Source organism: Nocardia altamirensis NBRC 108246 (genome assembly GCF_001612685.1).
Taxonomy (GTDB): Bacteria; Actinomycetota; Actinomycetes; order Mycobacteriales; family Mycobacteriaceae; genus Nocardia; species Nocardia altamirensis.
Genome location: NZ_BDAY01000083.1, coordinates 1 through 48,674 on the forward strand (window position 1 = coordinate 1; position 48,674 = coordinate 48,674).

A 48,674-nucleotide genomic window follows, 5' to 3' on the forward strand; every position below is an offset into this window, starting at 1 on the left:
CACCGCGGCGCACCATGGCGGCGACGGTTGCCGCCAGCGCCTCGTCGGCGGCCAGCTCGGTGCCTGGGCCGATCAGCGTGGCGTACAGCCTGCGCACCGCCGAGGACAACAGCGGATCGGGCAGGACAGGATCGGTGAACAGCGGCAGGCCGGTCGGCCTGCCCGACTGATCGGACAGCACCTCGGTGACCAGCTCGGCGCCGAGATGCACGATCGAATACGTGAAGCCGAGTTCGGTCGCGGCGTGGCCGTCGTGCGGCTCGTCCGGGTTGAACGCCATCACCATGCCCGCCGCGCTGACCCGCGACGCACCCCGGCAATCGAAGCCCTGCGCGCCGAATTCGGTGAGGCCGAACGAGTACGTCTCGTGGCTGTGCAGATGGTAGGCATGCCGCTCGAAGTGCGCGTGCATCACTTCGACCGGGCGGTGCGGCATCCGCCGGTACGTCACCCATTCGCCCTCGGCCACCGATCCATTCTCCCCGCACCAGCGTTCAATACCGCACAGGGGTGTCGGAGCCAGGATCATCGACATGCGTATCCGTTTGTTGCTTGTGCTGGTCATGGCGTTGTGGGGCAGCGCGTTCGCCTCTTCGAAGCTCGCCGTCGGCGACGTGCCGCACGAGGTCGCCGGGTTTCTCCGGTTCCTGATCGGCGCCCTCGTCCTGCTCGTCGTGCTGCGGCCGCGCCGGGTGGGGCTGAAGGACGCGGCCCACATCGCCGGGATCGGACTGATCGGGGTCTTCGGCTACAACGTCCTGTTCTTCCTCGGCCTGTCCCTGGCGCCCGCCGCGGACGGGAGCGTCATCGTGCCGATGTCGAGCCCGGTCATCACCGTCGCGATCCTGGCCGCGCTCGGCCGCACCAGGCTGTCCGGCCCTAGGGCGCTCGGCCTGGCCGTCGCGGTGGCAGGCGGTGTCGTGTTCTTCGTCGGTATTCCGTCGTCCGACAACGGGAATCGGCTGCTCGGCGACCTCGTCTTCCTCGGCGCCGCCGCCTGCTGGTCCGGATACACCCTGCTCGGGGCGCCGGTACTCGCCCGGTTCTCCGCGCCGACCGTGACGCTCTATGCGACCGCCGCAGGCACGATCGCGCTCGGCGTGCTCGCCGCACCCGCGCTGCCGGACGTGGCGTGGTCCACCCTCGGCATCGAATTCTGGTGCAACCAGCTGTATCTCGGCATCCTGCCGACCGCGCTGGCGTATGTCCTCTACTACCGCGCCGTCGGCCAGGTCGGTCCCGCCACCGCGGCCACCGCCATGTTCCTGGTGCCGGCCTTCGGATTGGGCTGCGCCTGGTTGTTGCTCGGCGAAACGATCGAGCCGGTGCAGATCGCCGGTGCGGCACTGATGTTCGTCGGCGCCTGGCTGAACACGCGCAAGGAGACACTCGCCGAACCTGCCGTCGCCGTAGAAGCTGTCGAGTTGCCGAGCAGGGCAACATAATCCGCAATCTGCTCATCGAGAACGCGGTACCGCGCTAGGCTTTCCGGCTGGGTCGGTACAACGACCGGGAGGCGTTCTCATTCATACGAAACAACCTGCGTGGTGGGACAACTATCTAGTCGCCCTGCTCGGACTGGTGCTCGCGGCCGGATTCGCGTTCGCCGCGATGGGCGCGGCCTCGGCAGGCGCCTATCCGCTGGCGATTGCGCTGGCAGTGCTGGCAGTGCCGTTCGCCATCCCCACCATCATCCAAGTTCTCGGTGAGCTACTCATCTACCTGCTGATCCCGGTCGCCCTCGCCGGCTTTCTGCTGTTTCTCCCTGTGCTCGCGGTGAGCCCGTCGGCCAGGCAGTGGGCCATGCGGCGGTGGCGTAACCGCTGACCACGGGATTCGTGGCCCGACGAAGATCACATCGACCGCGGCCGTGCCGTCCGTAGAGTTGTCGGCAACGAGCTGTTTGCTGTGATGGTGAAGCGGAGGCCGCGGCATGCCCGCGGCAGCTAGGCGGAGTCGTGAGTGAACCGAGGACACAGCGCGGCAGCAATGCCCGAACCTGGGACGCGCGCGGGATCGCGTGGTTGGCGCCCGGTGTCGCCGTCGTGGTGGCGGGTGGGCTGCTGTTCTCGCCCTTCGGTGTCTCGCTGGTCGCGGGGCGGGTGGTTGTCGCCGTCGCGATGCTGATGCTCGCAACGTCGGCGGCGGTGCGCTGGTGGTTCGCGGAGCGGTCGGCGAAGACGGGTCCGTCCGCAGACGATGTCGGACCTGCCGAGCCCGAGTCCGGTCCGCACACACGGCGGTTGCTGAGTGTCGAGGCCGTGCTTGCCGCGGGGTTGGCTGTGGTCGGTCTTGCCGCGCTGACGATGCCGGTTTCCGTGGCGCTGGTGTGGGTCGGCGCGACGTGGCTCGCCGTCGGGATCTGCGGCCTGCTGGCGGGGACGCGTCGCGACGACGTGCTGGTGGCGTCCGCGCCGCTGGCGGGCTGGCAGGTGCTTGCCGGGGTGATCCTCGCGACGCTGCCGTTCCGGACCGGACTGGATTTCACCGCGTACACGATCATCGCGCTGCTTGGCACCGGTGCGGCGATGATCGTGCGCGGGCTTCGGCTCACCGCGCCGCTGCCACGGGCCAGTGCGCTGCGGTGGTGGCGGCCGGCGGCGGCGACCGTCCAGTTGATCGTGCTCGCAGTGACGGCGGGCTGGTACGGGACCGTCGTCGCGCAGGCCGTCGACCACGATGCGGAGCAGCAGCGTCTGGACGCCTTTTATACTGTGCCGCAAGGCATTTCACCTGCCGCACCGGGGACGATCATCCGCACGTCGCCCATGTCGCTGCCCGGCGTGCACGGCAGCGGGCAGCGCATCCTGTACTGGTCGCAGGACGGGCGTGGTGCGCCAACGGTGTCGTCCGGGATGATCTGGACCCCGCCGGGCCCGGGCACCAACCGGCCGATCCTGAACTTCGCACACGGCACCGTCGGCCTCGGCGCCGACTGCGCACCGAGCCGGATATCGCGGGTCGCCGACTCGATGCCGTGGCTCAACGACGCACTCGGGCGCGGCTGGGTGGTCGCCGCGACCGACTATGCCGGTGCGGCCGGTACCGGCGATGGCGAGCACTATCTGGTCACCGCCGATCAGGGCCGCGACACGCTCAATGCCGCGCGCGCCGCGCGCACGTTGCCCGGCACCGGTGCAGGCACCGACATGGTGATCTACGGCGTCTCCCAGGGCGGGCTCATCTCGCTGGCGGCCGCGGCACAGTCGCCGACCTACACGCCTGAGCTTCATCTGGTTGCCGATGCCGCGAATGCCCCGGCCTCCGACGTCGCGGGCATTCTGCGCGAGCTCCCGCCACAACTTCTCAAAGGCTGGGCGGTCGCGCCGTTCCTCACCACCGAGTACTCGAATGTCTACCCCGAGCTCGACCTCAATGCCCTGATCACCCCCGCCGCCGCACTACGCAATCGAGAAATGGCCGAGGCCGCCTGCGCCGCAACACCTCCCGCTGCCATGGTGCCCCGGCTGATCGCCGCGCAGGGCATGGGCGATTACTTCAAGGGCGACCCGCTCGGCGACCCAGGATGGCGGCGAGCCTTCGAAGCGAATCGGGCTCCGGACATGCCGCCCGGTATTCCCGTCTATCTCGCGCACGGACTCGACGACCAGCTCGTCCCGCCGAAACTCACTGCGGACCTTATCGATCGATACTGCGCTGCGGGGACCCCGGTGACTGCCCAGTGGAATCCCGGCGTCGGCCATGACGACAAGAACGAGCAGGTCACCTCACCGCGGGTGCTGCAGTGGTTCGCCGACCATCTCGCCAACGCCCCGACACCGAGTAGCTGCGGGCAACCAATCCCTGTTGCCCACTAGCGATCTCGTACCATCCGAGGATTGACGCCTCGAGTCTCGGCCCTGTCAGCCGGTGTAGGGACGCGCGGCTCGGGCCGTACGGAGGGCCGACCCCCACCAGACGAGTTGGTTGAGGAGTTGTTCGGCCGCAGCCGCGGGGGCGGCGGGCTCGGTGGGTTTGCCTGTGGGGTCGAAGAGTTGGGCGGCGCCGTGGAAGCTCACGGTCTCGCGCACGGTGACGGCGTGCAATTCGGCGAACACGTGGCGGAGGTGCTCCACAGCACGTAGGCCGCCCGAAACCCCGCCGTAGGAAACGAATCCGATCGGCTTGGCCTGCCACTGGGTGAAATGCCAATCGATCGCGTTCTTCAACGGCGCCGGGTAGCTGTGGTTGTATTCGGGCGTCACCACAACGAACGCGTCGGCGGCGGCCAGCCGGGCGCCGAGGGTGTCCAGCACCCGTGCCGCCTCCGGCTCGATCTCGTGCGACATCTGCTCGGGCAGCCGGTCCTCGGCGAGGTCGATGAGGTCGGCAGCGACGTCGCCGCGCCGGTCGACGTGGTCGACGAACCATTTGGCCACGGTCGGACCGAAGCGGCCCGCCCTGGTGCTGCCGACGATTACCGCGAGCTGTACCGGGTTCTCGGTCATGACAATTCCTTTCGACGCTTACGGGTGTGCAGAGTAAGCGTCGGACCTCAACAAAGGTTGAAGTCAAATCGGCGGCTAGTCCTCCTGGCCTGGGACCCACCCGCGACCGACCCCGAAGGGCGTGCCGCCGAGCCGACCGCGCTCGACTTCGACCGCGGGCCGCTGCCGATAGTCAGCCGCGAGGAGGGGTTCGACCGGTCGCCCCTCGTGCACCGCCAAACAAGGCGCGACGAATGCGCAGGCTGTGCAGTGCGCCGGAGTCGGGTTCGGATAGACGCGGACGTCGAGACTGATCATGTCCAGCATTTCGGCAGCCAATTGTGCACCGGCCAAACGTATCTCGGCCGCATCCCGCCTGATGACGGTGCGCCGCAGCCCGTCCCCCTCGGTCTGGTCGATCCGTTCGGTGCTTTCCGCAGGCCTGCCACGCACGAAGGCGCGGCGCGGCGACGAAACACCGCGCCCGCCTCCGCTCGGCTCGTGCTGCGGGATGCCGCCGCGGCGCCGCTCGGCCTGCCGCATCGGCACCCCGCTCGTAGTGGCGGAAAGCTCGTTGTAGATCGTCCCCGCGACCTCCATGCCGTCATAGAACCGACTCCACGCCCAGCACGCGGTGACCGAATCCTCTTCCAGCAGTAGCTGTTCCGTCGGCGGGAACGGTTCATCGAGAACGCGGTGCCTGACGATCCAGTAGCGGTCGTGCGCATCGATCGCGAGCAGATCGATGCGCCCGGTGTAGTGGATCCCGCCACCGCCAGGACCGACCGGCCCGTGCTCGGGAGCGGCCGGATCCGGCACGATCGCGTCGAAGTCGGTTTCCACCCGGATCGGCGAGAAGCGATCGACCGTCGGCGCCCAGCCGAAGTAGCGCTCAACGACCAGATGGGCACGGTCGCAGATCGCCTGCCACTCGGCGTCGCCGCACCGGTCAAGGCCGATCGCCGCCCGCTGACGGCCGAGCGAATCCTCGAGTGCCTTGTCGACCAGCGGCAACACGATCGTCGACGCCCAGTCCCACATCCCGGGGAAGTAGTAGACGGCCAGGGCATCTCGCACCGCACGATCGAGATCGAAGGTCGCAGGCCGGCGCGGACCGAGGCTGCGGCGTATCGCCGCGGCGAAATCCCATTGCCGACGGCACCGCTTGAACGCGGCCCGGTCCGCGGCGCTGACCCGGTACTCCACCCTCGAATTTTACGGATCTACCACCGGTTTCGCGGCCGAACAAACGGTGTCTCTCACGCGTACCGATACCGCACGATCGACACCACCGATTCCACCACCCGGTCGGTTTCGCGCCTGCTGTCCGCGAACAGCAGCCTGCCCGTCCTGCTGCAGTATTCGGCCTCTACGGCATCGAATTTGGCCTTCACCCGCGACCGGCATTTTCGAATAAGGCGTTCGACATCGCCGCCCAATTCGCCGTATCGCGCTGCGGCGAAGGTAATTCCGGATGCGCACGCCTCGAAGCGCTCCGCATTGTCGAATTCACCTTTGGCCGCCGCCCAGGAATAGTGATCGATGGTGTCGAGGAGTTCGCGCTTGGCCTTCCTCAGCTCTCCGGTCTCGAACACGACGGCCTCTTTTCACTGTCCGACAGCCCTGTTCGCTCAGTTTCCCAGCACCGCCGCCCCAGCGTCTGTCCTCCGAACGCCGTACACGGGTCTACGGATCCCCTTCACTGCCAGCCGGATTCGGCTGAAATCGTCCTACGGCAGCACCAGCACCGCGCGCACCGGACGGTGATCCGAGCCGCGCAGGTCGAGAACCTGCACATCCCGGACGCCGATCCGGCGGTCCGCCAGCACCCGATCCAGCGTCACCGGCGGAATCCGGTCTCCGTCATAGGGTCCCCAGGTGCCGACGAGTCCCTTTCCCACCACCTGCGCCGCATCGCGGTAGCCGGAGTCGACCAGGGCGCGCATCACGGAATGATCGATGGTGGCATTGAAGTCGCCCGCGAGAATCCGCAGCGGCCCGTCGGGCGTCGCGCCGAGCTGGCGACGAAAGCTTTCCCGCCACGGTTCGACCGCCGCCCTGCTCGACGGCGCCGCCGGATGCGCCGACTCGACGGACACGCCGCGCTCCGGAATCTCCGCGATCGCCTGCATGAATCCCCATGGATTGCGCCGCACCCCTGCGTCGCGCAACGGCAACCGCGAGAAGACGCCGGACCCACCGACACCCGGCGCCGGATAGACCACCCGGTGCGGGAAGTACTTGCCGAACGACTCCGCAAATTCCGGCGTCAACTCTTGCACCGCAACAACATCTACGTCAGTGGCGAGCCGCGCCAACTCGGCCACATCGGCCTTGCCCATCAGCACATTCGCCGACATGACCCGCAGCTCTTCACCTTTGGCGCCATTCAGCGGATCACCATCCGAAATCGCGCGCGGTACAACGCAGGCCGCGAGCACGATCGTGACGAGCCCGGCAGCGACCGCTGCATACCGTTGCCGCAACAGCACATTCAATACCACCGGCACCACAGAGATCGCCGCAATCTGCGGCGTGAACGCGATCAACTGCACCATCGGATACCAGGTATCCAGCCCAGCCACCCGCACCACTGCCCACACCACACCCGGCACCACAGCCAGCCACGCCACCACCGATTTCCACCGCACCGCCGCAGCGTAGCCGCACCCACCCACCAGAAATGTGCCCATTCCGTGCAGATCTGTCGCCGATTCCGTGCACGTCGCGCCCCGGCCGATCACACCGATCAGGAATCGAGAAGCGCTGGTCAGGGCGTCGTGGCTAGCGTTGAGCTCCGGACGAGCCGACCTGGGCTCGGGATGCTCAAATGAACTGGAGGTACCGAAATGGCGCAGCGCAAGCAAGGCGGGGCGTTCTCGCTGTGGTTTCAGCGGAAGATGAACGTCCGGACGATCAAGCGGATTCGCCGCAAGGGCGACACCTTCATGGGGATGGACATGCTGATCCTGCACACGGTCGGTCGTAAGACCGGCCAGCAGCGGGAGGCGCCGCTGTCGTGGTTCTCCGACGGCGAAGACGGTCGTCTTCTGGTCGCCTCAGGCGGCGGCAGTTTGCACCCGGACTGGTACGTCAACCTGACGGCGCACCCCGATCAGGTGTCGATCGAAACGCACGGCACCGGCACCGTGCCGGTGACACCGCACCGGCTCGACGGCCCCGACCGCGAGCTGGCATGGCAGCGCATCACCACCGCCCAACCGCGCTACGCGAAATACCAGCGCAAGGCCGACAAGGTCTACCCGGTAATCCGCCTCACCCCGCAGTAGCGGTTGCCTTGTGGTCAGCTCGATCGCACTGAATGGCGAAGCGCGGCAATGAATCCCACGGCAGCGGCAACCGACGTGAGCACTCGGGCGTGGTTCCACCAGACCCACTGGGTGAACAGGTCGTCCCATCGCGCCGCCGAGTCGGCCGCGGACGGAACGAGCGCGTCCACCTTCGCACTGACCGGAACGTTCGCCCCGCCGGTGATGAGCACCACGGCGAGCAGGAACGCGGCCACCGCAGCAAGGATCAACGGCGACGACCACCTGTCCCACTTCATGACGGCTCGCACCATCACAACGACACACAGCGCCGCAGTGCCGAACATCAGCAGCATCAACGGCGGCGTGACCGCAGTTCGGTTGAAGGCCTGCATCGCCTCGATCCCCTGCGCTGCAGGCAATTCCCGCAACCCGGGCATGATGACGAAGGAGAAGTCGAAGAAGACGCCAGCGGTGAGCGCGGTAGTGATAGCGGCCGCCGCGACCAGCAAGCGGTCGAGACCCCTTCCCCCACTGGCCTTATGGACCGGCGCGGCGGACGAACCCCACCCGGTCACGATGAACACATCCCGCAGGTAAACCCTGTTGTAGTCATAGACCAAGCACATCAGCCGCCCGTCGAGCGAACCATAGCTGAAACGCGCAGAGCCATACGACATCGTCTCGAGCCGAGGTTTCGGGATCCCGCTAGCCGACACACGCCGAGTCGACGGCGCCCCTACCGGTCCTGTTCGATTCCGAGCGCGAGTTCCAACTGACGGGCCCACCAGCGCACCGCGGTAGCCGAGTCGTCTGCCGCGGTGCCGGTAAGGCCTGCGCTGCGCCGAAAGTCGCTGCCGTACTGTGCCTCCGTGGCCATCGCTTGATGCAGCGCCGCCACCGCGAGCCGCGTGTCGTCGACCGAACTGCCTTCCGGCCGAAGCCGATGCAGCGCTTCGACCACCGGATCGAGCATGCCGCTGCCGGGGTCTCGCCATCCCGCCGCATGCATCGCCACCGCAAGCTCGCCGTACCCGCGCCGATACAACTCTTCGAGCGACTCGACGAGCTCGAGCAGATCCGCGCCACGCGCCAGCCACGCCGCGAGCACCTCCCGCAGCGCAGTGCGAAGCTGGCGCCCGCCGTGCCGGAGCAACTCGGTGAGCAACTTCTCCCGATTACCGAAATGATGGGTTACCCCGGCATCGGTCATCCCGACCCGCGCCGCCACCGCCCGCACCTGCACCGCGGCGACCCCACTCTCGGCGAGCAACTCGGCCGCCGCATCAAGAATCAACCGGCGAGCCTCATCCGGCGACCTGCGCACTCTGGAAGTCACCACACCACCTTACCTTGACATGCCAAGGTCACCCTCGTAACGTACCTTGGTGTCCCAAGGTAGATCCCCTCCAGTCATGGAGGATCCACCTACCGCCCCAATTCGCCACTGCCACAACCAAAACCGGTCACCCACCGGATGGCGGTGGGTGACCGGCTCACTACGTGGAGGGGAGAGCCGGTCACCCGCCCCCATGCGGGTAGTCCGGCGCAACGGACGCGCGACTACTCGGCGCTGCGGCTGGCGAAGTCGAAGGATCCGCCGTCGATACCCCAGGAAATGACCCGTTCGGGGCGAATACGGATCACTGCGCGTTCTTGCGGAGGGAACGGCGGCTCCTGGTCATCGAGCGCCTCGGCCGTGCCGCGGATCTCGATGCCGCGAATCACGTAGGGCTCCAACGAAACCTGCTGGTCGATGACGAACGACACCCGGCTGCCCGCCTCGACATTGCGATACTTTCGGCTGGCACGCATCCGCATGCCCCCGATGTCGATCGTGCCGTCCGCATTCACCCGATAGCTGGTCGGGTTGTTCTGCACAACGCCGTCGGGCGATACCGTTGCCAGCCGACCGATTCCGGCCTCGGCGAGGAACTGCTGTTCATTGCTGGTGAAGGTCATGTCACTCCTCAGTGCATTCGATATCGGATGTGCACCCGGCGATCAGCCGGAAGTTGTTGCGCCGAACGCGTATCCGCGCTCTGCGATCAGAACAGGATCAGCGCGGCACACAGACCAGCAATCGCAATGAACTGCAGGGCGACCCGATACTTCAGAATGCTGTCCCACTTGTCCTGCAGCGCACGGGCATTGGCCGGGATGATGCCGCTCTGCGCAGCAGCAGTCTGCTGAGCATTGATCGGCTTGGCGATGCGTACGTAGAACGCGAGCCAGGTCAGCAACGCCGCCACTGCGATCCCCGCCGCGATTGCGGCACCGATCTGCCCGGCCAACAACGCGATCAGCAGCGTGAGCACCGCCGCAACCACACCGCCCGCACCGACAACCGGCATGCGCTTGTCGCCGAAATAGTGCCCCCATCCCGCGCTGATGGTCACGGTCGCATCATCGAGCTTGCGGTACACGGACCGGGTGATCACGGCGCACGAGACATCGGTGCCATAGACAACGGCATTAGCCAGAACGGCGACGGCGGCAATGATCTGGCCGGTGAGAACGAGCATTTCGACTTCCCTCTTCCTAGAATCTAGCATCGCTAGAAGATGAAGCAACGATAGCATCGCCTCGCTAGCCTGTCTAGCGTTGCTAGATTTCATATCACCTCCACACGCTCGCGCTCAGATCAGCAAGCCGCACATCCCCTTCCGGCCGAGTTCCCGGTATGTGGGATCGACGGGATGGTTGCGTGCCGAGTGGGAACTGGTGGCGGGAGCCTCTCGGCCGATGCCGCCACCAGTTCCCAGTGATCAACCGACCAACTCCAGAACGGTCATTGCCGGACGTTGGTCGGTGTCGCATGACACTCTTGCTCCGACCGGACTAGGACAATTTCCGACCTACGGGTTCGATTGGCGCGCCAACGAAGCCGAGTTGAACCGCTACCGCAGTTCGTCACCGAGATCGACGGGCAAGTCATCCATTTCCTGCACCTGCGCTCACCCGAACCGGCGGCAACCCCGCTGCTGCTCAACCACAGTTACCCGACCTCGTTCATGGAGTTTCTGCAAGCCAGCGGCCCGCTGACCGATCCACGTTCGAACGGCGGCGACCCCGGTCGACGCCTTCCATCTCGTGATTCCGTCACTGCCCGGCTTCGCCTTCTCCAGCCCGCTGTCGGCACGCGGATGGAATCTGGAACGCACCGCCCTGGCGTTCGGGGAGCTGATGACCCAGCTCGGATACCAACGGTTCGGGGTCGAAGGCGGCGACCTCGGTGCAGGCGTCACCGCGCGAGTCGCAGCACTGATGCCGGAACGGGTGATCGGCGCGCACACGCACGGCGACCGCCTCCAGCTGGGCATGGTCGGCGAGAACTTTCCCACTCCCGACGGCCTGAACCCGGACGAACAGAAGCAACTCGAAGAAGCACAACACGATTGGGCCCGGATGAAGGGCTACCGCGTGCTGCATTCGACCGAACCCAACGCCTTCTCAGCCGGACTCGCCGATTCCCCGATCCTGCAACTGGCCTGGATCGCCGAAAAGCTGCACGAGTGGGCCAACCCGGCCACACCGATCAGCCGTAAGAACGTCCTGATCACCGCGAGCCTGTACTGGTTCACCCGCACCGGCCCCGCGGCAGCCGACTTCTACTGGGAACTCGCCAACGCCCCCGACACCAGCTGGGACACGAAATCGCCAGTACCCCAAGGCGCTTCACTGTTCTACAGCAACCCACTGGTCCGCAAGGCTCTCGGCCCCACCGACAACACATTCTTCCGCGAGCACACCGCCGGCGGCCATTTCCCCGCCTTCGAAGTCCCCGACCTATTCGTCGACGACATCCGCGCCTTCTTCCGCGACCTCCGCAACTAACGCCGCCCCGCCCGGATCACCGGGCCGAGGCTCAATCAGTCTGTGCGCGTTGTGCTTCGACGGCGGGGTCAGACGTTGAAACGGAATTCGACCAAGTCACGTACTAGAATAACCTTATGCCCCTGACTCCTGTCCGCGCGGTCATCTATCTGCGGGTGAGCCTCGATCGGTCGGGCGAAGGCCTGGCGGTTGAGCGCCAGCGCGAGGACTGCGAACGCATCGTCGAAACCCGCGGCTGGACGCTCATCGAAATCTACGCCGAGGACCCGATCTCCGCGTTCAATGCGAGTAAGTCGCGACCCGCCTACGACCGCATGGTGGAGGACTACCGCAGTGGTCGGTTCAACGCGCTGGTGACCTGGGACCTGGACCGGTTGACTCGGCAGCCTCGGCAGCTCGAGGACTGGATCGATGCTGCGGAGAGCCAGGGGCTGCGACTGGTGACGGCCAACGGCGAAGCCGACCTGCAGACAGATGGCGGGCGAATGTATGCCCGCATCAAAGCGGCCGTCGCACGTGCCGAGATGGAACGCAAGGGCGCTCGCCAGAGTCGAGCTCAGCGGCAACGAGCAGAGAAAGGCCGGCCGCCGCGCGGAGTCCGGGCTACTGGATACACACTCGACGGCGAAGTGATCCCTGCCGAGGCTGACGCCGTCCGTGCAATTTTCGATGCTTTCGCCATGGGATCGTCACTGCGCGCAATCGCGGGAGCCCTGTCGGGCGAAGACCCCACTATTCGGGCGCCGGGTGACCGGACGCAGGTACGTCGGCTTCCGAGATCGGTTCCAGTTCTGCCTTCTCGCACGGGCCGGCCATGGAGCCCCAGCTCTGTCCTCGACATTCTGCGAAATCCACGCTACGCGGGATGGAGCATGCTCGATCGCAAGATTGTCCGTGACGCAGTCGGTGCTCCTATCCGCGGTCAATGGGAACCAATCGTTCGCGATAGCGTGTGGCTGGAAGTGCAACGGCGACTTGATGACCCGAATCGCAAGTCCAATCGCGTTGGGACCGAACGCCGCCACCTCGGTTCGGGGCTCTACCTGTGCGGGCTCTGCGGCGCTCGCGTAAAGGCGCACGGACCGAGATACCGTTGCGCTGGCCACATCATGCGATCGCGAGAACAGATTGACGGCTTGGTGCTGAAGTTCGTCCTTCGCCGCCTCGCCCAACCAGACCTGGCCGACCTCCTGAGCATGCCTGATGACGATCGGATCTCGTCGCTGCTCGATCGGCAACAGATCGAGCGTGACCGAATCGAGCGTGCGCGAACAGATTACAAAAGCAACCTGATTGACGGCGGCCTGTACGCAGAGATCAAGAACGAGGCAGAAGCCGAGATATCCCGGCTCGACGCCGAACGACTCGGTTTGACGGCAGGGTCAGCAGCGTCAGCCATCTTGTCGGCCGCTTCTCCTGTCGACGCTTTCGAGGAAGCAGATCTCGCGGCACAGCGCGCAACCATCGATCTGCTGTGCGAGGTTCGATTGCATCCAGCGCAACGTGGACGGAAAGGGCTCGACCCCAACACAGTGGAGATCACTCCCACGTGATGACGCGACCAGATCCGACGCGGGAAGCATTTACGGCTAGCGTCCCGACTCTCGTACAGGTTTCGCAGCGACGCTTCGTTGCTCGGCCTTTCGGCGGCACGCTCACCGCCGCCGATGATAAGGTCCCCGTCCAAGAATGCGGTGGCTTTTCATCTTCTTCTTTGCCCTTGTACTCATCACCGTAAGCCCCACGCCAACAAAGCCCGAGATCAAGTAAACTACGAGCACCACACTGAAGGGCTTGCTTGCTCCGGGGCCACTATTTTCTTGAGCTGCCACTACCCTCTCCTGAGCCGTCTTCAAATCGCTTCTATAGCTGGGTATTGAACTGTCAGAATTCAGCACCAACTCAAACTCTCTTTGCGCGCCCCGGCGCGCATCGGAGTCATCTCCGCTTTCAATCGCCGCGACAACAACCATGCCCATAAGCGCTGCGACCATTACAGCCAAACAAGCGGTAGAACCTAATCTCAGTTGACGCGAACGCTTCTGCAAGCGATTCTCGAGCTCATCACCGCTCAATACATCAGTCTCGATCAATCTATTCTTTTCAAACGAGACCTCCGGCATACCGTCAACCAGCACATTTATAACATAAGAACTACCCCTGACCAACAAAGTGGGCGCCACAAGAACACGACTAGGATCAAGCTCAACATCCAGAGATTCGCTATCGGTGTGGAGCAGCGCAACTATCTTGGTTTTCAGATCGACCGCCAAAGGCTTATCGCCGTCAAAGTCCTTACTGCTGACGTCACGCTTTCCAGAATTAACAAGCTGAATTGTCACAATATAGGGATCGACAACGGTAATTTGATCATATTGCACAGAGATTTTTTCGGGCAGAGCGTACATTTTCTCTGCTACAAGCTTTGAGGAATCCACCTCTATGGCCAGCCGTTTTCGTTCCTTATTGTATCTAAAGAAGTAGTATGCAGCCAGCAGCCCAAGGATACCTACAGCTGGACCAATCAACGTAAACAAGTTCACTCGCGCATTCTCTCGTTCCGCGTCACGCAGCAGTATCGTCCAATCGGCATACAGGCCGCCGCCTCTGCCGGGTCAAACGGTCCCAGGTCCCACACCATCAGCACGTTGAATCGTCCGGCGCGTGCCCTTAGCCCCTGGTCATTCCGTGTTGCCGCCTTCGGCTACTCATTCAGTGGTCGGCCGCGACGTCAGCCACAGTGGCCTGCCGAGTCAGCGCGAACTTGTTGACCAGGATCGGTGCAGCCAGCGGACAGAGGGACTGGGGATCGGTGCGCGGCCCGGTCCAAATGTCCGCGTCGGAGGTTGGGCGCGTACGGTGGCGCCGCTGCGGCCTTCTGGTGGTGTCGCGGTATGACGAGCGGCCTGCAGCGCCGGACCGACATACAACCGAAGGTCACCACCGTCGCTGCAGGCTTCCTCGCCGCACTGCTTTCTTGCCCGAAGTTGGTTGCGGTGCCGCTCGGCTATCGGGAGTTGCCTTGTTCGACAGCGTCACGCCGTCACCTGTGCCCTCGGCGCTCCGGTCGTCTCGCGGCATCGTCCATCTGGTGCCGGCTGCGGCTCCTGCCGATGCCTTCAAGGAAGCAAACCTGGGGGCTCCGCGCGCAGCCATCGACCTGCTCTGCGAAGTCCGACTACATCCCGCGCTCCGCGGGCGAAAAGGGCTCGACCCTAGGACGGTAGAGATCACTGAAGTGACAAGCCAATCAGGGAGGGGTTCAGTTCGAAACGAGGTAGTCGGTGACAGCTGGCCCGAGACGCGAGAGGTCAGAATCGAGCACCGCATTGCGATAGGTATGCCAATCCGACAGCTTCGGCTGATCGCGGTCCGCACCGCGGAGTGACATACGAGCACGGATCTGACTCGGCGCCGCATCGAGCCAGATCGCACAGATAGGCACGGTTGGCGCCCCAGCGATCGATCGAATGTGCTCAGCCAGCGATACCCCACGACTGGCGGCGGCGCGAACATAGCCAAGGAACGGGGCATCGATAATCACCGGCCAATGCTCAGCCACGGTTGCCGCATGCCGTACAAGCGCGGCATACAAATGTGGCGACACCACTGTGCGATAGATATCGCTATCGCGGTCGTGCGGGTCCCCGGTGAGTTGAGACATCACGGACTCCTCGAGCTGAGGTGCAAACGTGTCCTTGTCCAGCACCACCGGATCGAGCAGTCCCGAGAGCAACCGTGTCGCCGTCGTCTTCCCCGAGGCTGGAAACCCGCACACCACTACGACCCCTGCCGCGTTCGATGTGCCGATGCTCAGCAACGACGATGCGGCAGCCGGTGAGAGCGCAAGCGACTGCGAAAGATTCACCGATTCCATCACCTGACCATGATGCTCACAAAATCGGCGCGATCCGGACGCTTTCGGAGATCGAACAGCTCTCGTGCATCAAGACGCTGGAATCAGACGCACACCGCAGAGCAGGCCAATCAGCGCATACTGCCCCGTTACCGATGGCCACGAGGAACCGTACGCAGCGAGCTCAGCCATGCGTACATATCAATTCACGCCTCTACCAGCAGGTTCACCGCGTCGGAGTGGCGGCCTTTTCGCCGCGAATTCGCTACCGGCTATCGACGACTATCCCAAATCCAGTGTGCAACTAGGCAGTTACGTTGCAGCGAGATTGCTAACGCTCGTCTGAGGTTTGCCCCTGGTGTGGGTCGGTCTGCACCATGGGCGGGCAGGCACCGCCTGCCCAATTAAGGCCTGCCTTTTCCGCGTAGAGGCTCGCGGGTCAAGGGTGGCCCGAAGGGTCATCGCCGGAGGCGACGCGTAGCGCCCTTGAGGCGTGAGGGGCGCGGGAACACAATGCAGGCCGACCCACACCAGGGGCACGCGGCCGGAGGCCGCGCAGTTCTTCCGCGAGCCGGGCTCGCGCACCATCACGGCTGTCCGCCACCGCACGTCACCGGCCACCTGACCATAGCCGCGTGCAGTAGACCGCAGCCCAAGCACCTGACATGACCACAGGCACCGTCTCCCAACGCAACCCACTCGCAAACTTTCCGATGCCCACCCAACGTAACCACTTCTTTTTCTCTCAACCACCACCCCACCCATCCCTTTATTTGATCTTTGATTTCTGATTGCTTCCCACCCCCACCCAGTACGACATCTCGTTGACCACGAAGTGGGTGATGAGATGTCGTACTGGGTGGGGGTGGGAAGTGAGCAGAAATCTCGCTCTAACCCCCAGGTCACGGGATGGGTGGGGTGGTGGTTGAGAGCGCGAATGACTAGCACACGCGTGTGCTAGTCATTCGCTAGCCAGTCGCGCGTTTTTCGTGCCTTCCGTACTCAGCAAGATCGACATCACGGCGAGCCGGAGCCACGGCGGAAACGCCCTTCCTCGGCCGGACAGTGTGAGTCCGGTGCGGTGGTTGTTCAAGGGCGCTCCTGCGTCGCGTCGGCTGCGCCGATGGCCTGGCGGCCACCCTTGAGCAACCGCCGCGCCGGACTCGTTTTACCTACGGAGGAAGGGCCAGGGGAAGATTCGGGGTGGATGGCCGTCCGGCTGTGGACACGAGAAAGCCCGGCCGAAGTCTCGACCGGGCGGCTCGTTTGGCGGGGGTTCTATTCGGTGGGCGGGATGTAGGTCACCAGTTCGTAGACGCGGCCGTAGCCGCCCCCCTCGACCGGGCCGACGTAGACCAGTTGATCGAGGCGACCACCGATGGCGAATCCGCCGGCGCGGGCCCGCCGTACGGCCGCGGCGATGGCGCGCTGCATGTCGCGATCGAGGGTGATCGAGCGCAGGCCTTCGTCGTCGGTGTCGGCCCGCTCGCTGGTTTCCAGGATCAACGCCGAGTCGATGACCGGGTCTCCGGCTTGGGCGACGGTCGGTTTGCGGTTGACCCAATACAGCGGCTGTCCCTGGCTGTTGTGGCGGTGGCGCCGGAGCACGGCGACGATCTCGCCGGAGACCGTGGTGTTCGGTTCGACATCGCGGCCGAACGGGTTGCGGGCGCCTTGGCTCATCAGCTCGGCGTTGATCTGGTCCAGATCGGTCAGGGTGTTGGTCATGAGGTTTCCTTCGTGGTTGAGGTGGTGAAAGGGATTGCGGGGCAGGCTCACTGCCTGCCCTCGAAGGGCTGCGCCCGTGTGGCGGGTAGAGGCTCGCGGGTCCAGGGTGGCCGTTAGGTCATCGCCTTCGGCGACGCTTGCGCCCTTGACGCGGGAGGGACCGCCGCACACCCTCCCGCACCACCGGGGTTATCGGTCAGCGAATCAGGCTCAGTACCTCCCCGCGGTCGTCTTCTGCATCGGGGTGCTGCTTGGCGGCGGTGACGATCTGGCCGACCCGTGACGGCGAGATCCCGTAGACAGCGGCGAGTTTGCGCATCGATTCCCCGCCGATGTGACGGCGCACGATCTCGGTGTCACGCTCGGCGAGCGAGTCGGTGTCTATCTCCTCGACGGTCACTGTCGAGTCGCTGTCCAGGGCTGCACGTTCGTTGTCCACTCCTGGACGGTCGGTGTCCAGTCGAGTCGCTTCGGCGTACACCGGTGTCCAGCCGGGCATCTCGGCTGGTTCTGGGTTGCGCGGAACCTCGATCAATGCGGTCAGGCCGTGTGTGGCGGCGAGTCCGAACAGTGGTGCAGCTCCCGCGACGCATGCCGCGATCGTCGCGGGCAGGATGCGCTGCCCGGATTCGGCTGCGTGTAAGCCGTTTCCGACGACCGAGACGAGTTCAGCGGCGAACAACTCGCCCCAGAAGAACCAGCGAGTCGCTACCGGAATCGAGACGCCCTGACGGGCGCGGCGCTGCAACGAAACCAGTGCGACGACGGACTGGACGATCGCGCCGTCAACGAAAATCGGACCCGCCCACGCTAGACGCTGCGTGATCCCGGCCATCACGCTCAGCTCGGTCAGCGCGGCGAACGACCACGTGAACGCACCCGCACCGATGACGATTGTCATCGCCAGCGCGGTCAGCTCGGCGATGTCCAGTCGCCCGTTCGACAGTGGCTGGACAGGGTGGACAGTGGTTGACGGGTTCATCGCTGCATTCCTCCTCGATCACTCGACGCGGTCCACGGGCTCCACGTCGCGGGGCGTACAAGGCGTTCCTGCTCGGCGTGCAGGGCGTGCCCGGCCAGCTGATCCAGCGCGTTGTCCAGGTCGCTGGCTAATTCCTGGTTGCGGGTTTCCAGTTGCGCGGCAGCGTGTTCGGCGGCGTCGCGTTCGGCGATCGCGGCGGCCAGCTGCTCCTCCAACTCGGCGCTGCGCTGGTTCGCCGCGATCAACCGCGCCGTGAGATCGGTGGCACCCGAACCGTCCGGCGACGGCCGGACCGCGACCGCGGGCTGCGGCGCCGCGGTGCAGGCCGTCCACTGAACGGGCCGCAACACGGTCGGTCCTGGTTCGGGTGTGGCTTGGGCGGGCATCGTCGTCTCGACGGCGGCGGCGCTCACCGGTCGATCCCGTCACGCTCGCAGCTGGCTTCGGGCGCGGTTACCGCGTTGCCAGGCCGATAGTCGGCCAACGGAGACGACGTACCCGACTGCTCGGCGGGCCCCGACTGTCGGTCGACCTCGGGCCGGTACCGGTAGCGGGCCTGCTCTTGCAAGGCGTCGCGATGCTCCTGCCGGTTCATCCAGTCTCGGACGTTGTCGCCAGTGAGCTCGACGCCACCGACGGCCAGCTCGTTAACCATGCGTGTGGCGTGCTCGCTGGTGTAGCCGTGGCCGGTGAACAACCAGTGCGCGTCCCCAGGCGTCATAGGTACTTGGCTCGGATCCTCGTAGACCGGCGGCAGATCCGGGTATCGGGATTGGGTCTCGCGCGAGTTCTCGTTGTCCTCGGCGCGGGTAACGTCGGTCATTGGTTCGGCTCCCTGCTGGCTGTAGGTGGTGTCGGACTGCTGGTGCATGCCGGGCGTTGGCGCGCCCGGCATGTCCGTGGAGGCTGCGGTTGCGCGGGCCCGAGCGAAGCTCGATGACGCCGGAATCAGTGGGCCTGCTTGAGATTCCGAGTCGTACAGCTCGGAATCCCAGGTGCCATTCCCGGTCAACTGACGAGCGTGCTGGTGGCTGTGCCGCTGCATCGAAGTCAGCCTGTATCCGTCGTCGGTGGCCTCAAGATCGATGTACCGCTGCATCTCTTCAGGCACCCGCGACCAGGCCCGTTTCGCCTCGAACAGATAGCTCCACGCCTCGCTGTAGTCATCGTTGCGATGGGCCCACCGCCCGTTGATATGGTCAGCCGCAGCGGACAGCTGGTGCGCGGTGTCGTCGGTATCGGCCCCCGCCGCTGCTCCACGCAGATCAAGCAGGCGGTCGAAGTCCGCGCGCATCAAGACCTCGTTCGGGTCCTGCACCCGTGCGACGTAGCGATTGATGTAGGTGTCTTCCGGCGCGGCGACTTCGGCCGCGATACGGTCGTCGACGCGGGTGGCATAGTGCGAGGTCAGCAGCCCAGCTTCGTCTCGCTCGATGCCGTGCTCGGCGATGTAGCGGGCTTGTTCCTCGCTGCGTATCTCGATTGGTGAGAGCATGTTGGCGCGCTGATGCAGGGCGAGGGTGTGCTCGGCGTCGGCACGGTTCTCACGCCACCGCTCCGTGGCGTCGGACAGGTACAACCATTCGTGAGTCCACTCGTTGTTCCCGCCCAGCCATGGCCCGGCGTATTCGGAGAAGTCGAGAGAATCAGCGGGGTCATAGTCTTCCGGCGCGTGGTTCACGCATGACTGGGCGTGCATGAAGTCCGCGCGCATCTGCTGCTCGGTCTCGGATTCGATCTGACGCGGATCGCCGGTCTGTCCGGCATCGTTGGTGGTCATCGGCTTGGTTCCTTCATGGTCGATGCCGGAGGTTGCTGGCCATCTGCCGAGGTCGGTCAGGTCGTATGCCTGCAGATGGCTGCGCCAGCTGATCGGATCCATGCCTCGCGGCGGCTCGTTCGGCATATCCGCGTACTCCGGCCCGGTCGGGTCCGCCAGCAGGTCTTCGGCGTCGATGCGCATCCGGTCCAGCTCGGCCCACCGGCCACCGACGAGCGGGTGAAATTGCCAGCGGGACTTGATCGTGCGGGCTTGGCTCCGCCACGCGACCGCTGAAGGGTGGTCACGCCACGGCGCGTCCTCGGCTTGCTCCCACCGTGCATACATGCGGGTGTAGACCGCCCGCCACATCGCCTCACGCGGGTCGGAAACCCGGGCGAGGTAGTAGGCGACAACATCGGCGTCTCGGGCCTGCGAGTCGGCCCAATTGACAAGCAGCTCTTTCGCGGTCATCGTTCGGCCCCGTCCCGCTGGGCGCCGTTGCGGGCTATCGCGTCGGCCAAGGCCTGCCCGGGCTGGGCATCGGCCAACGCCGAACGCGGCGCCGATTCGCCGGCCGATTCGGCGGTCTGGGCGTACGCCTGCTTGCGTGCCTGCTCGGCTTGGCGCTCCGGGCTGCCGTATCGCTGCTCGGGCGGAGTGCGCTCCGCGAGTTTGCGCACCGCCGCGTCCCGCTCGCCGAGCAGCTGCTCTCGTTCAGCGCGCAACGCGTTCAGCTGCCGAGTGAGCGTCACGTTCGCGTCGGCGAGTTCACCGTTGTGCTCGATCGACAGATTCAACCGGGTCTGCAACGAATCCTGCTCCGCGCGTATCGACTTGTGCTCGGTGCTCGTGCCGGACCGCGCCGGACGGCCGCTGCGATCCGGATCGCCGAACACAACGTGATCACGATGGGCGGTAGTGCTTAGCCGCTCGGTTCGCTCCGGTGTATGCGCTAGGTGCTCGGCGTCCTGGCGGGCGCGGGCCACCTGCGCCCGATAGCGCAGTGCTTCAATGCCTTTCACCTTTTGGGCGCGTTTGAACAGTTGGCCTGTTTCGAACTCCGGGAACGCGGTGGCCGCGTCCAGGCCATCGAGAGCGATTCCCTTCTCGACTTCGGTCAGGTGCGGGTTATCCAGCACCAGATCCCGCATGTGGGCCTGGTGCCGTGCCAGCACCTGCTGATCGCGGAAGCGGCGGGCGTGGTCGATGTTCGGGTTGTTCGCGCGTTGGGACACCGTCAGCGCGTGTACCCGGTACTTGTCGACGGCCTGTTCGGAGTAGGTGAGGTTGCGTTGCCGGGCGGCGTGCTGCTCGAGGGCTTCCTGGCGGGTGGCCAGGCTGATCTCACGGCGGGCCCGGCGGCGTTCCAGCCAGTTCGAGGCCTGCGCATAGCGGCGCATCGCGGTCTGCATCGAGGCGCTGAATTGCCTTGCCTGAGAGATGAGTTCGTCTTCGACACTGCGATCGGACATGTTCAATTTCCTTTCTCGGGGTTACTGAAATACGGATCTGCTGATTGCTGCGGCGTCGACGCCGCTGCGCGTCGGCGTGCATAGGCGGGCGTGTACCGCAAGATCAGGCGACCGAGCCGCGCGAGGTGCTGACGGGTGCGGCCCTCAACAGCCCACGCGATCGCGACCGGTGTTGGGACACCGAGTGTTTCGGCGATCCAACGCCACTGCGCGGTTTCATAGCTGGGGATATCGGCGAGATCGATGCCGAGTCCGTGCACCGCTGCCGTCGCGGTCAGGTCGCATTGCCCCCACCGCAGCGCCGCTGCAGGCAGCCGAGCGGGGAACAGATGCCAGCGGGCGGCGCGGGCGGCCTCGGCGTTCCAGCGCATCGATTCCTCGGCTTCGGCGGCGCGGATGTCGGAGGCGAAGTAGGTGCAGAAGTCAGCCCAGCCTTGCGGCCACAACCGCAGTGCACGAGCGACGACCTCGCGATCGGTCAGCGCTTCGATCTCCTCGTTGTGCTCGGGCTCCCAGAACTGGCTCGACTCGACACACGCGATCAGATATCCGCGGGCGGTCGCGACCTCCACAACGGTGAAGAACGCTGGATAATTGTTGGTGGACAACGGATTTCCTCCCCTGGGTTACGTGGATGTGGATTGCGAGCCGGTGCGCCGCGCTCCGTAACGACCGCGGCGTATCGCCAGGCGCGTCACCTGGTATCGGATCCAGCCAGCAGCGTCGGCGACGGCGTAGGCGAGCATGCGGACGGCTTCGACCGCACCGGGGCGCCCGGCGCAGTGCCACCACGCGAACGCGGCCAACGCGAGGACATACAGCGCCAGCGGGCCCGGCAGCGGCAACACCGCGACCGCGGTTGTCCCCGCCACGGTCGCCGCGACGGCTGGTCCCCAGATCCTGAGTCCGTCACGGGTCTTCGTGATCCGGGAGACGTGCGGGGAGACCGTGCGGCCAAGCGTGCCGCCGTCCGGAACGATCGGCACCAGCAGCTGGGCGGCGAGTTTCTCGGCGGCACTGCCTTCCATGTCGACACTCAGTGCGTCGAGTACCTGTTGTTCGCGGGCTTGCTCGGCGGCGCTGCGTCCGCCCAGTTCTTCGCCGTGCTCTTCGGGTTCGATCGGTGATGCCATGGTTGTAACTCCTTGTCGTATAAGCGGTTTCACGCCGGACGGCGCTTGGTCAGGTCGATCACCGGCGCCAGGCCGGTACCGTCGGACTCGGTGGGTGGGCTTGACATGGCGGCGATGCCGGGCAGCGGGCGCAGTCGTTTGAGCTCGCCGTCATCGAGCGGGCTCACCCGGCCCCAGCGGGCGCGACCTCCAGCGACTTGCACCACGTCGCCTTTTGCCATGGCGCGCAACCGGTTCGGCGGAATCAGGAACTGATCCGAGGATTGAATGTTGCCTTCGTCGCCGTCGCGATTGCCGCTGATCAACTTGCGTGACAGCTCGAACTTCGGGCGGGTGCCGTAGATCTTGGCCAGGGTCTCCGGGTCGGTGGAGCGGCCCAGTAGCGAACCGCCTGAGGCGGCCGCGACCAGCGCGGTGCGGTTGTCGTCGTCATGGCCGAGGCCTTGCCAGGACTGCGCGATCCACCACGATCCGATACCGGCCTTGCGGAGCCGCTCAACCCACTTCACCGCGCGGGTCTTGCCGTCGGAGACTGCCGAGAATTCGTCGACCACCATCAGGCTGGTGCGTCCGTGCTGTTTGTCGGCCAGCTGCTCGAACATCGTTCCCAGCGCACCGAATTGGGCGCGGGCACGGTCGGGGGTCTTCACGCCCTCCAGCACGATGTAGATGACGTCGAAGTCGGTCAGCTGTTTGTCGCCGTCGAACGCCGCGCCGAGCGAGCGGTACAGGTTGGCGAACTCTGCTCGCGCGGAGTTCATGACCGGCTGTTTGCCGTCGATGGTGGAGGCGATCTCCATGTCCACACCGAGCACGCCGGACCACGGCGTCACCCCGGCCTGCCCACCCCACAACCGCGAGAGCCGCTCCACGTCGAAGCGCGACAGGAACTCGATCCAGCTCCGCGGCGGGTTGTCCCCGATCGGGGTCGGAACACCGTTGATCAGTTCCACGCGTGCCGGGGCGTCCACGATGAGGTGGATGAGGTTCTCGCGGATCTCGTGGAAGTACTTCTCGGTGTCGGTAGTAGGGCTGCTGCCGCCCGAGACCATCGCCGACAGGATCGACCGAAGGTCATCGACGCTGGCATCCCACAATCCGAGCGACACATCATCGGGGAACACGCCGATCCGATCGGCGGGAACACCCAAGGCGCGGAACCATTTCCGCATCCCGGTAGCGACCTTGCGGGATTCCGGTCCGCCGTTGCAGTCGACCACGATCGCCAACGGGCGGCCGGGACGGTCCAGGCGCCACCACTGCCGATGACGCATCCAGGTCGCGACGAACCACGAGACCAGCACCCGACGCAGCAGCGTCGTCTTGCCCGATCCGCTGGACGCCACCGAGGTCATGTGCTCAGCGACGTTGATCCACGGAAGGATCAGCCGAGTCTCGGTGCGACCCAACAGCTGACGCAGCATCGACGACGGCGGCGCCTGATCGGTTTCGGTCGCGAGGCGCCCGATGACCAACTCAGGATTCAGGCCACCGGTCGTGAACGGCAACCGCCGGCGCGACAACCGGGCCGCGGCTCGCTGCTCGCGCTGGGCTTGGGCCCACAAGGCCCGCTCGGTGCGGGTCGGGGACTTCAGCCCGACGGTGGCCAGCTGGACGCGCCGGTTGGTGTGCAAGAGCGTCGCAGTCAGCCACGCCACTGGAATCAGCAGCGGCGCCATCCCCAAAAGACCACCGCCATACTGACCTGCGTTAAAATCGGTTGCCGCATGGGCGAAGTCGCGGCCCGGCGCGAACACGTCCCACGCCCACAGCGCCGCAGCTCCGGGCATCACCAGCACGCTTGCGATCAGCCAGTTCCGCAGCCGTTGCGGTTTCCAGCCCAGCATCCGTGCCGGAACCACGATCGCGGCCGCGCCGAGTAGCACCGTCACCAGCACCGCCGCACCGAGCAGCGCACCATGACCGACGCTGTCCCACGTCCACGCCGAGAAGTCCGGCAACCAGCCCAACGGGTCGTGCTCCAACCCGATCGGCGGCATCTTCGGCTCGATATGAATCGGCGGCGCAGGAGTCGTAGTAGGGGCGGCCGGAGTCGGCGCATACGGGGCGCAATCAGCCGGAGTGATGACAGGGGTGCAGGTCATGATCAGACCGCCTTTCCATTGTCCGGGTCTGAGACCTGGGGGATTTCGTGATCAGCGGCACCGCCCGCGATCACCCGGAGCCCGGGTCGCGGAGCGGGCAAGGACTCGGCGGCCTTCTTGGCCAGCACGTCGTCCAAATCGGTGAGGGTCAACTTCGGACCGCCCGACAGATCCAGCCCCGCCGCGACGGTCCGGATCACGGTCTTAGTCGCCTCACCGCGGCAATAGAACGTCAGGCCAGCGCACTGGGCGCGCGCGGCGACCTGCCACGCTTGAGCCACCGAGTTGCGGGCGGCACCAATACTTTTCGCGGTGAGCTCGACCTCAACGGCCCACAAATCACCGGTACCGGTGATATAGCGGCCATCATGGATGTGCGGGCGCGGCTGCCCGGCCCGCAACAACCCGACCTCGCTGCGCAGCTGACGCTCAGAGGTCCAGCGATCCAGATCCATCCCAGTCACCGCCAACCGCAACTCGAGCACCGCACGGGTATGCGCGGCCATCTTCGGAGTCGGCACCCAAAAGCGCACCGGTCGACCGAGCAACGCTTCCGCCGCCGATCGCGTCGGGTACACCCATGCCGACCCGGACACCGGACGTACGCGGTTGTCGCTGACCATGCGACCCGCTACCCACCGCGCGACAATCCGATAGGCCCGCGAACGGCTCACGCCGAGCATCTGCGCTACCAATTCGATTGGTGCGCCATACATCTCAGCCAGCACGGTCAGCGCCACCATGTCGCGCGGCGAGAATTGAACGCTCATCGGTCCATGCCCTCCCGCCTGTCTCGGTCCCGGGTGAGCGCAACAGCCAGGGCGTTACCTGTGTCGGCGTAGCCCGCGAGTGCGCTCGTGGATGTCCAGGCCGGACCCGGATCCTCGGCCTGGTCGAACCCGGCACGGGCGAGGCCGTGACGCTCGGCGGCACGTAACTGGTGCTCGCGTGTTGCCTTCGCCAACGCGGCCAGCTGCGCCGGACTCGGCTCCCGCTTGGCGGCAGCGCGATTGATGTCGTACAGGTACGCCGTCAACGGCTCCCGAGCCCGACGCGGACGCTGCACCTTGCCCGCGATGTCCTGCCCATTCGGTCGCAAACCATCCGCCGCCAACTGGCGACGTGTCCGCAAATGCGAAGGCGCGGTGCGCCATTCATAGACCGGGATACCGCCCGACTGGGTCACCGACTCGTTCATCGCTGCCACCCCGTAGGCGCCGGAAGCTGCTGCGGCGGAATGCAACCCAGCTGGACGGCCTGCGGCACCTGATCGCGGCGGCACATCTTCGGGCTCGGTGTGTAGGACTGCTGGTCAATCCACGCAACCGAGCAGCCCACCATCCCGGCCAGCACCGCGAGCACCAGCACCGCCACCTGAATCTGCGGTGGCAACGTCCGAAAAACCTGTCCGCCCGCTCGAGCCGCAGCTGCGTCGGTCTTCGCGACCGGGCCGATCATCGCTCGGCTCCATCCCGCTCAGCGCTGCGCTTGCTCTCGTCGGCAAGACTGCTGGCCCGCCGGTAGTTCGCCAGCGCGGACTGACCACCGGACAGCCGCGCCAGCTCACGAGTCCGAGTACGGGCGAACTCCGACGAGACCGGAACCGGTGCGCGGCCACGGACGGATGCGCTGTCGCCAGGCGCAGAGAACTGGATCGACCCTCGATCGCAGATCTGTTCGTCACGCGCGACTTGACGAGCAATCCGCGGCTGTTCCGGGTACTCATGGATGCGGACCGCAGTCTCGCGAGCCAAATCCAACCAGGACTCAACAGAGGAGACGTCAAGCCTGATCACACTGTCCAGCCGGTCGACCGTCCCTTCGATGTTCACCGAACCGAACTGGTGCTCCTCACCGACTGGAGCCGGATAACGGTCGAACCGATCCGCGTGCGGCGCCAGCGCCTGATAGCGGGCCTTCAACGAGACCATCCGCTGCTTCAGCGCCTCCTGCTCCCGCCGGATCGAATCCAACTCCCCCAGCAGCTCAGCCGGATCATGCGGCAGTTCATTCGGGCTCATCACTGCACCCCCAGATCCATCAACTGCTGATCAATCGCTGTGATATCGACGGCTTTCGCAGCCGCCGCAGTGATGACACCGGGTACCCAAGCGCATACGAAACCCATTGCGTAGTCGCGCTGTTCGGCTGTCAACGACTGCCATACCGTCAGTGCCTGCCGCACGAACGGATCAAGACCGTCGAACGGATCGTTTGATGTCGGCGCGCTCATCGCCGCACCCCCGCCCGACGAGTCGACCGCCACAACGCCACCGCACCCAGCAGCATCACCAGGGCCCCGAAGAACTCCGGCGCACTTAGCGCCAGAAATCCAACCGCCACAACAGCAACCACAAAACCGAATGTCCGGACGCGCATCATGCGGCCCTCTTCGTCTGTGCAGGAGCGCCTAGCAGAGCGGCGAGCTTCGCTCGTGTTACCGCGGAGATCGGCGGCGCTTGGGCAACGAGGTCAGCAACGTATCGCGCGATGCGATCGGAGTCATCGCCGCCGACATCAACACGTGGCTGCGCTGGGGTACTCATGCCGCACCGCCATCGCCAAGAGGTCTCACGAGCGCCAGTACCTGGCTGCGGTCGACCTTGATCAATCGCGGCCCGACCTGAAAGCCGTCGAGAAGTCCGGCTTCTACCCACCTGCGGACGGTGCCGGGGTGCACTCCCCCAGCCAGCTCCGCCGCACTGCGGAGGCTGATCAGGTTCTTCCGTTCACCGGATGAACTGTGACGTTTGCTCATTGAATGTTGCTCCTTCAGCATTCGCAGTCTGTGTATACACAAGCAGCGTATACACAGACTGCGTATACACACAAGAGTTGCGTATACGCAGGGGCTGAGGCAACGAAAAAGGCCTGATCATCGCGTGATCAGGCCCCTATACGAGCGGTCGGGATTCAGCTAGCCGTCATGTGCAATCTGGGCATCCGGCGCGACAACCATCCGGAACGAGAACGCTTGATAGCGGCCCCGCGGGTACGACACGTCCGACACCATCAGCAGCCGGTCGTCGCCATCTAGAAACCTCTGATGAACCGTGACGGCAGACTCTCCAGCCACGATTCCCAACCACGCAGCATGCCCCTCGGCCGGCATCCTCTCCGCCAGGGTTTCCTCGAGGTACACCGCGTCAGGGTTCTCATGCTCAGGCAGGTGGAACGTGTCCGAGATCGAAACGGGCTGTTCACCTTCCGAGGCGCGGGTCACCACATGAACCAGTTCAGCGCCATGCGGGATGCCAAAGGCCGCAGCCAGCTCGTCCGTTGCGCCGATCCTGTCGATCTCCCGCTGGACGCTTATCGCCAGATCCGACTCACTGCCGTAAGTAGTCTCTGGGCTCTCCATCTGCCGCTCGGGAGCCAGCCTCGTCAAGGTCGGACGCTCAGCAACGTAGGTTCCACGGCGCTCAACTCGACGAACCAGCCCTGCACGGTCCAGCTGATCAATCGCTTTGCGAACAACGATCTCCGACACATTGTGCTCGCGAGCGATCTCGACGTAGCTGGGCAGCGCCGTCTTCGGCGGGAGCGTTCCGCTACGTATCTCACGTGCATATTTGTTAGCGATCTGGACATACCGCGGTTCGACCATGGCCCAATCCCTTCCCGGTTGGCGCTGCGAACTAAGCATACATCCGTGCGTATACACAATGCGCGTGGCTGGCTCCGCCCCTACGATCGGCGAACCCAGCACTGTGCGACGTCACGCAGATTCCACCAGGACACGAAGCCGCGATCCTCGTCATCCAATACCCAGCCGCGGGCAAGAGCATCGAAGAATGCATCATCTCCCGTCTTGCCCCCCACCAGCTCGCCAACGTAGATCAGCAGATCACCACCAGCTGCGGAGTACTCCGCAAGCGCAGTGGAAGCCATCGAGTCTCCCCATCCAGGAGGCCAGCACAGGAACAAGACATCGTTGGCCCGCCAGCCAGAGCGAGCAGTCAGATCCGCAACCCCGAACCATTCGTCATGCTGACCCGAAGACTTTGGAAACGAGACATTTTCGCTCGTGCTAGGTGGCACGGAGTCAAACGCGCTCACCTGGCAACCTGCCGCGAAAAGTTGTGCAGCCCAATACCCCCGACCAGCTCCCAGCTCAACGATCTGCCTGGACGAACAGCGATTCGCGATCCATCGAGCCGTATCGGGAGCCGGTACAGCGTAGGCGTACGCCGCCTGAAGGACAGTCTGCGCATAGCCAAGCCGAGCGCTTCCTTGCGGCCGCCCGCCGTTGATCACACGGCGGCCGTTGTGCTCGAACACCGACGGTCCCACGATGTCCCAATACGGGTTACCAGACTCCGATCGCCCGCCCGTCATGAAGTGCAGAAGACGCAGATCGAAGGCCGCATCCGCCTGCGCGTCGCCGGTGCCGGCTAACCGCGGCGCCGTGTCAAGATACTCAGCGACCGCCGGATAATCTGCCCGGAACCGTGTCTCGTCCTCCAACATCGAGGCCAACTCGTTCCGCCGTTCCGTCGTCAGCGCAAGCCCAGTCATCACTCGATTGTCCCCGGACCTTGCCAACCGCAGTCGCGACATGCATGAAATGCGCATGGACGCATGGGATTCGGCGCAGAACCTGAGGGCAACAGGTTGCTACGTTCTGCCGAGAGCTTCAACAGTTGACGATCTCGGACGGCTTGTGTCTGGCGGGTCAAGCTTCGGCGGTTTGACGACACCTCACCACGTCGTGCAGAAGACGAAGATCGAAACCGGCGAACTACACGATGCCTCGATCACTGCGGCGACCCCGCAGTAAAAGCCATCTCAATATGCATGAAAGCGGTCAACATAGATGGTCGACGTCGAGAAGTTCCGTCTTCCGATAACGAGCGTAAGTGAAGTCGTCGGCCGATACCGCCTCACCCAGCACTGCCCCACCGACGACCGCGCTACGCATAGAAAGTCCGGCACCATCCGGCGGGCGGCACAGTACCGCAAGCGAGTTGGCCAATGCGTCCCAAAGATAGTAACGCTCAATCGGCGCGTTCGCCGTGAGCAACCGGTCAGCGATGTGCTTGTGCGTACGAGCACTCGAATTTGTGTAGAGCCAACTTTCGAGCCCATCGGGAACGTCTGGTGCCTCATGGTCATCGTAAACAGGCAGCACACCTGGCTCCATAACCAGTAATAGCCTCAAGTCATACGGGGGCTTACTCCAGCCTTCGACGGCCTCAATCCTCAACTCCAGGATATCGTCAAGGATTTTTCCGAACGCACTGTTCGGCCTCTTTGATCCCTCGTAGATCACCTTCTCCAACGGAGCAAGCCAGGGACTGACGTCGTCAGGAAAGGCGAACCTGCCAAACTTCCGGGCGACGGCGGCACCGAATCTTCGAACCTCCAGATCCGTTGCCAATCCGCGGGTTGGTGGATAATCGGCGGCGAAGGACTTGTCAATAGTCGCGATAATGTCCAGGTCAGCAAACCAAACCGGCCCTGCCTGCGGAACGTGAGCGTAACGAGGTCGCTTACCTTTTCGAGCCAAGCCCGCATTGTCTTGGTCGAGTTCGACCAGAGGCGAAACCTGAACATATTGTCTCGTCTCTCTGACTATGTCACAGGTTTGACTTACCAGTACGACCCCATTGGCCGCCTCGACCGAGCCCCGGCCAGATCGGGTTAGAGTACACAGCTCTGTCAAACCGACGAGCATATCGCCTTGTTGATACTCTTCAAGAGACGGTACCGCCGAATCTCCGTCGGTCACAGCTTGTCCTGCCCCTCTCCGATCAGAGCTAGCAGCTAGATCAGATTCTAGTCTTCAACATCGCCATGCTGAGCACCAAGATAAAAATCCGGTCGCTCACGCGCTCCCGAAACATCACCAGGCCCACTTCGATGGCGAGCGCGGAACTCGTCCAGCAAGCTCGTTCCGCCAGATCTGGTACTCAACAGCGCGTTACGTGTTGCGTCCGGTGTCATCGCTCCCAGTCGATGGATCGCTGCGATAAATTCATGTAACGCTTCGACATTGCTGGCATTCATCCGGCTGCCGTTTGCCCACATGTGGACCGCGCGACGAGACACACCGAAGACACGCCCGAGTTGCTCCCACGTCAGCCCTGAGGAATCGTGTAGCCACCGCACTGCACCACGCGTACTTTCCATGACAGCTTCAGCAGTATCAGACTTGACAGAGCCCAAGTCATCGCCATACGCGGCGCCCACGTCAGGAGGGAGCTGGCCTGATACCGACGCTACCAGCACCCGACGATTAGTAGTACGCTCGCCGATAAAACCGCCCAAGCCGTGAGGATTAAAAGTCGGCGCGATTTGTGTCGTCCCCCAGTCGCCAGTGAACAGGCCTGCGGAAACTACCACGACAGCACCAAATTTTGCCACTAATGAAATAGTCCGGGCGGGCGAGTGATCACCCGTACCTTCATCACTGTTCAACTGGGACCATGTCCGCTGGTCAAGAGTGTCCATCTAATTTCCCCCCGAATTCGACGAGGAAATCATCAGTTACCGTCCACCGAAAGTACCGATAGGCACGGGTGGCGAGATTATGGAGCCGGTCAGAAATTTGATCGATTGCTACCGATGGAGCGTCGGCGGGAATCTGGACGAAAGCGTCCAAATCGAGCACCCAACTGGGCGAATCCACCGTAGGCACCGACGGATCGAACGCACCCCCCGGAGGAAGGAGGCCCCATCGAGCCTTGAAGCCCTCCCCCTCACCTAATGCGTACTGAGCTTCACCTATGGAATGCAATCGTTTAACCTTGGCCCCAATCGGAGCCAAAGACTCACCGATCATCTCCGGCCGAACAAGCATATCCAATCGGTCGACGGCATCCGAATCTGCTATCCGATTGATATATCGAATACCGATACGCTCGGAGCGAATGGCGTCGACTGACTCTGTAAAGACCTTCCATGCCGACATAAGGCGCCCGATGAACTCGGTCCGACTAGAGTAATTTTGCGATGTCAACGCAAAAAAAGCATCACCAAACGATATCAGCCATTCGCGATCCGGCGATTCTAGCTGCCAGAGCATATTCGTTTCAGGCACCGGCTCAACTCCACCCGGACCAATTTTGAAAGCGGTTTCCTGCTTTTGATCAACTATGGGGTACGCACTCTTCATTGCTGCGATAAAATGCCGCGCAGCCGAGTCGTCAACCCAAAGTTCCGTCGCTTTCGCAAACCGGATTTGCGCCAGAACTCGAACCAACGGCGGATTCGACAGTGGCACCTCGTCCACCGATTCCGTGCCGAAGGGACTTCTCACCACGCCTGACGCCATGCTTCACACTGTACTTCACAGAGGTGTCTTCGGGGCCTCGACGTGACCTAGCTGTCATGCTGCGAACGCATATCTCACGCCGCGAACTCAGTACTTGCCTCCAGAGGCTAATCCGCTACGGAATTCGACTACGTCGCCGTCGTGCATGATGTAGTCCTTGCCTTCCATGCGGACCTTGCCTGCGGCTTTGGCGGCGGCCATGGAGCCTGCTTCGACGAGGTCGGTGAAGGCGACGATTTCGGCTTTGATGAAACCGCGTTCGAAGTCGGTGTGGATGACGCCTGCGGCTTTGGGGGCGGTGTCGCCCTGGTGGATTGTCCAGGCGCGGGACTCTTTCGGACCTGCGGTGAGGTAGGTCTGCAGGCCGAGGGTGTGGAAGCCGGCGCGGGCAAGGGCGTGCAGGCCCGGCTCGGTCTGGCCGATGGACTCGAGGAGTTCGAGGGCGGATTCGTCGTCGAGCTCGAGCAGTTCCGCTTCGACCTTGGCGTCGAGGAAGACCGCATCCGCAGGCGCCACAGCGGCTTTCAGCTCGGCAACCTTCGCCTCGTCGGTGAGGATGGACTCGTCGGCGTTGAAGACGTAGAGGAACGGCTTGGTGGTGAGCAGTGAAAGCTCTTTGAGCAGTTCGGTATCCACCTTGTTGCCCGCGGCGAACAGGGTGGTGCCCGCGTTCAGGATCTCCTGCGCGGCCTTGGCGGCGTCGGCGATCGGCTTGCGGTCCTTCTTGATCTTGGCTTCCTTCTCGAACCGCGGGACCGCCTTTTCCAGGGTCTGCAGGTCGGCGAGGATCAGCTCGGTCTCGATCACCTCGATGTCGGAGGCCGGGTCGACCTTGCCGTCGACGTGGATCACGTCGTCGTCGGCGAACACCCGGACCACCTGGCAGATGGCGTCGGCCTCACGGATGTTGGCGAGGAACTTGTTGCCGAGCCCGGCGCCTTCGGAAGCGCCCTTCACGATGCCCGCGATGTCGACGAACGACACGACAGCGGGCACGATGCGCTCGGAACCGAAGATCTCGGACAGCTTTTCCAGCCGCGGATCGGGCAGCGGGACCACGCCGACGTTGGGCTCGATGGTCGCGAACGGGTAGTTCGCAGCCAGCACGTCGTTCTTGGTCAACGCATTGAACAGCGTCGACTTTCCGACGTTGGGCAGGCCGACGATTCCGAGGGTGAGACTCACGAGACTGCCTCGCTGCGCTCGGCATTCTCGTACGTCTTGGACGCTGTGCTAATCGGTTCGCTCGCTCGCTCGCTCACGAGTAGTGGAGTCTACGCGGCAGACACGGTCCCCCGACCCGCGCCTGCCCGCAGCCTCTCGATCAGGGAATCAACACGACCTTGCCGAGGTTGCGGCGCTCGTCGATCACCCGGTGCGCTTCGGCCGCATCAGCCAGTGCGAATTCCGCGTGCACCGCGGGCCGCAGCTGGCCGGAAGCGAAGTACTGCCAGAGCTCTTGGCGCCAGTACTCGTACCGTGCAGGCTGCTCGCGCGCGATGCGCGCCATCTGGAAGCCGACCACCGATTTGGCGCCGACCAGCAGGTCGTAGGCCTCGATCGTGCCGCCGCCGGAGCTGTAGGCGACGAGCCTGCCGCCGGGAACGAGCGCGGCGACGGCAGGTCCGAGCAGGTCGCCGCCGACCGCTTCGAGCACGTAGTCGACCGGCTCGCCCCACGACTCCTGTCCGTACTCGACCACGTCGTCCGCGCCGAGTTCCCGCACGAACTGTGCCTTCGCCGGATCCGACACCGCGCCGACCACCCGTGCCGCGCCGCGCACCCGTGCGAGTTGCACAGCGAGATGGCCGACACCGCTGGCTGCCGCGGTGACGAGCACCGACTCACCGTCCTTGGGGTCGGCCGCGTCGAGCGCACCGAGGGCGACCAGGCCGCTGCGCACCAGCGCGACCGCGTCGACGGCGGACGCGCCGTCGGGGATCGGCGAGGCCATCGCCGCCGAGAGCAGCGCGTACTCCGCGTAGCCGTGGCCGAACACCAGCCCGGTGACGCGATAGCCGGGCGCATATCCGGTGACGCCGTCACCGACCGCGACCACTTCACCCGCGACCTCACCGCCGAGCGCGATCGGCGCACGCTGCTCACGCACTTTCCGCACCACCGGAAGGGTGACCCCGATCGCGTCGACCCGGACCAGCAATTCCCCGGGCCCAGGGGTCGGTACCTCGACCGACACGACCTCGAGCACCTCAGGACCACCGCTGCGTTCGTACTGAACCCGACGCACCACACCTCCACAACTCAAAGAGGAGGCAACGGTAACCACCCACCCGCACCGCCTCATACCCGCCGACGCCCAACGTGCGCCATCTCACCGATCGCCTGGCCGACGAGTGGCACATGGCTGCGGCAAAACACGAGAGCGGCTCTCCGTGGTGTGCCACTCGTGGAGCAGTTCAGGCGAGAAGAGGCTGGACGATGGTGTTGGCCATGGCGGTGGCGAGGGTGTCGGGGGCGGGGGTGGCGTCGGGGCCCGCGTCGTAATAGCGCAGGAATGCCTGGTGGAAGCAGGCGCCGTCGAGGAGGGCGGCGACGGTGTGCACGTCGATGTCGGCGTTGACTCGGCCGAGTTCTTGTTCGGCACTGAGGTATGCGGCGATGCCCGCGATGGCGTGCCCTGGGCCCGCCCCGTGCCTGCGCATCGAATCGCGGTGTGCTGCCATGCGTTGCGGCTGCGCGAGCAGCCCACCCAGCAGCGGAAGGGACTGCTGATAGAAGCTCAGAGCGCCGCGTGCGATCGCCGCGAGGTTCTCTTCGACGCTCGATTGTCCTGGCACCGGGGGGTTTTCGGCAGGGCCGGGCATCCGATGCTTCAGCACGTCGAGGATCAGCTCCTCTTTGTCGCTGAAGTGTTTGTAGAGCGCAGCCTCGGAATACCCTGCGGCCTTGGCGATCTCTTTGGTCGTCGCGTGGATGACGCCGCGGGTGCGCATGATCTCCGCCGCCGCGTCGAGGATCTGATCGCGAGTTCCCAATACGCCCTCCCGGGGTTGACAGGTTAGTAAGCACTCACCATCCTAGGTTAGTAAGTACTCACCAACCTGATGGGATCGGACATGCAGCTCACCCTTTTCGGCGCGACCGGCAACACCGGCAGCCGCACACTCGCCCAGGCACTCGCGGCCGGACACCAGGTCACCGCCGTGGTCCGCGGCGCGCACACCCTCTCGGAGCACCCCCGACTCCGCGTGATCGTCGCCGATCCGATGGACCCGGCGCAGATCACCGCGGCCGTCGACGGCGCCGACGCGGTGCTCGACACCATCGGCGCCCGCGAATCCGGCCCCACCTCGGTCTGCACCGACGCTGCCCTGTCGATCACCAAGGCAATGACTTCGACCGATGCGCGTCGCCTGGTGCTGATCAGCAACAGCGCGGGAGTCGCAGGGCCAGGCGATGATTGGAGCACCCGGTTCGTGGTGAAACCGCTGATCCTGCGACGTCTGCTGCGGCACAGCCTGACCGATATGGCGGCAGCCGAGCGGGTCGTCCGCGATTCGGCGCTGGACTGGACGATCGTGCGCGCACCGCAACTCACCGACAATCGCGCGAAAGGCTCCTACCGGAAGGCCGTCGACCGCAACGTCACCTTCGGCATCCGCATGTCCCGCGAAGACCTGGCCACCTGCCTGCTCGACCTGGCCGCCGATCCTGCGTCCATCGGCAAGCACATCCACCTCGGCTGACCTTGCGATTGCTGGTCAGCGGGGTAGCGTGATCGGCATGGAGCCGAGCACCGAGGTGGTGACGGCGCGGCCGGCACCCATGCTCGCGGCGTTCATCGACAGCTACGTCGGCTACCGGGTGCCCGGCTTGGCGGCCGGGTTGCATCGCGGCCTGCCCTCGGCGTACATGACGTTCATCATCAGCATCGGGCCGACGATCGATGTGGTCGCGCAGACGAATCCGCAGCAGTCGCCCGCGGAATACCGGTGCGTGCTCAGCGGTCTGCAGGCAAGCACGGCGCTCATCGCCCATCAGGGATACCAGGAAGGCGTCACGGTCGGGCTGACTCCGCTCGGCAGCCGAGTGCTGTTCGGCGTGCCCGCCGCGGCGCTCTGGGACACCTCGGTCGAATGTTCGGACGTGGCAGGTCCGGTCGGTCGCGAACTGTGGGAACAGTTGCAGGAACTGGACTCATGGCCGGACCGCTTCGCCGCGTGCGACCGCATCCTGACCCGTATCGCCTACCCGGATCGGGCGGTCGGTCCCGAGCTGACGGTGGCATGGCGAACGCTGGTCGGCTCCGGCGGCACGCTCGCGGTCGGTCCGCTTGCCGAGGAAATCGGGTGGAGCAGACAGCATCTCGCACGTCGGTTCAACAACGAGTTCGGACTGAGCCCGAAGCTGGCCGCGCGGATCGCTCGCTTCGAACGCGCACGGCAGATGATCCAGCGCATTCCGTCGCACGTCTCGATCGCGCAGGTCGCGGCCGCCTGCGGCTACTACGATCAGGCCCACCTCAATCGCGACTTCGCCGAACTCGCCGGGACCAGCCCGACGGCATGGCTGGCCGCCGAGGTTCCATCCGTCCAAGACCGGGAGCAGGCCGCCGGGTGAGGCTGGAGGCATGACTAATCCAGCAACCACCGAAACCACCGCACGCGCCGCCGTCTGGCCGACCCTGACCTTCCGCGACGCCCGCGCGATGTCCACTTTCCTCGTCGAGGCATTCGGCTTTCGGCCGACCGCGCTCTACGCCCGCGAAAACGACCCGTCGATCATCGAACACGCGGAAATGCGCTGGCCGCTCGGCGGCGGCATCATGTTCGGCAGCGCGGGCAAGAACGACAGCCCGTTCGGCGAACGGACGACGGGCAACGACTCGGTCTATCTCGTCTGCGACGACCCCGACGCGCTGTTCGATCGCGCTAAAACCGCAGGCGCCGAGGTGATTCGCGGCCTGCGCGACGAGGACTACGGCTCGCGCGGCTTCGTTGTCCGCGATCCGGAGGGCAACCTGTGGAGCTTCGGCACCTACTGGGGCGAATAAGACTTGCGTGCAAGCGCTCTCGACCGGTCTCGGCGGTTCAGCGGCCACCGAGGCCGGACATGGCGATGCCACGGACGAAGACGCGTTGGGCGATCGCGTAGACCACCAGCAGTGGCATCAGGAGGATCATCGCGGCGGCCATGAGGATCGGCCACTGGGTGGTGTACTGACCTTGGAGGCGCACCAGACCCAGTGTGGCGGTGGCTATCTCGTTGCGCTGGATCATCACCAGTGGCCAGAGGAAATCGTTCCAGACGGTGATCCAGGTGAGCACGGCGAGCACCATCAGCGCGGGTCGCGCATGCGGAAGCAGCACACGCCAGTAGACCTGCCAGGTGGAGCAGCCGTCAAGGATGGCCGCCTCCTCCAACTCTGTTGGCAGCGTGCGGAAGAACTGGCGCATGAGATAGGTGCCGAAGGCACTGCCGAATAGGCCGGGCACGATCATCGCCCATGGCGTGTCCACCCAGCCGAAGGCCCGCATCAGCAGGAACTGTGGGATCACCGTGACGGTGAGCGGCACCATGAGGGTGGCAAGGTAGGCGACGAACAGTAGCTCGCGGCCCCGAAACTGTAAGCGCGCGAACGCATACCCGGCCAGCGAGCAGAAAAACACCTGTCCTGCGGTTACACAGCCCGCGTAGATCGCGGTGTTGAGCAGCATCCGGCCGAGCGGCAGCAGCTCGAACACCTCGCGGTAGTTGGACCACTGCGGGTGCGCAGGCAGCAGCGCTCCGTCGGTGAGCTCCCCGTCCCGCTTCAGCGACGCGGACACCGCCCACAGGATCGGCGCCAGCGCACACCACGCGATCCCGATGAGCACGGCATAGATCCCGACCCCATGCACGATGCGCCGCACCGTCGCTCGCTCGACGCGGCCTCGGCTCGGCGCAACCAGCAGCTCACGCGAAGGCACACCCCGATCGGTGCGCACCATCTCAACCCTCACAGCTCCACCGCATCTCGCCGAGCGAACCGCAACTGAATAAGCGTCAGCACCAACAGCATCGCGAACATCACCCAGGCCAGCGCCGATGCATACCCCAGCTCATAGAACCCGAAGGCGTTCTGGAACAGCATGATTCCCAGCAGGTACGTGCCGGTCTCCGGCCCACCGTTGCTTCCGGTGAGCGCGTACACCTGATCGAACGCCTGTACCGAGTTGATGATGGTGATCACGAAGACGAACGAGAGCGGCCCACGGATCAACGGCACCGTGATCGCCGAAAACCGGCGCAGCGCACCGGCCCCGTCGATCTTCGCCGCTTCGTAAAGCTGCTCCGGCACTCCTTGCATCGCCGCGAGCAGGATGACCGTCGCGAACGGCACACTCTTCCAGACGGTGACGACACTCAGCGAAACCAATGCCAGTTCCGGATCAGTCAACCACGGCACCGGGCCGATACCGACCCACCCGAGTGCACTGTTGAGGATCCCGTCACCGGTGAAGATGAACCGCCACACCACGGCCATCGCCACCGTCGACGCGACCAGCGGCAGAAACGCGACCGTCCGAAAAACGGCGATACCGGCCAACTTCCGCTGCAACGCCGCCGCGATCCCCAATCCGATCACCACCGTCGGCACCAGCGTGAGCACCGTGAACACCGCGGTGTTCCGCAACGCGATGAGAAACAACGGATCCGCGCCGAGCAGTCGCCGATAGTTGTCCAGCCCGACAAACCGCATCGGCCGGAACAGATCCCACGCCTGAAAGCTCGTATACAACGAAAACCCCAACGGAAACACCAGAAATACCGCCACCGCCACCACATTCGGCGCCACGAACCCCCACCCCGCCAGCTCCCGCTTCCGCGCCAGCCGCCCTCGCTCGGCGACGAGTGGCACACCATGGAGAGCTCTTCTCGCACTTTGCCGCAGCCATGTGCCACTCGTGCTCATCGGTCCTCGAGAAGGAGGTCGATGTCGGCGGTCAGGCCGGGGGTCAGGGAGGTGGCGGGGGCAGCGCCGCGGAGGACGCGGTTGGCGCCGCGTTCGAGGAGGGCGGAAACCTTGCCCCAGGCGGGGGTTATCGGGAAGGGGCGTGAGTTTTCGGGGCCTTCGGTGAAGACCGCGAGGTTGCGGACGTCGCGGTGCGCCGTGGCGAAACCGGGTGAGGTCATCGCGGATTTCAGCACCGGGACGAACAGCCCGGACGCGGCGACGATCTCCTGCCCGACCGGGCCGGTGGCGAATTTGACGAATTCCCAGGCCTGTTCGATCCGCGGGCTGTTCGCCGCGATGGACAACCCGGTGCTGCCGACGGCGGTAATCGCGCCGGGCCCACCGTGCGGCCCGACCGGCAGCACCGTGACATCGAGGGGAATCCCCTGCCCCGCGAATTCCGAGTACAGCCAATGCCCGCCGAGCACCATCGCCGCGCGACCACCGAGGAACAGATCCTGCGCCGAAATCGACAGCCGGTCGGACACTTTCGGCGCCACCCCGTGCCGCACCGCAAGGTCGGCGTAGAACTGGAACCCGGCGGCAAACCGAGGATCACCGAGGTTGGTTCTGGTCGGCGCCACCGACGGCGTGAACCACTCCGCCCCGTTGTTCATCCCGAAGCAGGCGGCCGAGTAGTACGGCACCCAGGCGTCGGCGAACCCCCAGGTTCGCCCCGGCCGGGTGAGAGTGCGGGCAGCGTCGAGAAATTCGTCGAACGACCAGGCATCGCGCCATCGGGTCGGCGGTGTCAGCCCAGCCGCGGCGAACAACTCACGGTTGTAATAGAGGAACACTCCCGACCACTGTTCCGGCAGGGCGTACTGACCGCCTGCATAGGTGAACGTGTCGTACAACGCGGGATAACTGTCCCTGCGCAAGGTCTCGGCATACCCGGGCTCCCGCTCGAGCAGGCTCCGCAGATCGAGCAACACCCCACGCTCGGCCAACCCGGCATACAGCAGCTCCCAGGCCATGATCACGTCGGGGCACTTGCCGCCCGCGCAGTAGGTGAGCAGCTGCTGCTGCGGATCCGGCCCGGACATGATCGTCCGAATCCTGATGTCCGGGTGTCGCTTCCGGAATTCCTCGATGATCCGCAGCCGAACCCGTGCCTCTTCCGGCCTGGCCTGGAAGAAGAAGGTCAGCGCGTCGTCGGCCGATCCGCAGCCGGTCGCGGCGAGCAGCGGAGCGGCCAGCGCCGAACCGAGCATGGTGCGACGACGAACCGGTGACACGGGCTCCTCCACAGCGCTGACAGTCAGGACGTGCGGGTGGAACGTGACGCTCGGCCGACATCGCGGGACCGATCGCGGAATGTGCGAGCCAGCATGGCAGCATACGGAGGGCAACACGAGAGTGCGAGGGAAACACGCCCAGTCGCATGAGCGAGCGCAGCGAGCGAACAATGGGCACAGCCGAGCCTTCGCTCGTGACGGAGCCGAGCGCCAGCGAGGCGCAGTCACGAGCGATCAGCGGCGGCCGTGAACACCGGCCGACCAGGTAGCTGCGTGCCGCGGGCCACCCGTACCCGTCGTGCCCGGGGCGCGTCGCGCGGATTCGTAGGACGATGCGGTTCGGTGGATGAACCGATCCGGCCCACCACACCAGGCACGATTCCCGTCGCAATGTTCAGACTTCCCTAAGTCCGGCTCACACGCGCTTCAGTTCAGCTACGTTGTCAACGTTTCAGCAAGTCCAGCTCGATTTCCCGGGAGAGTAGTTCGCATGGCGACCATCGAATACCTCCGGACTGATCCCGACCTACCTCCGGTGGGCGTCGTGGATCGTTCGCCGATCACCCCAGTCAAAAAGGGCATATTCGCCGCGATCGCCCTCGTCGGCGCGCTCGCCTGGGCCGTCCTCGCCATCTCCCGTGGCGAATCGGTCAACGCGGTATGGATCGTGGTCGCGGCCGTGTGCACCTATGTGCTGGCCTACCAGTTCTATTCCAGGCTCATCGAGCACAAGATCACCAAGCCGAGGGACGACCAGGCCACGCCCGCCGAGATCCTGGAAAACGGCAAGGACTACATGCCGATGGACCGGCGGGTGCTCTTCGGGCACCATTTCGCCGCCATCGCGGGCGCAGGCCCGCTCGTCGGACCCGTCCTCGCCGCTCAGATGGGGTATCTGCCCGGCACGCTGTGGATCGTGTTCGGTGTCGTCTGCGCCGGTGCCGTGCAGGACTACCTGGTCTTGTGGGCATCGACCCGCCGCCGCGGCCGCAGCCTCGGGCAAATGGCCCGCGACGAGCTCGGCGTGGTCGGCGGCGTCGCCGCGATCATCGCCGTGCTGGTGATCATGATGATCCTGCTCGCGGTGCTCGGCATCGTCGTGGTGAACGCGCTCGCCGCGACACCGGACAAGGACGGCGTGCTGGTCGGCGGCAGCCCGTGGGGCGTGTTCTCCATCGCGATGACCATCCCGATCGCCCTGTTCATGGGCGTCTACCTGCGCTACCTGCGCCCGGGCAAGGTCGGCGAGGTCTCGCTGATCGGCTTCGCACTGCTGCTGCTCGCCATCGTCTCCGGCAACTGGGTCGCCGAATCCGGTTGGGGCCAGGACTGGTTCACGCTCTCGGGCACCACCATCGCCTGGTTCCTCATCGCCTACGGCTTCGTCGCCTCGGTGCTGCCGGTATGGCTGCTGCTCGCGCCGCGCGACTACCTGTCGACCTTCATGAAGATCGGCACCATCGTGCTGCTCGCCGTCGGCGTGCTGATCACCATGCCAGTCCTGAAGGCGCCTGCGGTCTCGGAGTTCGCCACCTCGGGTACCGGTCCCGCGTTCGCGGGCAGCCTGTTCCCGTTCCTGTTCATCACCATCGCGTGTGGTGCGCTGTCCGGCTTCCACGCGCTCGTCTCCTCGGGCACCACCCCCAAGCTGCTGGAGAAGCAGTCGCACGCCAGGATGATCGGCTACGGCGGCATGCTGATGGAGTCGTTCGTCGCGGTGATGGCGATCATCACCGCGAGCATCATCGACCAGCACCTGTACTTCGCGATGAACGCGAGCGCCGGGCTCACCGGTGGCACCGCGGAGAAGGCGGCCGCCTACACCAACAGCCTTGGCCTGAGCGGAGATCCGGTCACCCCGGCCGAGCTGACGCAGGCGGCCAAGGACGTCGGCGAGACCAGCATCGTCTCGCGCACCGGTGGTGCGCCGACGCTGGCCGTCGGCATGTCCGAGGTGCTGCACCGGTTCCTCGGCGGCACCGGACTGAAGGCGTTCTGGTACCACTTCGCGATCATGTTCGAGGCGCTGTTCATCCTCACCACGATCGACGCGGGCACCAGGGTCGCGCGCTTCATGCTGTCGGATTCGCTCGGCAACCTCGGCGGGCCCGCCCGCAAGTTCAAGGATCCGTCCTGGCGGCCCGGCGCCTGGCTCTGCTCGGCGATCGTGGTCGCCGCGTGGGGGTCGGTGCTGCTGATGGGTGTCACCGATCCGCTCGGCGGCATCTACACGCTGTATCCGCTGTTCGGCATCTCCAACCAGTTGCTCGCCGCGATCGCGCTCACCGTTGTGCTGACCATCGTGATCAAGAAGGGCCTGCTCAAGTGGGCATGGATACCGGCGATCCCGCTGGTGTGGGATCTGACCGTGACCATGACGGCGTCGTGGCAGAAGATCTTCTCCGACGACCCGAAGATCGGATACTGGAAGTCGCACAGCCTCTACAGCGCCGCCGCCGATGCCGGAAAGGTCTTGGCACCCGCCAAGACGGCGGACGACATGGAGAAGGTCGTGCGCAACACGTTCATCCAGGGCAGCCTGTCGATCATCTTCGCGGTGCTCGTACTGATCGTGGCGATCGTCGGCGCCGTCGTCTGTGTGCGGGCGTGGCGAGCGGGCGGCGGACCGAGCAGCGAGACGGAAGACGAACCGTCGAAGATCTTCGCGCCGAAGGGTTTCCTGGCCACGCCTGCCGAAAAGGAGGTGCAGCAGGAATGGGACGCCCTGATCGCGTCAGGGAAGGTGCGAGCACCGGGTGCCGCGACAGCGAAAGCGGGCCATTGACGGTCGAGGTTGCGTCGGCGCCGACGGTGGAGACTGCTGCGGCGCCGACGGTCGATACCACCCCTGCGCAAACGGCCGACACCACCTCGGCGCCGACGATCGACACCACTTCGGTGTTGACGATCGCCACCGCCGTGCCGGGGACGATCGACACCATCCCGATTCCGACGATCGACACCGCCGAGATGGCGATGATCGACTCGGCACCGATGGAAGGCGCTCTCCCGCAGGGCGATCGGTCGGCTCGACCGGTTGTCCTCGGACAGTTGCGTCGAGCGGGCAGCACCGCGGTGACCGCGGTGCGCACGGTCGGGTGGTGGTTCAACTCGATCCTCGGCGGGCAGGACTATCGGCGGTACGTCGACCATCTCGCGCGCAACCATCCCGGGTGCGAGATTCCGACGGAGCGCGAGTACTGGCGCACGCGGCACGCGGACGCGGACCACAATCCGACGAATCGCTGCTGCTGAGGCTTGGCGGGCGGCGCGATGAGGGCGCCGCTCGCCACCTTTCCTCGGTGTACCGCGCGACGATCCCTCGTGCACGGTGCATCCGATTCGGTCGGTAATGGCAGATTTCCGCTAGCAGAGCGTGCCCTTACCTGACATTGTGGTTGACGTGACGATCACGGTATTGGATTTCGAGCGGTGCTACCGCGCGGTGTCGACCAGAGATTCCCGATTCGACGGGCAATTCTTCACCGCAGTGCGGACCACCGGAATCTATTGCCGCCCATCGTGTCCGGCGATCACGCCGAAGCGCGCGAATGTGTCGTTCTTACCGACTGCGGCGGCCGCGCAACAGGCGGGCTACCGCGCGTGCCGTCGCTGCCTACCGGACGCCGCACCAGGCTCACCCCTGTGGAACACCCGCGCGGACCTGGCCGCCCGCGCGATGCGGTTGATCGGCGACGGAGTGATCGAACGCGGCGGCGTGCCCGCGCTTGCCGCCACCCTCGGCTACTCGCAACGGCAACTGACCAGGGTGCTCACCACCGAACTCGGCGCAGGCCCGCTGGCGCTGGCCCGCGCGCACCGCGCTCATACGGCGCGGCTATTGATTCAAACGACCCCAATGCCCATGTCGGACATCGCCTTCGCGGCCGGGTTCGCCAGCATTCGCCAATTCAACGACACGGTGCGCGAGGTATTCGCGGTCAGCCCGACGACCATGCGGGCCGAGGCGCATCGCGCCAAATCCGGCTCGAACGGACGCCAGGCCCCCGCGGTCAACGGTTCACTCAGCCTGCGGTTGCCCTACCGCGAACCACTCGACCGGGCCTGGCTGGAATGGTTCCTCTCCTCCCATGTCGCGCCGGGCATGGAACTCTGGGAGAACCGCGCGTACACGCGCAATCTGCGCACCCCGCACGGCCACGCGACGACCAGGCTCAGCTTCCAACGCGATCATGTGCGGGCCGAGCTGGCATTGCACGACATGCGCGATCTGGCGCCGACAGTGGCGCGGCTGCGGCACCTGCTCGACCTCGACGCCGATCCGATCGGCATCGACGAGGCGCTGGGTGTGACTCCGGGACAGCGGGTTTCGGGGCCCGAGCTCTCCGACCCCGATACCGTCCGGCTGCCGGACGCGGGCGCAGGCTCGCCGCCGGACGCCGATACGCCGCCCGACCCGGTCGACGGCAAGCGGCCCGCGTTCACGCCGGGCATCCGCGTGCCAGGCTGCCTCGACGGGCCGGAACTGTTGTTGCGCACCATGATCGGGCAGCAGATCTCGGTGTCGGCGGCGGCGACGCACACCGCGCGGCTGGTCGAGGCGCTCGGCGAGCACGTCGACGGCCCGATCCCGCTGCTGTTCCCCACGCCTGCGGTGATCGCCGAACGCGGCGCCGAGGTGCTCACCGGTCCGACCCGGCGGGTTCGCTCGATCATCGGCGCCGCCGAGGCGTTGGCCAGCGGTGAACTCGCGCTGCACCAAGGCCGCACCGCGTCCGACTTGCGGCGCGAACTCCTCGCACTGGACGGGGTCGGCCCGTGGACGGCCGACTACGTGACGATGCGTCTGCTGGCCGACCCGGACGTGCTGCTCAGCACCGATCTGGTGGTGCGGCAGGGCGCCGCGGTGCTCGGCCTCGACCTCGCCGACACCGGCCGCTGGATGCCGTGGCGGTCGTATCTGTCCATGCACTTGTGGAAAGCGGCGCTGACCGATCGCGCCGACCGCTCCACCGCCGCAGCGGCCAAGGCCGCCTCCTCGAAAGCGAGCACCCGAACATGACCGCCGCCAGCACTATTCGATCAACCACACCGCGCATCGGTACCGCCACTGCCGATTTCGCGACCGTCGACACACCGATCGGGCCGTTCACCGCCGTGGTCGACGCGGACGGAGCCGTGCTCGCCGCGGGGTGGACAACCGACGTGGCGTACCTGTGCACCGTGGTCCATCCCAGCCTGCGCCCTGGCGATCTGCGGCAGCGGGACGACCTCGGAGCGGTGACCGGAGCGGTCATCGCCTATCACCAGGGCGATCTCACGGCGATCGATCCGATCCCGGTGCGGCAGCATTCCGGCGAATTCCTCATGCACGCATGGGATGTGCTCCGCAAGGTGCCCGCAGGCGCGCCCATCACCTACACCGAGTTCGCCGCCATCTCCGGCCGCCCCGACGCCACCAGGGCCGCCGCCAACGCCTGTGTGAGCAATGCCGCGGCCCTGTTCGTCCCGTGCCACCGCATCTTTCGCATCGGCGGCGCGCTCGGCGGCTTCCGCTGGGGGCTGCCGGTCAAGCGCTGGCTGCTCGATCACGAAGCGTGACGGCTTGTCGCGCAGGCGCTTCGAGGTAGCGAGCCCGGCCGGCCGCGAGCCCGAGCATGCCGTTGACCACCAGCAACGCCAGTAGCCCGAGCAGCGGCAGCGTCCACGAGTCCGACACCGAGTACAGCGCGGCGGCGAGCAGCGGTCCGGTGGCGCCGATCAGGTAGCCGAGCGTCTGCGACTTCGTCGACAGTGCCGTCGCGGTGTGGTGGTCGCGGGTGCGCAGCACGAACAGCATGCTCGGTAGCGTTTGGCCCGCACCGAGGCCGATGCCGAGGACGACGAGCCACACCGGCGCGGTTGCCACCGGAGCGGCCAGAATGCCGAGCACCCCAACGAAACACAGTGCCACCGCGGCCACCAGGTGGATGCGCTGGCTTGCCCGTCTGGCCGCGAGGGGCGGCGCGACGAAACCGCCGATGGCGAGGGTCAGCGCGCAGATCGACAAGTAGAAGCCCGCGGTGGTCTGACTGACGCCGCGGGCGATATAGACCGACGGCAGCCAGGCGAAGAGCGTGTACAGCAGCAGCGACTGCCCGCCCAGATAACCGGTTATGCTCCACGCCAACGGGTTTCGCAGCAGCCAGCCCCACGAGGTGTTCGTGTTCGTACGGACGTGCGGACGGTCCAGCTGCGGTATCAAGGCGACGATGGCGAACAGCGCGGGAATCAGAGCCAGTCCAAGCGCCAGCCAGGTCGACCCGGTGAGGTGATACACCGGCACCGAAATCGCTGCGGCCACAGCGGCTCCCACGCTGACCACCAGGCCGTAGACGCCCATCATCATGCCGATGCGCGGGGCGGGGAAGCGTTTCTTCGCCAGCACCGGGGTGATGACATTGCCGACGGCGATGCCCGCGCCCGCGACGACGGTGCCTGCGAAGAGGCCACCGGTGCCGACTGCGGGGAACACAGCACCGATCGAACGAATTACGACGCCGCCCGCCAGTATCGCCATCGCCAGAAACAAGGCACGCTCCTCGCCGAATCGGTTGCGCACCAGCACCCCGAACGAGGCGAACAAGCCCATGCACAGCACGGGCAACATCGTCAGCACCGATGCGCCGACGTGGCTGAGGCCGAGCACAGGGACCAGCGGACCTGGACCAGCGAAGGACACTCTGAGGTTCAAGCTCACCAGCACGAACGCCGTCACCAGCAGCGGAAGCGAGGCCGCCCGGGTGGTCGGTGGTGGTTCGAGAGTTTGGGTCATGCCCGTCACTGTTGCGGTTGAAGCCGACTTGAGCGCAACCGCGGAGCCCGCCGAGACTAGGCGGGATAGTCCAGGTCGTTGGGATCAATTCGATTGCCGGACATGCGTTGCCGCACCACCTCGCGCATGAAGTCGCAGCGGCCCGCCGGATGTGGGCTCGTGCACTTCAACGAGTGCTCCAGATGGGCCTTCCCTTCGGCAAGCCGACGTTGCTGCTCCTCGATGGCGCGGATTCGCTCCCGCATGACCACCCGCGACGGCGCCGCATCGTCGGCAAGCACCGCTTCATCCGCCAGCATGATCGCGATCTCGTCCAGACTCAGCAGGGCGAACTCCTGCCACAACTGGATCAGGCCGATGCGCAACATCTGATCGGCGTCGAACTGACGCACACCCGCTCGCCGCGCGGTGGCCTGGATCAGCCCGCGCTCCTCCCAGTACCGCAGCGTGGACACCGCAACCCCGCACCGCCGAGCCGCCTCGCTGATCCCCACCAACTCACTCATCGGCCTATTCGACCTCGACTCGCTCTCGACTTCAACACCCCCACGAGTGCCTGGGTGATCGAGTGGGAACTGGTGGCGGAGGCTTCTCGCGAAATGCCGCCACCAGTTCCCACTCGATCAGGAGTACTGACGGTCAGGCGACGGTGGCCTCGAGGTGGGAGCCGGATCGGCCGCGGCGGACGTGCAGGCGGCTCGGGATGCGCTGGCGCATCTCGTCGACGTGGCTGACGACGCCTACCACGCGACCACCGGCCCTGAGCTCGTCGAGCACGCCCATGACCGCGTCGAGGGTGTCCGCGTCCAAGCCGCCGAAGCCCTCGTCGATGAAGAGGGTGTCCAGCACGAGGCCGCCGGATTCGGCGGCGACGGTGTCGGCCAGGCCGAGTGCCAAAGACAGTGAAGCCATGAAGGTTTCGCCGCCCGAGAGGGTCTTGGCCGGGCGGACCGCGCCGGTGTAGTCGTCGCGGATGTCCAGGCCGAGACCGCCACGACGACCACGCGGGCCCGCCTTGTCGGAGTGCACGAATTCGTAACGGCCCGCCGACATTCGGCGCAGGCGCAGCGAACCCGCCTGCGCCACCTCTTCCAGGCGGGCGGCAAGCACGTAGGAGCGCAACGACATCCGCCGGTTGTTCTCGCCGCGGCCCGCAACCACCTCGGCGAGCGCGGCGAGCTCATCGTGTGTCCGCTGCAATGGCGCGATCCGATCCACCGCCGCCCACAGCTGCCCGCCGAGATCCTCGAGCAAACTCACCCGCCTGCTCGCCTCCCCGTGCACGGAAACGGCGGCATTGACCTGCGCCTGCGCGGTAGCCACCGCAGCATCCAACTCAGCCAGATCCCCGACCTCCGCAGCCCCCGCAGCCTGAATATCCGGCTCCGCCAGCACAGCTTCAGCATGCGCGCGAGCACGATCGGCGGCCACCAGCTCCGCCTCGATCTCCGCCTGCCGCTGCGCAGTACGACTCGCCGCAGTAACCACCCGCGCGATCGCGGTCAGCCGAGCCACATCGTCGCGCGGCGCACCAGCGCCTGCTGTCTGTTGTGCGGTAGACGAATTCGGCGTCGCCGAGGGTGCCGCAGCCGGGGCCGAATCATCCACCGCAGCAACACTGTCGGCAGGTTCCACACCGGCGGGCATCGACCCTCGCGAAGCACGGGCTGGATCTCCGACACCTCCGGAGCCGCCCTGCACATCAGCGGAATCTGGGGCACATGTCGGGCTCGCAGCCGAACCGCCTACGGGCGCAGCACCGGACCTGACATCGGAAGCGGTCGCAGCAAGCCGCACTTCGGCAGGCGCGGCGCCCGCTGTGACATCGGAACCGGTTGCGGCAGGCTGCGCTTCGG

Annotated in this window: 52 protein-coding genes and 1 pseudogene; 14 read left to right on the forward strand and 39 right to left on the reverse strand. The window is 65.4% G+C overall.

All coding sequences use genetic code 11. From position 1 onward, the window contains the following. Nucleotides 1-469, reverse strand: a 469-nt coding sequence (locus NA11_RS34780; RefSeq protein ID WP_174567776.1) for an AraC family ligand binding domain-containing protein, incomplete at its 3' end; no start/stop codon positions are given. A 64-nt stretch (nucleotides 470-533) separates the two neighbouring features. On the opposite strand from NA11_RS34780, the gene NA11_RS34785 reads away from it, so the two are divergent. From NA11_RS34785 to NA11_RS34795, 3 genes are all read left to right on the forward strand, one after another. Continuing rightward, nucleotides 534-1,445, forward strand: a complete 912-nt coding sequence (locus NA11_RS34785; protein ID WP_069166320.1) for a DMT family transporter — start codon at nucleotides 534-536, stop codon at nucleotides 1,443-1,445. A 136-nt stretch (nucleotides 1,446-1,581) separates the two neighbouring features. After that, entirely contained in the window at nucleotides 1,582-1,827 is a 246-nt protein-coding gene (locus tag NA11_RS34790) for a hypothetical protein (protein WP_069166321.1), read from the forward strand. Between the two features lie 131 nt (nucleotides 1,828-1,958). Beyond that, nucleotides 1,959-3,818 carry a lipase family protein gene (locus NA11_RS34795; RefSeq protein ID WP_069166322.1) on the forward strand — a complete coding sequence of 620 codons (1,860 nt, stop codon included), beginning with the start codon at nucleotides 1,959-1,961 and terminating at the stop codon, nucleotides 3,816-3,818. Between the two features lie 45 nt (nucleotides 3,819-3,863). Here the strand turns inward: NA11_RS34795 and NA11_RS34800 are convergent, their stop codons facing one another. The 4 genes from NA11_RS34800 to NA11_RS34815 form a co-directional block, all read right to left on the reverse strand. Then, nucleotides 3,864-4,448 carry an NADPH-dependent FMN reductase gene (locus NA11_RS34800; RefSeq protein ID WP_069166323.1) on the reverse strand — a complete coding sequence of 195 codons (585 nt, stop codon included), beginning with the start codon at nucleotides 4,446-4,448 and terminating at the stop codon, nucleotides 3,864-3,866. 75 nt (nucleotides 4,449-4,523) lie between these two features. Next, entirely contained in the window at nucleotides 4,524-5,633 is a 1,110-nt protein-coding gene (locus NA11_RS34805; RefSeq protein WP_069166324.1) for a hypothetical protein, read from the reverse strand. Nucleotides 5,634-5,686: 53 nt separating this feature from the next. Continuing rightward, nucleotides 5,687-6,022, reverse strand: coding sequence for a hypothetical protein (locus tag NA11_RS34810; protein WP_069166325.1), 336 nt, complete (start codon nucleotides 6,020-6,022; stop codon nucleotides 5,687-5,689). Nucleotides 6,023-6,157: 135 nt separating this feature from the next. Beyond that, nucleotides 6,158-7,078, reverse strand: coding sequence for an endonuclease/exonuclease/phosphatase family protein (locus NA11_RS34815; RefSeq protein WP_245746409.1), 921 nt, complete (start codon nucleotides 7,076-7,078; stop codon nucleotides 6,158-6,160). A 198-nt stretch (nucleotides 7,079-7,276) separates the two neighbouring features. On the opposite strand from NA11_RS34815, the gene NA11_RS34820 reads away from it, so the two are divergent. After that, a complete protein-coding gene (locus NA11_RS34820; RefSeq protein ID WP_069166326.1) occupies nucleotides 7,277-7,717 on the forward strand; it encodes a nitroreductase family deazaflavin-dependent oxidoreductase in 441 nt (146 codons plus the stop codon). 14 nt (nucleotides 7,718-7,731) lie between these two features. Here the strand turns inward: NA11_RS34820 and NA11_RS34825 are convergent, their stop codons facing one another. From NA11_RS34825 to NA11_RS34840, 4 genes are all read right to left on the reverse strand, one after another. Further along, nucleotides 7,732-8,376, reverse strand: coding sequence for an anthrone oxygenase family protein (locus NA11_RS34825; protein WP_245746411.1), 645 nt, complete (start codon nucleotides 8,374-8,376; stop codon nucleotides 7,732-7,734). A 59-nt stretch (nucleotides 8,377-8,435) separates the two neighbouring features. Further along, complete coding sequence (locus NA11_RS34830; protein ID WP_218023436.1) at nucleotides 8,436-9,035, reverse strand: TetR/AcrR family transcriptional regulator; 600 nt, start codon at nucleotides 9,033-9,035, stop codon at nucleotides 8,436-8,438. A 224-nt stretch (nucleotides 9,036-9,259) separates the two neighbouring features. Then, nucleotides 9,260-9,658: a PPOX class F420-dependent oxidoreductase gene (locus NA11_RS34835; RefSeq protein ID WP_069166328.1), complete on the reverse strand. Its 399-nt coding sequence runs from the start codon at nucleotides 9,656-9,658 to the stop codon at nucleotides 9,260-9,262. 86 nt (nucleotides 9,659-9,744) lie between these two features. After that, a complete protein-coding gene (locus tag NA11_RS34840) occupies nucleotides 9,745-10,314 on the reverse strand; it encodes a DUF1772 domain-containing protein (protein ID WP_245746412.1) in 570 nt (189 codons plus the stop codon). 252 nt (nucleotides 10,315-10,566) lie between these two features. Between NA11_RS34840 and NA11_RS46855 the strand changes: the two are divergent. From NA11_RS46855 to NA11_RS34850, 3 genes and pseudogenes are all read left to right on the forward strand, one after another. Beyond that, nucleotides 10,567-10,659 (forward strand): annotated as a pseudogene (locus NA11_RS46855) (epoxide hydrolase family protein); the annotation flags it as partial. Between the two features lie 130 nt (nucleotides 10,660-10,789). Further along, on the forward strand, nucleotides 10,790-11,533 hold the full coding sequence (locus tag NA11_RS34845; protein ID WP_245746413.1) for an alpha/beta fold hydrolase: 744 nt from the start codon (nucleotides 10,790-10,792) through the stop codon (nucleotides 11,531-11,533). A 116-nt stretch (nucleotides 11,534-11,649) separates the two neighbouring features. Continuing rightward, complete coding sequence (locus NA11_RS34850) at nucleotides 11,650-13,086, forward strand: recombinase family protein (protein WP_069166330.1); 1,437 nt, start codon at nucleotides 11,650-11,652, stop codon at nucleotides 13,084-13,086. Between the two features lie 102 nt (nucleotides 13,087-13,188). Here the strand turns inward: NA11_RS34850 and NA11_RS45175 are convergent, their stop codons facing one another. The 24 genes from NA11_RS45175 to NA11_RS34960 form a co-directional block, all read right to left on the reverse strand. Then, entirely contained in the window at nucleotides 13,189-14,076 is an 888-nt protein-coding gene (locus NA11_RS45175) for a hypothetical protein (RefSeq protein ID WP_141718016.1), read from the reverse strand. 719 nt (nucleotides 14,077-14,795) lie between these two features. Beyond that, on the reverse strand, nucleotides 14,796-15,410 hold the full coding sequence (locus NA11_RS34860; RefSeq protein WP_084655311.1) for a P-loop nucleotide/nucleoside kinase family protein: 615 nt from the start codon (nucleotides 15,408-15,410) through the stop codon (nucleotides 14,796-14,798). 1,257 nt (nucleotides 15,411-16,667) lie between these two features. Beyond that, nucleotides 16,668-17,117, reverse strand: a complete 450-nt coding sequence (locus NA11_RS34865; protein WP_141718018.1) for a hypothetical protein — start codon at nucleotides 17,115-17,117, stop codon at nucleotides 16,668-16,670. Between the two features lie 196 nt (nucleotides 17,118-17,313). Further along, on the reverse strand, nucleotides 17,314-18,099 hold the full coding sequence (locus NA11_RS34870) for a DUF2637 domain-containing protein (RefSeq protein ID WP_069166334.1): 786 nt from the start codon (nucleotides 18,097-18,099) through the stop codon (nucleotides 17,314-17,316). Next, nucleotides 18,096-18,512, reverse strand: a complete 417-nt coding sequence (locus NA11_RS34875) for a hypothetical protein (RefSeq protein WP_069166335.1) — start codon at nucleotides 18,510-18,512, stop codon at nucleotides 18,096-18,098. Before NA11_RS34875 ends, NA11_RS34870 begins: the two co-directional genes overlap by 4 nt. After that, a complete protein-coding gene (locus tag NA11_RS34880) occupies nucleotides 18,509-20,332 on the reverse strand; it encodes a hypothetical protein (RefSeq protein ID WP_069166336.1) in 1,824 nt (607 codons plus the stop codon). Before NA11_RS34880 ends, NA11_RS34875 begins: the two co-directional genes overlap by 4 nt. Continuing rightward, entirely contained in the window at nucleotides 20,329-21,333 is a 1,005-nt protein-coding gene (locus NA11_RS34885; RefSeq protein WP_069166337.1) for a hypothetical protein, read from the reverse strand. The genes NA11_RS34880 and NA11_RS34885 overlap by 4 nt, the downstream gene beginning before the upstream one ends. A gap of 2 nt (nucleotides 21,334-21,335) precedes the next feature. Next, nucleotides 21,336-21,941, reverse strand: coding sequence for a hypothetical protein (locus tag NA11_RS34890; protein ID WP_069166338.1), 606 nt, complete (start codon nucleotides 21,939-21,941; stop codon nucleotides 21,336-21,338). 18 nt (nucleotides 21,942-21,959) lie between these two features. Continuing rightward, on the reverse strand, nucleotides 21,960-22,466 hold the full coding sequence (locus tag NA11_RS34895; protein WP_069166339.1) for a hypothetical protein: 507 nt from the start codon (nucleotides 22,464-22,466) through the stop codon (nucleotides 21,960-21,962). Between the two features lie 29 nt (nucleotides 22,467-22,495). Beyond that, entirely contained in the window at nucleotides 22,496-24,571 is a 2,076-nt protein-coding gene (locus NA11_RS34900) for a type IV secretory system conjugative DNA transfer family protein (RefSeq protein WP_141718019.1), read from the reverse strand. Between the two features lie 2 nt (nucleotides 24,572-24,573). Beyond that, nucleotides 24,574-25,341, reverse strand: a complete 768-nt coding sequence (locus NA11_RS34905) for a replication-relaxation family protein (RefSeq protein ID WP_069166341.1) — start codon at nucleotides 25,339-25,341, stop codon at nucleotides 24,574-24,576. Next, nucleotides 25,338-25,769 carry an RRQRL motif-containing zinc-binding protein gene (locus tag NA11_RS34910; RefSeq protein WP_069166342.1) on the reverse strand — a complete coding sequence of 144 codons (432 nt, stop codon included), beginning with the start codon at nucleotides 25,767-25,769 and terminating at the stop codon, nucleotides 25,338-25,340. Before NA11_RS34910 ends, NA11_RS34905 begins: the two co-directional genes overlap by 4 nt. Beyond that, the gene (locus NA11_RS34915; protein WP_069166343.1) at nucleotides 25,766-26,029 is read right to left on the reverse strand and encodes a hypothetical protein; all 264 of its coding nucleotides are present in this window, start codon (nucleotides 26,027-26,029) and stop codon (nucleotides 25,766-25,768) included. The genes NA11_RS34910 and NA11_RS34915 overlap by 4 nt, the downstream gene beginning before the upstream one ends. After that, nucleotides 26,026-26,592 carry a hypothetical protein gene (locus NA11_RS34920; protein ID WP_069166344.1) on the reverse strand — a complete coding sequence of 189 codons (567 nt, stop codon included), beginning with the start codon at nucleotides 26,590-26,592 and terminating at the stop codon, nucleotides 26,026-26,028. Before NA11_RS34920 ends, NA11_RS34915 begins: the two co-directional genes overlap by 4 nt. Then, nucleotides 26,592-26,804 (reverse strand): hypothetical protein, encoded by a 213-nt coding sequence (locus tag NA11_RS34925; protein ID WP_069166345.1) that lies wholly within the window; start codon nucleotides 26,802-26,804, stop codon nucleotides 26,592-26,594. Before NA11_RS34925 ends, NA11_RS34920 begins: the two co-directional genes overlap by 1 nt. A 309-nt stretch (nucleotides 26,805-27,113) precedes the next feature. Continuing rightward, nucleotides 27,114-27,350 carry a MerR family transcriptional regulator gene (locus NA11_RS45180; protein ID WP_245746414.1) on the reverse strand — a complete coding sequence of 79 codons (237 nt, stop codon included), beginning with the start codon at nucleotides 27,348-27,350 and terminating at the stop codon, nucleotides 27,114-27,116. Nucleotides 27,351-27,488: 138 nt separating this feature from the next. Then, nucleotides 27,489-28,178: a GntR family transcriptional regulator gene (locus NA11_RS34935; protein WP_069166347.1), complete on the reverse strand. Its 690-nt coding sequence runs from the start codon at nucleotides 28,176-28,178 to the stop codon at nucleotides 27,489-27,491. An 80-nt stretch (nucleotides 28,179-28,258) separates the two neighbouring features. Further along, nucleotides 28,259-29,089, reverse strand: a complete 831-nt coding sequence (locus tag NA11_RS34940) for a hypothetical protein (protein ID WP_069166348.1) — start codon at nucleotides 29,087-29,089, stop codon at nucleotides 28,259-28,261. Nucleotides 29,090-29,378: 289 nt separating this feature from the next. Then, nucleotides 29,379-30,302, reverse strand: a complete 924-nt coding sequence (locus NA11_RS45185) for a hypothetical protein (RefSeq protein WP_141718020.1) — start codon at nucleotides 30,300-30,302, stop codon at nucleotides 29,379-29,381. Between the two features lie 47 nt (nucleotides 30,303-30,349). Then, nucleotides 30,350-31,024 carry a hypothetical protein gene (locus tag NA11_RS45190; protein WP_141718021.1) on the reverse strand — a complete coding sequence of 225 codons (675 nt, stop codon included), beginning with the start codon at nucleotides 31,022-31,024 and terminating at the stop codon, nucleotides 30,350-30,352. Further along, nucleotides 31,011-31,847, reverse strand: coding sequence for a TIGR04255 family protein (locus tag NA11_RS44285; RefSeq protein WP_084655312.1), 837 nt, complete (start codon nucleotides 31,845-31,847; stop codon nucleotides 31,011-31,013). The genes NA11_RS45190 and NA11_RS44285 overlap by 14 nt, the downstream gene beginning before the upstream one ends. A gap of 87 nt (nucleotides 31,848-31,934) precedes the next feature. After that, a complete protein-coding gene (gene ychF, locus NA11_RS34950) occupies nucleotides 31,935-33,032 on the reverse strand; it encodes a redox-regulated ATPase YchF (protein WP_069166350.1) in 1,098 nt (365 codons plus the stop codon). Between the two features lie 139 nt (nucleotides 33,033-33,171). Further along, nucleotides 33,172-34,095, reverse strand: a complete 924-nt coding sequence (locus tag NA11_RS34955) for a quinone oxidoreductase family protein (protein WP_069166365.1) — start codon at nucleotides 34,093-34,095, stop codon at nucleotides 33,172-33,174. Between the two features lie 169 nt (nucleotides 34,096-34,264). Continuing rightward, nucleotides 34,265-34,843 (reverse strand): TetR/AcrR family transcriptional regulator, encoded by a 579-nt coding sequence (locus NA11_RS34960; RefSeq protein ID WP_069166351.1) that lies wholly within the window; start codon nucleotides 34,841-34,843, stop codon nucleotides 34,265-34,267. Between the two features lie 69 nt (nucleotides 34,844-34,912). Here NA11_RS34960 and NA11_RS34965 point away from each other — a divergent pair, with 69 nt between their 5' ends. Genes NA11_RS34965 through NA11_RS34975 form a run of 3 tightly spaced genes read left to right on the forward strand, consistent with a single transcriptional unit; the run spans nucleotide 34,913 to nucleotide 36,861 of the window. Next, entirely contained in the window at nucleotides 34,913-35,554 is a 642-nt protein-coding gene (locus tag NA11_RS34965; RefSeq protein ID WP_084655313.1) for an NAD(P)-dependent oxidoreductase, read from the forward strand. 37 nt (nucleotides 35,555-35,591) lie between these two features. Beyond that, entirely contained in the window at nucleotides 35,592-36,428 is an 837-nt protein-coding gene (locus tag NA11_RS34970; protein ID WP_069166353.1) for a helix-turn-helix domain-containing protein, read from the forward strand. 10 nt (nucleotides 36,429-36,438) lie between these two features. Then, nucleotides 36,439-36,861, forward strand: coding sequence for a VOC family protein (locus tag NA11_RS34975; RefSeq protein ID WP_069166354.1), 423 nt, complete (start codon nucleotides 36,439-36,441; stop codon nucleotides 36,859-36,861). A 37-nt stretch (nucleotides 36,862-36,898) separates the two neighbouring features. On the opposite strand, the gene NA11_RS34980 is transcribed toward NA11_RS34975, so the two are convergent. From NA11_RS34980 to NA11_RS34990, 3 genes are read right to left on the reverse strand one after another with little or no spacing between them, the layout of a single operon-like run. Further along, the gene (locus NA11_RS34980) at nucleotides 36,899-37,810 is read right to left on the reverse strand and encodes a carbohydrate ABC transporter permease (protein WP_245746415.1); all 912 of its coding nucleotides are present in this window, start codon (nucleotides 37,808-37,810) and stop codon (nucleotides 36,899-36,901) included. Further along, nucleotides 37,807-38,709 carry a carbohydrate ABC transporter permease gene (locus NA11_RS34985; protein ID WP_069166355.1) on the reverse strand — a complete coding sequence of 301 codons (903 nt, stop codon included), beginning with the start codon at nucleotides 38,707-38,709 and terminating at the stop codon, nucleotides 37,807-37,809. The genes NA11_RS34980 and NA11_RS34985 overlap by 4 nt, the downstream gene beginning before the upstream one ends. A 50-nt stretch (nucleotides 38,710-38,759) precedes the next feature. Continuing rightward, nucleotides 38,760-40,019 (reverse strand): ABC transporter substrate-binding protein, encoded by a 1,260-nt coding sequence (locus NA11_RS34990; RefSeq protein WP_069166356.1) that lies wholly within the window; start codon nucleotides 40,017-40,019, stop codon nucleotides 38,760-38,762. Nucleotides 40,020-40,533: 514 nt separating this feature from the next. Between NA11_RS34990 and NA11_RS34995 the strand changes: the two genes are divergently transcribed. From NA11_RS34995 to NA11_RS35010, 4 genes are all read left to right on the forward strand, one after another. Then, entirely contained in the window at nucleotides 40,534-42,828 is a 2,295-nt protein-coding gene (locus NA11_RS34995; RefSeq protein ID WP_069166357.1) for a carbon starvation CstA family protein, read from the forward strand. After that, nucleotides 42,825-43,298 carry a YbdD/YjiX family protein gene (locus tag NA11_RS47365; protein WP_439957130.1) on the forward strand — a complete coding sequence of 158 codons (474 nt, stop codon included), beginning with the start codon at nucleotides 42,825-42,827 and terminating at the stop codon, nucleotides 43,296-43,298. Before NA11_RS34995 ends, NA11_RS47365 begins: the two co-directional genes overlap by 4 nt. A gap of 148 nt (nucleotides 43,299-43,446) precedes the next feature. Continuing rightward, nucleotides 43,447-45,066, forward strand: a complete 1,620-nt coding sequence (locus NA11_RS35005) for a DNA-3-methyladenine glycosylase 2 family protein (protein ID WP_069166358.1) — start codon at nucleotides 43,447-43,449, stop codon at nucleotides 45,064-45,066. Beyond that, the gene (locus NA11_RS35010) at nucleotides 45,063-45,605 is read left to right on the forward strand and encodes a methylated-DNA--[protein]-cysteine S-methyltransferase (RefSeq protein ID WP_069166359.1); all 543 of its coding nucleotides are present in this window, start codon (nucleotides 45,063-45,065) and stop codon (nucleotides 45,603-45,605) included. The genes NA11_RS35005 and NA11_RS35010 overlap by 4 nt, the downstream gene beginning before the upstream one ends. Here the strand turns inward: NA11_RS35010 and NA11_RS35015 are convergent. The 3 genes from NA11_RS35015 to NA11_RS35025 all read right to left on the reverse strand — a co-directional run. Then, complete coding sequence (locus tag NA11_RS35015) at nucleotides 45,574-46,818, reverse strand: MFS transporter (RefSeq protein ID WP_069166360.1); 1,245 nt, start codon at nucleotides 46,816-46,818, stop codon at nucleotides 45,574-45,576. The two genes, NA11_RS35010 and NA11_RS35015, sit on opposite strands and share 32 nt — an antisense overlap. Before the next feature lie 56 nt (nucleotides 46,819-46,874). Continuing rightward, on the reverse strand, nucleotides 46,875-47,324 hold the full coding sequence (locus NA11_RS35020) for a MerR family transcriptional regulator (protein WP_069166361.1): 450 nt from the start codon (nucleotides 47,322-47,324) through the stop codon (nucleotides 46,875-46,877). Nucleotides 47,325-47,457: 133 nt separating this feature from the next. Continuing rightward, a partial coding sequence (locus NA11_RS35025; RefSeq protein WP_281197140.1) for an SbcC/MukB-like Walker B domain-containing protein occupies nucleotides 47,458-48,674 on the reverse strand: 1,217 nt, incomplete at its 5' end.

Bases quoted from the DNA above. Each gene is read 5' to 3' on its own strand.
- NA11_RS34785 (WP_069166320.1), top strand. From the start codon at position 534: ATGCGTATCCGTTTGTTGCTTGTGCTGGTCATGGCGTTGTGGGGCAGC.
- NA11_RS34800 (WP_069166323.1), bottom strand. From the start codon at position 4,448: ATGACCGAGAACCCGGTACAGCTCGCGGTAATCGTCGGCAGCACCAGG.
- NA11_RS34820 (WP_069166326.1), top strand. From the start codon at position 7,277: ATGGCGCAGCGCAAGCAAGGCGGGGCGTTCTCGCTGTGGTTTCAGCGG.
- NA11_RS34825 (WP_245746411.1), bottom strand. From the start codon at position 8,376: ATGTCGTATGGCTCTGCGCGTTTCAGCTATGGTTCGCTCGACGGGCGG.
- NA11_RS34835 (WP_069166328.1), bottom strand. From the start codon at position 9,658: ATGACCTTCACCAGCAATGAACAGCAGTTCCTCGCCGAGGCCGGAATC.
- NA11_RS34840 (WP_245746412.1), bottom strand. From the start codon at position 10,314: ATGAAATCTAGCAACGCTAGACAGGCTAGCGAGGCGATGCTATCGTTG.
- NA11_RS34850 (WP_069166330.1), top strand. From the start codon at position 11,650: ATGCCCCTGACTCCTGTCCGCGCGGTCATCTATCTGCGGGTGAGCCTC.
- NA11_RS34860 (WP_084655311.1), bottom strand. From the start codon at position 15,410: ATGGAATCGGTGAATCTTTCGCAGTCGCTTGCGCTCTCACCGGCTGCC.
- NA11_RS34865 (WP_141718018.1), bottom strand. From the start codon at position 17,117: ATGACCAACACCCTGACCGATCTGGACCAGATCAACGCCGAGCTGATG.
- NA11_RS34870 (WP_069166334.1), bottom strand. From the start codon at position 18,099: ATGAACCCGTCAACCACTGTCCACCCTGTCCAGCCACTGTCGAACGGG.
- NA11_RS34880 (WP_069166336.1), bottom strand. From the start codon at position 20,332: ATGACCGCGAAAGAGCTGCTTGTCAATTGGGCCGACTCGCAGGCCCGA.
- NA11_RS34885 (WP_069166337.1), bottom strand. From the start codon at position 21,333: ATGTCCGATCGCAGTGTCGAAGACGAACTCATCTCTCAGGCAAGGCAA.
- NA11_RS34895 (WP_069166339.1), bottom strand. From the start codon at position 22,466: ATGGCATCACCGATCGAACCCGAAGAGCACGGCGAAGAACTGGGCGGA.
- NA11_RS34900 (WP_141718019.1), bottom strand. From the start codon at position 24,571: ATGACCTGCACCCCTGTCATCACTCCGGCTGATTGCGCCCCGTATGCG.
- NA11_RS34905 (WP_069166341.1), bottom strand. From the start codon at position 25,341: ATGAGCGTTCAATTCTCGCCGCGCGACATGGTGGCGCTGACCGTGCTG.
- NA11_RS34910 (WP_069166342.1), bottom strand. From the start codon at position 25,769: ATGAACGAGTCGGTGACCCAGTCGGGCGGTATCCCGGTCTATGAATGG.
- NA11_RS34915 (WP_069166343.1), bottom strand. From the start codon at position 26,029: ATGATCGGCCCGGTCGCGAAGACCGACGCAGCTGCGGCTCGAGCGGGC.
- NA11_RS34920 (WP_069166344.1), bottom strand. From the start codon at position 26,592: ATGAGCCCGAATGAACTGCCGCATGATCCGGCTGAGCTGCTGGGGGAG.
- NA11_RS34925 (WP_069166345.1), bottom strand. From the start codon at position 26,804: ATGAGCGCGCCGACATCAAACGATCCGTTCGACGGTCTTGATCCGTTC.
- NA11_RS45180 (WP_245746414.1), bottom strand. From the start codon at position 27,350: ATGCTGAAGGAGCAACATTCAATGAGCAAACGTCACAGTTCATCCGGT.
- NA11_RS34935 (WP_069166347.1), bottom strand. From the start codon at position 28,178: ATGGTCGAACCGCGGTATGTCCAGATCGCTAACAAATATGCACGTGAG.
- NA11_RS34940 (WP_069166348.1), bottom strand. From the start codon at position 29,089: ATGACTGGGCTTGCGCTGACGACGGAACGGCGGAACGAGTTGGCCTCG.
- NA11_RS45190 (WP_141718021.1), bottom strand. From the start codon at position 31,024: ATGGACACTCTTGACCAGCGGACATGGTCCCAGTTGAACAGTGATGAA.
- NA11_RS44285 (WP_084655312.1), bottom strand. From the start codon at position 31,847: ATGGCGTCAGGCGTGGTGAGAAGTCCCTTCGGCACGGAATCGGTGGAC.
- NA11_RS34965 (WP_084655313.1), top strand. From the start codon at position 34,913: ATGGGATCGGACATGCAGCTCACCCTTTTCGGCGCGACCGGCAACACC.
- NA11_RS34970 (WP_069166353.1), top strand. From the start codon at position 35,592: ATGGAGCCGAGCACCGAGGTGGTGACGGCGCGGCCGGCACCCATGCTC.
- NA11_RS34975 (WP_069166354.1), top strand. From the start codon at position 36,439: ATGACTAATCCAGCAACCACCGAAACCACCGCACGCGCCGCCGTCTGG.
- NA11_RS34990 (WP_069166356.1), bottom strand. From the start codon at position 40,019: ATGCTCGGTTCGGCGCTGGCCGCTCCGCTGCTCGCCGCGACCGGCTGC.
- NA11_RS34995 (WP_069166357.1), top strand. From the start codon at position 40,534: ATGGCGACCATCGAATACCTCCGGACTGATCCCGACCTACCTCCGGTG.
- NA11_RS35010 (WP_069166359.1), top strand. From the start codon at position 45,063: ATGACCGCCGCCAGCACTATTCGATCAACCACACCGCGCATCGGTACC.
- NA11_RS35015 (WP_069166360.1), bottom strand. From the start codon at position 46,818: ATGACCCAAACTCTCGAACCACCACCGACCACCCGGGCGGCCTCGCTT.
- NA11_RS35020 (WP_069166361.1), bottom strand. From the start codon at position 47,324: ATGAGTGAGTTGGTGGGGATCAGCGAGGCGGCTCGGCGGTGCGGGGTT.